The sequence below is a fragment of the Pseudomonas sp. W2I6 genome, assembly GCF_030815935.1.
In the GTDB taxonomy this organism is placed as follows: Bacteria; Pseudomonadota; Gammaproteobacteria; order Pseudomonadales; family Pseudomonadaceae; genus Aquipseudomonas.
The window spans coordinates 2,742,961-2,800,631 of the sequence record NZ_JAUSXJ010000001.1 but is presented as its reverse complement, the minus strand read 5'-3'; the positions used below and the strand labels follow the sequence as shown (position 1 = coordinate 2,800,631).

The window sequence follows — 57,671 nt, the reverse complement described above, 5'->3', positions numbered from 1 at the left end:
TACTGCTGCTGCTGCTCGATCGGAAGATCCACACTGACCATCGGGGCCTGCCAAACATTTCACTGCAAATGGCATCAGCGTTAGGCAGGTGGTCGTGGCAAAGCTGCCGGGGAACGGCGGTGGCGGTGGCGGTGTGGGGTGGCGCTGGTTTCGGCTCATGCCAGAGCTGAATACTCGCTTGTGATTGTATGGCTCCCCGACTAATCCTGTTGGGGATTAACCGTCACAGACGACTAAAGAGTAGCGCTAGCGAGGCGTAGGCATACCTTGCTCCAGAAGCGCTGATTTCGTCATGACGTCATTTGGTCCATTCCCCTGTCTGCATATTCGGCTTGTCTTAGCTTCCGTGATGATGTGGTGAGGCAGGTTGGCGCCAGCGATGTAGAAGCCTCTGCTCGATTCTACGATGCAGCCCTGTCTCCACTTCACTATATGAATGAGCTTTCTGAGGGGGTATTGCTGTTTTTCGATTCCTGACATGGTGGACAAATCCAATGGGCCGGGGAGCATCCATATTGCGCGGCCCTTAAATCGCGAACTCGCCTCGGCGGGCAATGGGATGATGCCGGCGCTGAGAGCTGACTCCAGAGCTCAGGTAGTTGAGATTCACGCAGCGGGACTAGCCTGTGGCGGAACAAACGCAGGGACCCCCGGCATTCGACAGGCTTATACCGCCGATTTTTATGTCGGATACCTCCGAGACCCTGTCGGGTATAAGGTCGCTGTTTTCTTTAAAGGCCAGGACAGGGGCCAGAGACGGGCGCGTGCATGATCTTTATCTCGCGTGGGTAACTACGAGAGATTCATGCCAGTGCGAATAGGGAGTGTTTTTCACCTGACAATGGCTAAAGTCGGGAAACTGTCATCCCACCACACAGGCCCGCGCTCACCCAGGTCCACCTTGGCCCGTTGAACCCTCGCCCTCGCGCCCTTCAACTGCTCGTCATTACTTAACGTTTTAGCTGACCTTTACTCCACGACGCGCGCCCATAAGCTCGTTGATTAAGCTCTGCCGAACCTTTGCGGTGCTGACAGACTTATCGGTTCATGCTTATGCCTTTTTTGGCGTAACGTAACAATAAATCTAGAAGAGGTTTCCAACGTCTAAACTCCCAGAATTTCGTCAACTCGAAAAACAGTTGGCTGAGCAACTCCAAGCACTCGGAACTCTAAAAGGCGATGCCTTTCCTAATCACTATTACCCTATCGAGCGTAGGTACGCATTCGCCTAGCACCGGCAATGAGATTTGCAGCTGATTGTAGGCGCCTGACTGGCTTAAGATACGTTCAGCTTTTCTCGCCCCATCTCGTGAGATATGAAGATCGTTCGGATGGCCAGCATTCTGCCCGCTAACACCACTGTAATATCAAAGGCTCCATATAGTGTTGGCAAACGTTCCTCGAAAAACAATCCGAATAAAGTCGCGAAAAGGGACTCGAGAGTAATCTGTTGTCACGAAAGTACCACGGGTAAATACCGAGTCGCTTTGTTCCACGCCCATGTTCCTAATACGGACGACATAATTGCAATTAGAAATGCCCAAACATAAAACTTCCAGCGTTTGCAAAGCTGGCGCCTTGAGAGGGCATTTCAAAAAGGTCATGCGCATATCCAAGTGCATTACAAGAAGCATGCCTAGCGCTCCCGACCATCATGAGCCCTGTCCACGCGCTTGTTGAATGTGCTGGGATTTTGGTCATGTAGTTGTCTAGAGTTCAATCTATGTGCTGAAGGAAACCCCCCGTCTCCGTCGCGATTTTTTGAGGGCCCGCTTTGATGAGTGTTGTTCACTACAACTTCATGGACGGCAGTTGACGGGACCACCTGCTGAAGATCGATGATTTGATCCGGGCCGGTCACGATTGCCAGGCTTCTCCTCGCTAGCGCGTTGTAGTGAACCCAATAGTCTCCAATGTATATTTCCCTAGGTACAAGGATGAATATCAACCGTCAGTGAAAGGCGGGCCTGAGCCACCATAGCGAACACGTAACGTCGCTTCTGGCAGCTCAGCCATATCCACTGAAAGTTTCGAGCATGAGTGTCCCTGTCTGGTCGACCGAACTACTCGATGCGCTCAGCTAACGCAGTGTGTACGGCTCCAGGCGTCAGGATGACCTTTCTGCAGTCCTCTTCCTTCTTGTCGAAGATCTTGTAGCCCTCGGCTGCCTGCTCTAACGACATCCGGTGACTAATAATGACCTCAGGGGCAAGGCGCCCAGTCTCTATATGTTCGAGAAGCTCAGGCAGAAATCGCTGAACATGGGTTTGTCCCATTTTGAAGGTCAGGCCCTTGTCGAACGCGTCGCCGAAGAGGAAGCCATGGATAAATCCTGAATAAACACCGGGCACGCTCACCACGCCGCCGCGTCTTACTGCTGCAATGCATTGGCGTAACGCTTTGCCGCTACTGCCTTCAAGCTTAAGCGTGGCGAGTACGGTTTCGGTAGTGCTGCCTTTGGCTTCGAAGCCAACAGCATCGACCACACCGTCAACGCCGCGCATGCCTTTAGTCTGGCGAATGATTGTGTCGGCAGGATCATCATCTTCATCGAAATTTATCGGAATGACACCGTAGGTCTCTTGTGCGTAAGCCAAACGATAGGGGTGGTGATCTACCATGAAAATTTGATCGGCACCGAGCATGCTGGCACAGGCAGCGCTTAACAGCCCGACCGGCCCTGCGCCATAGATGGCGATACTGGAGCCGGCACCAATTCCAGTGTTAGTTACGGCTTGAAAGGCCGTGGGCAAAATATCCGATAGAAAAAGCACTTTCTCATCTGACAGTGTGCCGGGCACCTTGAAAGGTCCGGTGTTGGCTTTGGGAACACGCACATACTCTGCTTGCCCTCCAGGTATGCCGCCATACATATGGCTGAAACCGAAAAGAGCGGCACCAGGTGGAATTGCCTTTTTATTGAGAATGGCACCGCGCCCTGTATTGGTTGCTTCACACGCGGCGAACAAATCCAGTTGGCAGAAAAAGCAGCTACCGCAGGCGATCACAAAAGGTATCACCACTCGGTCACCAGCCTGCACAGCGGTGACAGCTGAGCCTGTTTCCTCAACAATGCCCATAAACTCGTGACCGAAGATATCGCCGTGTTCGACGGTTGGGATCTTTCCTCGGTAGAGGTGTAGGTCGGATCCGCAAATGGCGGTGGCTGTTACTCGAAGAATGATGTCGTCGCTATCCTCAATAACTGGATCAGGGACAGTATCGACTTTGACGCTGTGCGCGCCGTGATAGGTGAGTGCTCTCATGACTTCCTGCCCCTCTCGATAGCTTGGTGGTAATCGGGGGAGCAGCAACGGAGGAGCTTAGTTCCGAGAAATAGCAGGAGACGTGACTAGCGGTCTATTTTGTGCCGTTGGTCTGTCTATCACCTATTAAATTAAACGTTATGCGGTGGATTTAAATCGAAACGCTGCCTTGCGAGGGAGCATAGAGACGGTAGTTTTAGCTCAAGGCTTTCCCTCCTAAAAATATGGAACGGCTTTTGTACGGTTTGGATCCATGGTTGAGGAGTGACCGAATGTCCAACGACAGACAAACCAATGCCGATGTCGCTGGCGTGCGTCATTTCAAATTGCCCTGTGAAGCCGATTTGTTATTCAGATCGCGCGAGCACATATTGCGGAGGGGATAACGGATGCACATGCACAACGAACTGTACCGGCGCCATGGGGCTATCGTCCTTGATACAAATCGGACCCGGTTTTCGCTGTGGGGGCCTGATGCCGAAACAGCTGATGTCGTGACCGGGGACGGCCAATCAATGGCGATGCTGCGGAAGGAGGACGGCTGGTTCGTTCTTGAAGCAAATTGTCCGACTGGCACCCTCTACAAGTATAAAATCAACGATGACCTCGAAGTGCCGGATCCCGCGTCCAGGGCCCAAGCAACTGATGTTTATGGGTTCAGCGTTGTGGTCGATTCAAACGCTCATTGCTGGCAACAATCGGACTGGAAAGGCCGGCCTTGGCATGAGGCAATAATCTATGAGCTTCACGTAGGTCTGCTCGGGGGGTATTCAGCAGTGGCCGCCATGTTGCCGGGACTGGCCGAGATAGGCTTCACTGCCATTGAGCTGATGCCGCTCGCGCAGTTTTCTGGTGATCGAAACTGGGGATACGACGGGGTGTTGCCCTATGCGCCACAGTCTTCTTACGGGAGCCCGGAAGAGCTTAAATCATTAATCGACACGGCCCATGGACTGAGGTTGGCAGTAATTATCGATGTGGTTTACAACCATTTTGGCCCTGATGGCAATTATTTAAACACCTATGCCAAGCAGTTTTACCACAGCGATAAAAAAACGCCCTGGGGAGATGCGATTGACTATAGCCGTCGTGAAGTTCGTGATTTTTTAATCGATAACGCGCTTATGTGGTTGTCTGAATATCGCTTCGATGGTTTGCGCCTAGATGCTGTCCATGCCATTGAAGACCCGACGTTTCTAGACGAACTCTCGGGGCGCGTCCGTGAAAAATGCGAAGAACCGCGCCAAGTGTGGCTCATATTGGAGAACGAGCTTAACGAGGCGCACCGGCTTACCGAAGGGTTCGATGCCCAGTGGAACGACGATGGGCATAACACCCTGCATGTCTTGCTGACAGGGGAAACCGATTCGTACTACGCAGACTTTGCCGAAGCGACGATTCAGAAATTGGCTCGTGTACTCAGAGAGGGCTTCGTTTACCAGGGATCGCTTACATGTCACGGTAAAGCGCGCGGCGAGCCAAGCGGTTATTTGCCACCGAGCGCTTTTGTGCTTTTCCTGCAGAACCACGACCAAGTTGGAAACCGCGCCTTAGGCGAACGCTTGGTGCATATCACCCCTGCGCCAGCATTACGGGCTGCAACCGCTCTATTACTTCTTTCACCAATGATTCCTCTGATATTCATGGGCGACGAATGGGGTGCGGCTCAACCCTTTCTGTTTTTCACCGACTTCCATGATGAACTTGCCGCGAAAGTCTGTGAAGGCCGTCGACGCGAATTTGAAGATTTCGCCGCATTTGCTGATCATACTCAGCGTGAGCGCATTCCTGATCCGAACTCAGAATGTACGTTCCAAAAGTCTAAGCCTGCTTTCGATGCACCAAATCGAGAGGGTGATGCAGCGAAAGGTCACCGCGATTGGCTTCAGCTTTACACTGACTTATTGGCGATACGTCGTCGTGAAATCATTCCATGAATGCACGCTTCTCGTGCGCTTGACGCGCAGGTATTAGGTGATAAATCCGTCTCTGCACGATGGCGCATGGGCGATGGATCCACTCTGCAGATCGACTTAAATCTCGGTGAGGAATCGGTTCCTATACTTGAACAACCAACTGGTAAAATTCTCTTTGAAATGCCCAACCGCGAAAATCGACGTACTGTTTTAGATTCCTTTTCGGTTGTTGTAACTCTTGGTTAATCCTGATCTTTGCAAGCGTCTGATGGCTCGAATGCCGCCGAGCGGTAACACGTGCAATCTAGCTCGATGTTTGATGGCTATCCGGTCGTGTCTTCATGGCAAGGCCCGGGCAAGCCTATCAACCTCATCGCGAGAGATGAAAGGCAAGGTCGGAGTCATACTTCGTTTCCGTAGCGATAAAATCCCCCTACCCGACGCTGCGCTGTATGTGCGCCCGTATCGGCTAAACAAGCGGTACGCCGGAAAAACACCAACGCTAGACGTTTAAAAATTCTCGGCTTATTCCCAGTATTTCTGAGAATGAGGGTATCCAAGGAAGGCGAGCCGAGCCCACCGGATTCGGCCAATACGGCTCAATGCGTATGTCACCCGAGCCGTCGAGACCTTGCCGACAAGAGCCTGACCCAATGAATGAGGGGCATTGAAGGTGTACCTGGTACGGGACAGCAGAGTCCTCTTGACGCCGACCTCGGCTCGATGCTGACCAAAGTGGCATGCCATTTATCGAAAAGCCTGAACCGTCTGTATTGCCTCGTCTCTACTGTTAACAATCAGGAGATATTTATCATGTATGAGGACAGAAAAGCGCACGCGTTGGCGACTTGGCATCAGCTCCTGGAACACCCTGAGATTCGAATGAGTGCTCCTGAGCAGTATGATGAATTGCTTCGGCTCGCAGAGGAGTATTGCGAGGAAGGGTTCATTACGCGAGAAGACCGCAGACGTATGATTGAGACGGCCACTGCGAATTATCGTAGGACAGTTGAAGGCTTGGGCCAAGGCACCTAGTGTAATGTCGGGCGCATCTTGGGCGAGAAGAATCCACCTCTTTGACGGGATTTGCAGACTCGCCCTTGGCTTCAATTGGAGAGGTCGATACAAAGCGCCGCACCCTAGCAAACGATTGGTCTGGCAAAGCGCTACCCGTGACTGCGTGTTGCCCTCGGCAAGAGGGAGCGCTCCAAAAGGCTTTTCCTGCAGGGCCGTTGCTTGTATCCCATCCCAAATATCATGGCGCTTTTTCCGAACCTTCTGCTGTTTGGATCTATCTAGAGTGGAGAACATCCGTAGGAACAGACCAGACGGTTAAATGACGTATCAGGAAAGATCAGAGGAGCTCAGCGTTTTTTAACTTGCACTGAAACGTATTCGCCAGCTAGGAATTATCTAATGCCACAAGATAACCATGTTGACCAAATCATCGTTATCGGGGCCTCAAGGGGGGGACTGACGGCGCTTCGATGTCTGCTTGGCCAGTTTCCACCTGGAATGCCTGCTGCTGTTTTTGTGACTATGCACATAGGTGCGCAGCCAAGTCTGTTACCCAGCCTTCTAGCCAACGCGACAACCCTAAAAGTCAGCTTTGCGGAATGTGGTGAGCAAATACAGAATGGCTGCGTATACGTTGTGCCGCCGGATAGGCATCTCCTGATCAAACAGGGGACGATCCGATTGAAGAGGAGCGCAAAGGAAAACTACTCCCGCCCTGCGATTGACCCCATGTTTCGATCTGCTGCCGTCAGCTATGGTAAGAAGGCAATTGGGGTCGTACTTACGGGTGAGCTTGATGATGGTGTCGTGGGCCTTCAAGCGATTAAAGCTTACGGAGGTCTGGCATTCGTCCAAGATCCGAGGACTGCCGACGCTCCCTCCATGCCGATGACTGCTACCGATAACGTCGAAGTGGATGTCTGCCTGCCCTTGGAGGCATTAGGGAAATCCTGAAGAAGACTTCCTGATTTTGGCAAAATGCCGGGACGCCACCCGCCGAGTTTTCCGATGAAGCAAATGACCTTCGCCGATGCCGAGTACGCCGGTAAGCGCAAGCAGACCCGCAAAGAGTTGTTCCTGATCGAGATGGATCAGGTGGTGCCGTGGAAGGGTTTGATTGCCCTGATCGAGCCGCATTACCCGAAGGGGAATGGTGGTCGTCCGGCCTATCCGCTGATGGCGATGCTGCGTATCCATCTGATGCAAAACTGGTTCGGCTACAGCGATCCAGCGATGGAGGAGGCGCTATACGAGACTACTATTTTGCGACAGTTTGCTGGGCTGAGCCTGGAGCACATCCCTGATGAAACCACCATCCTCAACTTCCGTCGTTTGCTGGAGAAGCACGAACTAGCCTCCGGAATTTTGGCCGTGATTAATGGCTATTTGGGCGACCGAGGTCTGTCGCTGCGCCAAGGCACCATCGTGGATGCCACGCTGATCAATGCGCCAAGCTCGACCAAGAACAAGGATGGTAAGCGCGACCCGGACATGCATCAGACCAAGAAGGGCAACCAGTATTACTTCGGCATGAAGGCCCACATCGGCGTGGATGACGAGTCGGGTTTGGTGCACAGCGTGGTGGGCACGGCGGCCAACGTGGCGGATGTCACTCAGGTCGACAAACTGCTGCACGGCGCGGAGAACGTGGTCTGCGCCGATGCCGGTTATACCGGCATCGAGAAACGTACTGAGCATGATGGGCGCGAGGTGATCTGGCAGATCGCGGCACGCCGCAGTACTTACAAGAAGCTGGGTAAGCGTAGCGCCCTGTACAAAGCCAAGCGCAAGATTGAAAAGGCCAAGGCGCAGGTGCGCGCCAAGGTCGAACACCCATTCCGGGTGATCAAGCGCCAGTTCGGTTATGTGAAGACGCGCTTCCGTGGTCTGAGGAAGAACACGGCGCAATTGGTGACACTGTTCGCGCTGTCGAACTTGTGGATGGCGCGTAGACATTTACTGACGAGTGCAGGAGAGATGCGCCTGTAATGTGGGGAATGGTTACCGGGAGGTGCTCGCGGCGGCTAAAAACACAGAAATGAGCGGGTGACCCGATTGTTTTTGATCGATTCGCCGCTTTCAAAATCGGCGGGGGCTGAAGTCAGCCAGAAATGCATGACTACTTCAGACCATCCCTAAAGGACGCATGGCCGAAGGCGTCGAAGAGGAAGGAGAGTTGTACCGCGCCATTAACGGTGCTGGTAATGACTCCCACATCACCAGCGTGCTTTACGGAGCGGGCGCACCGCTTACGAACTCTGCAGGCGTACCTTGGTCTGCCGCCTACATCGATACTATCGGAGAGCCCACTGCAGATTTTAGATCCAATATTGCTGCTGAGGCGCGAGCGAAAATCGTATATGAGCGTCTGATGAACGTCACCGATGATCCGGGAGTTAAGGAAGCTTTAGGGTTTCTAATGACTCGCGAAATAGCCCACCAGCTTTCATTTGAGAAAGCTTTGCATGCCATCCACCCCAGCTTCCCCCAAGGCAAACTTCCTGGAATGCCTGAATTTACAAACGTATATTTCAATATGTCCCAAGGCCCTGAAAGCATGCGTGGCCCGTGGAACCAAGGCGAAGATTGGGAGTATGTGGAAGCGCCGCGGCCAGCGGTAGACGGTGGAGATGGTTTCGCCAGTGTTCAACTAAGTGCGGATGAAGAGTCTGCATTGAATGATATGAAAGCTATTACTTTGTCCGATCCATCATCTAATCCAATTACGGGTGCAGATCTGGGGGCCGGCCTTCGAGGAAAGCCGGAAAAGGAATAAGAATAACCGCCGTCCCGATAGTCGGGGCGGCAATTTTGAACTTCATCATTGAGGTGATGTTATGACAATCGGAACAACGGTAGGCATTTTTACATTGAGACGGAGGATGGATAACGTCTTCGGATCTATCGTATCGTCTTTTGAAAGGGATGCTGCGCTATTTGCCAGGCAGCTATCAAACACTGGGCCAACAGCATCTAAGCGGCGGAGTGGTTGATGTCAGTACCTACATCATCCGTAAGGGCTGCGCTGCGCTATCAAATTGAACGAGCCTCAAATCAAGGATGGGCAGGCTATTTGTTCTGGTCGTCCTTGGTTGCCATAACACTGTTGTTGTTGATGAGCGGTTACAGCGCGATAGTTGAAGCTGATGAAGCTAACCTTCGCTTTGCCATGGTGGGCGGGCTTTGTGGGTTTGGCGCCACAGGTCTAGGTGCGATTTCTGCGGTTGTACTGCGCAATATTTCTGCCAGGGCGCAAGACACGATGCTGGGTTTTGCGGCAGGAATGATGCTTGCTGCGAGCTCCTTTTCTCTTATCCTCCCCGGTATTGAAGCGGCGCAGATGATTAGTGGGAATAAGCTGATGTCCGCCTGTATCGTCGTGCTGGGACTCGGCCTTGGGGTAGCGCTTATGGTAGGACTTGAGCGTTTTGTCCCGCATGAGCACTCTCAGGGCGGTCGTAAGGGGCCAAATACTCAGCGCTTTAATCGCGTGTGGCTATTTGTCCTTGCTATCACCCTACATAATTTGCCTGAAGGCATGGCAATAGGTGTCAGCTTTGCGCACGGCGATTTAACTGTGGGTATGCCTTTAACGGCAGCTATTGCCATTCAGGACTTCCCTGAGGGACTTGCTGTGGCTTTAGCCCTGCGAGTCACCGGTCTGTCATCACTCAAAGCCGCGCTGATCGGAGTGGGCTCGGGCCTTATGGAACCGATAGGCGCGGTGGTGGGTCTGGGCATATCCAGCGGGTTCGCTTTGGGCTATCCGATTTCCCTCGGACTCGCTGCTGGCGCGATGATTTTTGTGGTTTCGCATGAAGTCATTCCAGAGACTCATCGAAACGGGCATGAAACGCCTGCAACCTTGGGCTTGATGCTCGGGTTTGCCGTAATGATGTTCCTCGATACGGCGCTTGGATAGAGAACCGCCATCTCATCAGGAGAGTTTGAATTTATTGGAACACTCACCGGAAGGCTTGGTCACTTTACTAGACGCCACGTACATCGCGATGTCGAAAATGCGTGTGACGTTCAGCGACTCTTGTTCATTTGAAAGTGAGGATTCTGAAATGGCTAGAAAAACTGTCAAAGACCTATTTATCCATGAGCTTTCCGACGTCTACAGCGCAGAAAAGCAAATCACTCGAGCGTTGCCGCGTATGGCTCGCGCTGCTACTAACCCGCTATTAGCGGAAGCGTTCACTGCTCACCTCGAGGAAACTCAAGGGCAAATTGAAAGAATTGATCAGCTCGTCGAGTTGACCGGTTTCAAACTCAAGCGCATGAAGTGCGTGGCGATGGAGGGGCTTGTTGAGGAGTCCAAAGAGCTACTGGAAGAAATTGAAAAAGGTGCGGTGCTGGATGCCGGCTTGATTGGTGCTGCTCAGAAAGTTGAGCACTACGAGATCGCCAGCTACGGCACTTTAATTGCCATGGCCAAGCACTTGAATTTGCCTGAAGCGGCAGATTTGCTGGCGGCCACGCTCGCCGAAGAAAAGGCTACCGACGAAAAGCTCTCCAAAATTGCGGAGCAGGGCGGCAACCAGGCAGCCACCCTGGAATCGAAAAAGTAAGCTCCCGTTGCCCAGGAGATACGGACGGCTCGCCTTAGCGCCGTCCGTCTTTTAGACCGTTAAAATTGAAGATACGGTACGGAAAGCATGCGAAAAAATAACATGGCGAGCGACAACGCTTCGACACCCGAAAACGAGCTTCTAACGAAGTTGCTCCTTGCCAGAGGGCCCGGCGGGCAGGAGGATGAAGTTCGAGCAGTCTGCGTAGAGGAGCTAAGTTCGCGATGCGATGAGCAATGGGTCGATCCTGCTGGAAACGTAATAGGGTTGATTCGCGGCCACCAGGACGAAACTGAACCGAGACGCACAATAAAAGTCATGGTGCACATGGATGAGATCGCCATGGTCATCAAGCGCATTGATCAAGATGGCACGTTGAGAGTCACTGCTCTGGGCGGTGTCAACCCAGTAAATTTCGGTATGTGTCCTGTAGACATTCTAGGGGATCTGCAAACAATCCCTGGCGTTCTTTCTTTCGGTTCGATGCATGCCACTACCAACGCCCCGCAAGGCGCTGACGTGTTGTCAGGAAACGTGCATTGGAATGATGTGCACGTCATCACACGTTGCTCTGTTGAAACATTGCGCGCCCTCGGAGTACGTCCTGGAAACAGAGTGACTTTAAGTCGTCATTGGCGTAAGCCGTTTCGCGTACAGGATGCCATTGCGGCGCATTTTTTGGATGACAGAGCACCTATTGTTGCCGCTCTGCAAGCAATGTCAAAGGTGCAGAAGCGTAGAGAGGAATTGCGCAGTGACCTCTATTTCGTCTTCACGACGCTTGAGGAGGAGAGCAACTCCGGAGCTATGTACGCTGCGGCGTCTTTACCAGGTGACACCACGATTGCTTTGGAAGTCGGGCCGGTAATGGACGAATACGCAACCCGCCTTAGCGTGGATCCGATCATCAATACAGGCGATCAGAAGGGCTACTACACGCGCGCCGTCGTAACAGCCTTGAGCGAAGCGGCCAAGCGCTGCGGGTACGATCCTCAACTCGCTCTGCTGGTGGATTTCGCATCGGACGCTAGCGCTGTGATGAGTAGCGGCACCTCAGCCCGAGCGGGTTGTCTGGCCATTCCGACTGAAAATACCCATGGATACGAGTTGATCCTAGAGGGTGCGATACACGCCTGCGCAGCGACATTATCTGAATACCTCGTATCGGCTTAAGCAGCAGCCAGTCGGTGGAAAGATCGTGAACACGGTGTAATGAAATGGCAGATATAAAAGTACATGCCCCACCCGATCACCGCTCTCAGGAGGCGTCTGAAAGACTTCAGCTTGCTCTGGAGGCGGGAGCGATTGTAGGGACATGGGTCTGGGATATTCCCGGCGATAGATTCACTGCGGATGAGCGATTTGCGCGCACGTTTGGTCTGTGCCCTCGACAATGCCAGGAAGGGCTGCCTCTTAAGGTTGTGACCGGCTCAATTCACCCGGACGACGTCATTAGAGTCGAAGCTGCCATCGGCGAAGCAATAGCCAGAGGCGGTGCTTATCGTTGCGAGTACCGAGTTTTGTCAGCTAGCGGGACATATCGATGGATCGAGGCTAATGGTCGCGCTGAAATGGACGCGAATGGCGTGCCCCGGCGTTTCCCAGGCATATTACTTGATATTGAAACGCGTCGTGTCGCTGAAGCTGAGCGGGACAAGATAGCTGCGCTGTTGCGTACATTTGCAGAGGCCGTACCCGGCGTGGTCTACGCGAAAGACCGCCATGGCAGAATGTTGGTCGCCAATCACGGTACCACTCAGCTGATCGGTAAGCCCCAAGACTTTTATTTGGGAAAGACCGACCTGGATTACTTGGAGGACAAAGCTCAGGCTCTGGTTGTCATGGCGACTGATCGTCGGATCATGGAGTCTGGCATCGCCGAGCAAATTGAAGAAAACGTCAGTCATTCTGACGGTTCGCCAGCAACTTGGCTCTCTGTCAAAACACCGCTGTTGAACGAGCATGGAGAGGTGATTGGACTTATAGGGTCGTCCATCGACGTCACCGCCAGAAAAGAAGCCGAGTCAGCGGTGAAGGAGCTGAACCAGACCTTGGAAGAACGCATTCGAGCTGCGGTACAGGATCGCGAAGAGGCTGAGCGTGCGATGCACCACTCGCAAAAAATGGAAGCGGTAGGGCAGCTTACCGGCGGCATCGCTCACGACTTCAATAACCTGTTGGCGGGTATTTCGGGAAGCCTTGAGCTGGTGCAGATACGAATGGCCCAGGGCCGTTTGGCGGAGGTGGACAAATACATTACGGTGGCACAGGGCGCCGTAACACGCGCGGCTTCCTTGACTCACAGGTTACTGGCGTTTTCACGACGTCAGACATTGTCGCCCAGCCCCACCGATGTAAACGCGCTTGTGAGAGGCATGGAAGAGCTGGTTACCAGGTCCGTGGGCCCCGCGATACGACTGCGGATCAGCACTGCTTCGGACTTGTGGCCGGCGCTGATTGATCCGGCCCAGCTTGAAAATGCACTGTTGAATCTATGCATAAACGCCCGCGACGCCATTCTTGAGTGCGGTGAAATCCATATCCACACCAGCAATCTGGTAAACGATGGATCGGTGGACCTTGACCATCATTTGAAGCCAGGCGGGTATCTGAATATCTGCGTTTCGGACAATGGCAGCGGAATGAGTCCGGAAACAGCGGCGAAAGCCATTGAGCCGTTCTTTACCACCAAGCCCGCGGGTACAGGCACGGGGCTGGGCTTATCGATGGTCTATGGCTTCGCTCGACAGTCTGGAGGTGATCTTCATATCAAATCTGAAGAGGGTGCAGGTACGACGATCTGTCTCTATCTGCCGCGGTACGAAGGTGAGGTTGCTACGGAAATTACGCATACCGCGCACAGCGTTATTTCGCCTGGCAATGGCGAGACGGTGCTCGTGGTAGACGACGAGCCTTCAATACGTATGCTGGTGACCGAATTGCTGAGCAGCCTAGGTTACAACGTGATGGAGGCAGCAGATGGCATTTCCGGGTTGCAGCTGTTGCAATCTGACCTGCGTATCGATGTGCTGGTTTCAGACATTGGTTTACCCGGCGGAATGAATGGACGGGAGATGGCTGGGATTGCGCGCAAGAGTCGGCCAGGACTGCCTGTGCTGTTCATCACGGGGTACGCCGAAAGCGCAGTGATGGAGAAGGCCCATTTGGAACCCCGTACCCAGGTTCTTACTAAGCCCTTTGTATTGGATGCAATGAGCGCCCGGGTAGCGACGCTGGTCAAGCTATCCAAGATGCGTTCTACCCGCCAGTAACCCGACGGGTTTGACACATAGCGGACAGGCTCCGTTGGCTTCCCGCGAGTCTTTTGTCTCAGGGAAGCCCTTTAAAGTCGCGACCGTCTGAAATCGTTATTTTTGAGGACTTAATGCAGAGACATGAGGTCCAGTTTTGTCGTCCGTAGCGTGGGATTGGCTGCCCTGACCCAGCGCACTGTATTCATCGCGTAACTGTCTCAATTCTTGGGATCCCAATTTATCCAACGCTAAAGTGGCATTTTGGGCTTCCTGGTTGGCTCTGATCAGCTCATCAAGCTTCAAGTGCAGGATGTCGTTATCCCGGTTCTGAGTGTTTTGGATAAGGAAAACCATTAAAAACGTGACGATTGTCGTGGATGTATTAACGATTAACTGCCAGGTGTCGTTGTAGTGAAAAAACGGCCCGGTGAGTGCCCAGATGACAATCAGCGCGACTGCCACCAGAAAGGTTTTAGGGCTACCTGCCCGGTTCGAAAGCGATTGGCAGAATTCAGCAAATTTCATGATGACGGACTCTAGTTGTGGTTATTCAATAGACCGCAGCGGGGCCGTGAAATTCTTTTTTACAATCGCCAGACCCTACGCTGGCCGGCGTTCTGCGTCACGCATAAGTCAGTGCACGCGCGACGGCGCAAGGGTGGAGAGCACGGTCTGCAAAACTGGAAATAATCGCCTGATTAGAGGTCCAAAGGGCAGTATCCAGAGGAAATGGTCATGAGCAACCCTGTCACCACACTCGAATATTTGAAGGCGAATGGTCTTCGAATCACCACCGCTGAATCCTGTACTGCAGGGAAAATAATCTCGCTTCTTTCGGAGATTCAAGGCGCAGGTGCATGCATCGAAAGCGGGTACGTCGTGTATTCACCGGAAGCGAAGCAACGGCTTTTGTCGGTACGCGCCTATACCATCGAGACATTTAATCTGACCAGCTGTGAGGTAGCCGTTGAAATGGCGCAGGGAGCGCTGCGGGACAGCAACGCTGACGTCGCCTTGGCAACGACCGGGATCCTGGGCCCTGAAGATGTCGACGGCATAGCTGCTGGGACTGTCTGTTTTGCGTGGGCTTTCCGTACCCCGTCAGGCCTGAATGTATTCAGCCGCAGGGAGTGGTTCCCGGGTTCGCGTGATCAGGTGCAGCTGTCGGCTGCCCTGCACGCACTGAAGCATTTGCCAGGCTTTCATCAAAAAGCACTAAGAGGTGAAAAAGGCTGAATCATAAGGTTGTTCCTTTTGGTTGGCATACGTTCGTTGAAAGAATGAAAGGTCTCTCGGTTTAAACCTTTGTCCTTGGCCGAATGTCGATAGCTGAAGAGACTTAGCAAGGTTGAGGAACGCAATGATAGGCATCGTGATACCTGCCCATAACGGAGAAAGGCTTATCCGTGAATGCCCGGACTCCGTGCTGACTTCTGAAGGCGGGCGGGTTTCAGCTTCTGACTGCCCGCGAGGACTTTCACTGGTTGCAGACCTCGAAAGACCGGCGCATGCACCGTCGGGACGGCCACCAACCCGGTGGTCATCAACGCACGCCGGGACTACATGTGTCGTGCGACTACCTGGCTTCCCTAATGCCGCCTGATGCCCACGGCGGAGTCGAGCCTTCCATGCCCCAGCCCCGTAACAGGTTGACGTTTTGGACCTGATTGATTGGCTGCAGTGGCCTGCCATGGTCGTCACGGTCATCTCGGCCTGGTTTATCGGGTCTCAACAGCGACGCCGACGCAGGGTTGCCTTTTGGGGGTTCATTCTGAGCAATGCGTTATGGGTAGTCTGGGGATGGCACGCGAATGCGTTTGGGCTGATCGTGCTTGAGTGCATTTTGCTGGGGATGAACGTTCGAGGCTTCAGGAAGAATCGGGCGTAAACATCAGTCTTGGTTGAGCCTAGGTTCTGCTCCGGCCGTTACGCACCGTTTGTCTGAACGTCGGCGAAGCGTTTGATAATCAGCTGGCTTTCTCAGTTGATCATGGGAGAGGGGCGCACACGCATACACCCCCTAGAAGGTTCTGAATGCTAAGGATCACAGCCTTTAAACCCATGCGGTGCTTTTTTGAACGATCGAGCACCTGCTGAAAACTCAAGGGATCATGTTTGAATTGAAAAAAATTCGTGGCACTAGCCTTTGGTCTTCGTCGGGTCAGCACGCCGAGGGTACGTGCGCTCTCCCTGAATCGAACCGTCTTCCTTATGAATCTTCAGCGAGGCTGTTTTTCCATCAAGGAATTCACTGGCGAGCTCTATTATTTCAGCCTTCGTGGTTGCCGTTTTCGACGCGCGCTCCGTGCCCCTCTTTCTTTAAGGCCCAACCGTTTTCAGTCCGCGTGATGTGGTAGTTATCCATTTCATCTCTCCAGATGTGGGTGCTACTTGAGACCTATGCGTTTACGCATTTGGGCCGTGATGGTTTGCTTTGTTCCAGGCATGTCGGCCCACGGATCAACATCCAGCGCTCCCAGGCGTTGATGGATGTTTTGAATGTTCCAGACGTTGGCGCCTTTGATCTCTTTCAGCTCATCCCGGAAAATCGGCACTGATACTGGTAGCCCCTCGCGCGTACGCGCCGAGTAAGCGCAAATGGTGGTTGCGCCCAAGCCATTGCGCAGGTAATCGATGAAGATGCGGCCTACCCGGTTTTTAGGTCCGGAAACGGCCGAGAATCGATCTGGAAGCAGATTGGCGATGTGTTTGACAACCGCGTGGCTGAAGCTTTTTACCGCATCCCAATCTTCCTTCGGCGTCAATGGGACGACAATGTGAATACCCTTGCCGCCGCTGGTTTTCAGAAATGATGTGAGCCCTAACTCATCCAGCACCGTGAGTGTCAGTTGGGTTGCCTCCACCATACTCCTCCAGGGCAGTGCAGGGTCGGGGTCGAGGTCGAGAATAAATCGATCAGGGCGATGCAAGTCCTTGGAGACGGCGTTCCAGGTGTGCAGCTCAATGGTGCTCATCTGTACCGCGCCTATCAGCGTCTCGATAGTATTGATTAACATCACCGGGTGGCCCGTCTCTTCTTTACCGATGATCTCGATGCCGGGGATTGCCAAGCGCTCGGCGTTTTTCTGGAAAAACAGTTCCCCGCCGATACCGTCTGGCGCACGCACCAACGCGACCGGGCGGTTGAGCAACTGCGGCAAGAGCCATTCAGAGACACCGATGTAATAGTCCGCCAAGTCACGCTTGGTTGCGCTGCTCGTAGGGTCAATCACGCGTTGGGGGTGCGTGAGCCGGATACTGGTGGCGGCCTCTTCGCCGTCTTTACCCTTGGCCGCCGCCGCAGGTGGTTTTTTCCGGACGGGCTTTTTCTCGGCCTGCGGGGTTTCCGCCGGGCGCTCTTCGGTGATCGATTTCGCGGGTTTATCGTTGCGCAACCCCTGGAACACGGCGTGCCTGACCGAACCCTCTTGGGTGATTTCGGCAAAAGCGATTTCTGCCAGCAGCGATGGCTTGAGCCAATGAACGTCCTTGGCGTCGGCGCCCGTCGGCGGGTTTACGACGGCAGGCTTTTTGGCCTCAAGGGGCGTCAGTTGTGCGTAGATCGTCGTCAGTGTCGCCTGGTTGAATCCGGTGCCGACTTTGCCTGCGTATTTAAGCTCGCCGCTGTCAGCGTCATGCAGGCCCAATAACAGCGCGCCGAATTTGCTGCGTGAACCCTTCGGCTCGGTATAGCCGACGATGACAAATTCCTGCCGCCGTTTACATTTGAGTTTGATCCAGTCGCCGCTGCGACGTGAGACGTACGGGCTGCCCACGCGTTTGCCGATGAGGCTTTCCATTTGCATTTGGCAAGCGCTGTTCAGCAGCGCTTCCGGGGTTTCGGCGAAGTCGTCCGAGAATTTGAGTACCTCGTCCTCACTGCGCTCCAGCACCTTGGATAACGCTTCGCGGCGCTGCTCTACCGGGACTTCCCGTAGATCCATGCCGTTGAGAAAAGGCAGGTCAAAAAGGTAATAAACAATGTTGCCGCTACGGCCCTGCTCAAATGCATTTTGGAGTGCCTGGAAATCGGGGACGCCCTGCGCATTGGCAACAACCATTTCGCCATCGAGCCAGGCGGACTCCAGGGCGAGGCTGGCAATCGCTTCGGCCTGACGAGGAAGTTTGTGCGTCCAGTCGTGACCGTTGCGGGTAAACAACTGCACCGTGCCGTTATCGACTTTGGCCATGATGCGGTAACCGTCGAATTTGATCTCGTAGCGCCAATCGCCCTCCGGCGCGGAATCTACAAGCGTGGCCAGTTCAGGCTTTAGACTGTCGGGGAGTGTCGAGGGGCGGGCATTGACCAGTTGCGTGTGGCCAGGCTTCGTCCGCGGAGCGGGGGCCTTTTCGACGGGCTTGGGATCAGCCGATTTTCCCGAGCGCTTCTTCTGCACGATAGTGCGTTCGCTCAGCACGCTATGGGGTTCGGTGTTGACGATGTCGTATTCGCTTTCCGGTCGGGCGAATTCGTCCTGATGCTTGATCAAAAACCATTGTTCCTGCTTGCCAGGGATATGCGTCTTGACCAGGTTCCAGACGCCGCCGAGCTTTTCTCCCTGCAACTCGAATTTCAGCCGGCCTTTGGCATAGGCCTCGGCAGGATCGGATAAGGGTTTCCAGATACCGCGATCCCACACAATGACGTCACCGGCACCGTAATGGCCCTCCGGGATCGTACCTTCAAATGTTGCGTAATCGAGCGGATGGTCTTCGACATGCACGGCCAGGCGTTTGGATTTCGGGTCCAGCGAAGGGCCCTTGGGCACCGCCCAACTCTTCAGTGTTCCGTCGAGCTCCAGGCGAAAGTCGTAATGCAGGCGCGTCGCATCGTGCTTCTGGATGCAGAACTGCAGCGCAGCCGGTTCACGGGCCTTTTTCGGGGCAGATTTATGCGGTTTTGCGCTGCCCGACGGTTCCGAGGTCGCATTGAAATCACGCTTTCGGTTGTATTCATCGAGCGTGTCGGAGGGCTTTGCCGTTGAGTGTGAGTCGTCCGCGTTGCGCTTCGTGTTCCTCTTGGATCGAGTCTTTCGCGATGAGATTTCAATCCATGTCGGCGCATGATCACTGGCATGCGCTTCGCCCCGCACCCAGGCATCCACGCCCGCGTTTTTAAGGTAAGGGGCGAGCACCGGGTTCAGCAGGAGATGGTCAATGCGCAGGCCGGAATTCTTCTGCCAGTGCTGACGGAAATAATCCCAGAACGTATACACGCGCTCCTCCGGGTACAGGTGCCTCACCGAGTCGATCCAGCCTTGGGCCAGGAGCCTTTGGTAGCACTCGCGGCTTTGCGGTTGAAGAAGCGCATCCTTGAGCCAGGAACGCGTGTTGTAGATATCAATGTCGGTGGGCACCACGTTGTAATCGCCCGCGAGGACCACAGGGTGTTCGCTGGCGTGCAGTGTTTCGGCGTGCGCGATCAGTTGCTCAAACCACTTGAGCTTGTATTCAAACTTGGGCCCTGGCTGCGGGTTTCCATTGGGCAGGTATAGGCAGCCGACGACGACGCCATGTACCGCCGCTTCCAGGTACCGAGACTGCGAATCGTCTTCAGCCCCAGGCAAGCCTTTATGGATCAAGAGGGGTTCGGACTCGCGCGCAAGAATCGCCACGCCGTTCCATGAGGCTTGGCCATGGTGCAATGAGCCGTAACCCGCTGCTTCAAGGTCGCCTGCAGGGAACGCGTGATCCTGTGCCTTCAGCTCTTGCAGGCAGACGATGTCCGGGCGCTCCTTCGCAAGCCATTGCAGCAGATTGGGAAGACGCGCCCCGATACCGTTGACATTGAATGTAGCGATTTTGAGGTTCTGCATTGCCTCGGTCCTTGAATGTGCTCGGAACGCTCTTATCCGAGTGCAAAGATGCGGCCCAAGTTCTATTTATTGGCGCGTCGAGCGGCTGGCGCAGACAGCACGGGAGCGATGCGAGAGGGTTTGGGCCACCTGACATTTCGGCGCAAGTTGGCAAGCCGAAACACTAGCCTCAACCACGCTCAGGCCGGTCCCCTGCGGTCAATCAACCCGCGCGAGTGCCGGCCTGCGGTTGGCGGGCTTGCTCACACGTTCCGCGCTCGGGTAAAAATCCGGGTTGAATAACGGCTGCTCCTGCAAGGCTGCTTCCAGAGCTTGCAGGTGTTTTGCCAGGATCTTCACCGACCCCACCGGGTTGGCGGGGTCGAATGAGATTTTGCCGCTGGCAATCAACACCATTGCCAGTTCCCACGCACGCTGCGAGTTGTCCATCACGCTGTCTCCTTCTCAGCCGTTACGATTGTCGCCCCCTCAGACGTTGAAAAAGCACACGGTGGTGGGAATTCCCTGTTGAGCACACTGAGGTGTTCTATCGCTTCGCGAAAAAGTGATTCGGCCTTGCGACGCAACTGCAGGTACTCATCAAAGCGTTCACTGTCGAAATCAGGATGATCCAGGAGGTCGAACGCGTCGCGGCTGAGTGTGTTGGCCTGGGTGAAGAGTTTCTGGTTCTGCTCCATTGCGAGACGGCGGCAGGCGGTCAGTTGTGCGGGTGTAGGGTTAAATTGCATGACGGGCGTCCTTCATCGAGTAGCTCCTTTTGATAGGCAATGCCGCAGGGGAGCCGAACCTGGTACCAACCTTGGTAACGCGTACCAATAGTTGTGTGACCCGCCGAAAAAGCGTTGGTATCAAACGGTTTATCTTTGAAATATCGATGACTTAATCGATCCAGTTGGGCGAAATGATCTTCTTTTTAGATCGAGAGAGCGGAGGGTGGATTGTGGGCGTTCGTGCGGTTCAATGGGGTATACCTGAAGGACCGAGTCGTTTTGCATCGCAGGCAAGCCAGCTCCCACAGTTGACCGATTAATGCTTGAGTGACCAGTCACATCTGATCGTTCCCACGCAGCGAGGGAACGATCAATCAGGTGTCGCTTGTGATCCGTTTTTACTCGGACCACTCAGGTCGGCTCTCAGGCCGCCGTGCTGTGCTTTTGACCTGCTTGATCTTGATCTCAGGCGTCCCGTTAAACCACGCTCGCCCAACGCAGGCTTTGAAGCGTAGCTAGCCCGGCAGGACGCTGGGTTAGCCGTATTAGGTCACAAGGCCAACCCCCGAGACCAACCACTAAAACGCGACGTCACCCGACTAGGAATGAATAAAGGTGCACACCTGTTCCGCCTGGATCACAGGCAACTGAATCGCATGGATAAGCCCGCTAGCCAGTGCCTGATGCGGATCAAGAATGCGCGGGGCGGCGATCAAGTACCGTTCGGTGTCGAGCTTTTCCTCGGCTTGCGATGTTCGCTGCGCAACGATGCGTGCGTACAGTTGCAAATCATAGTCGAGGCTCATGGCGTATTCGGACATTCGTGAATGGTCGACGGCGCCCTGCACATGCCAATGAAACGGGTGGAACAAAAACTTGCTGTGTTCGCACGCTGTTCGGCGCTCGCCCGCCAGGAAGATAATATTGCCCATCGATTCCACCGTCCCCAGGTTGTGGGTATGCACCGGGATCGGCAGAGCGAGCAGAAAGTTGTACATCGTAAAACCGTAACTGCATTCGCCGCCCATGGTTGCGATGTTAACGACCAAGCCGGTCGCATTCTGCTGAACAGCCAAGGAGGCCTTTTCGATGAGCTGGCTACAGGTCGACGCGTTGACCGGGCCGGTGAAGTTGATGACATGTAAAGGCATAAGCACCTCTGAGACAGTAGGAACGAATGTTCAGGGTTAGGGCGTTTTATGAATGCCTTATTGGAATAACACGTTTTGGAAAGTGCGCGGTGGTTAGCTAACGCGCTCGCAGACGGGTGGTGACTGTGTAGCGCGGACAGTTGCTTCCGCGTGCTCGGTGGTTTCCACGCGCTCATAACAATTCGGCGTTTTCGGCGACGTCCTTGCACCGCCTGCTGGCCGGGGTTCACTGACGACGGTGCGGTGGGGGGCGTGTCGTTGCGGTTCAATGGCAGCTCGCATGGTGTCTTCCTTTGGATTAAGCGAAGGGGCAGCGGGGCCGCCCCTTGCATCACTTACGACTGGCGACCGCCGCCATGTTTTGCGTAGTTGGCGTTTCGCTAGTTGCTGATTAATACAGCGGTTATCTGTTCCGATCAGCGCGTTTTGGAAATCGTTTTGAGAGATTTGCGAAATGCCGATGAACGGCATAAAGCGCAATAAGACTTATACAAGGAGTTAGAAAAAATACCGTTTCGTATAACCGTTGGGAGTAAACGATATTGAAATAATGGCACTGTTGCCGCTTTGCTTAGTGTGGCCGTCGGCGCTTAAAAAATAATGAACCCTGCTGGTGTAACCCCTACCTAAAGATTCATAACCTGGAGGTGCACCATGCAAACCACGTACTTTTGGATCGGCTTGGCCGTCGTGCTCATCCTGATCGATTTGTGGATCATCAACAGCGTCTGGCGAAGCGATAACGCGTCAGGGAGCAAGGCCGGCTGGACGGCAGTCGTCGTGCTGTTGCCGTTTTTAGGCGCAGCCATATGGGCCATTGCCGGCCCGCGCGGCGTCACTAAGGGGCCGTCTTCGCCCGAACACAGCAAGGGGTGAGCAAAGATCGACATGAACGCCTTAAAACCTGACGACCTGAAGAGCCGCCACTGCCCGGTACAAGAAGACATGGCCTTGCAGCGCAAGGTCTGGCGCTTCGAGCGATTGGGCTGGTATGCGCTGGTCGTGTTGATGGGGCTGACGTTGGCCGGGTTGTTCTCGAAGGGGCCGCTGAGTACCGCCGATGTGCGCAGTGCCGATGGGCAGTTGCATGTGGAGTACCAGCGGTTCCTGCGCAACGGTTCCTCCGACGGGCTGGTGGTTCACCTGCAGGGCCTGGCGCGCGAAACCCTTGAGGTCGAGATCACGGGCGAGCTGCTGCGCGGTTTCAATATTGAAATGCTGCAGCCTCAGCCGCTCAAGGCCAGCGCCGCCGGCGAGGGCGTGAAGCTGTGGCTGCTGAGCGATAACGACGGCCAGGCAACTTTGCACCTGACCCTGCGCAGTGACGGCGTAGGCAGCTTTGCGACCCGGGTGTCGCGAACGGGCGGGGCTTCTGTGCGCTTCTCTCAATTCATTTATCCCTAGGGGCGCCCATGGATTCGGTCTTGCGTGCAGCCGCGATTTACCTGGTGCTGATGGTGCTGTTCAAGATCGCCGGCCGGCGCTCCCTGGCGGAACTCACCACCTTCGACCTGGTGTTGTTGATGGTGATTGGCGAGGCCACACAACAGGCATTGCTGGGCGATGATTTCTCGTTGGTCAATGCGGTGCTGGTGATTGTCACGCTGATTGCGATCGACATCGGTTTCTCATTGGTCAAGCAGCGTTCGCTGGGCTTTTCGCGCCTGCTCGACGGCGGGCCGACCATTTTGGTCGAGCAGGGCCGCGTGCTCCGCCAACGCTTGAAGCACGCGCGACTGGACGAAGAAGACATCCTTGAAGCGTCGCGATCCGCGCAGGGCATTGTTGATATAAGCCAGATCAAATTCGCGATTCTGGAGCGCAACGGAAAAATTTCAATCATCCCCTATGAGTCAGCCGAGGAGGCTATGCCGATGAATACACCATCCACCACCCCTCAATACGACGCGTCTGAACAGCTTCCGGAAAAAGACCTCGGCCAAGGGCTCAGCGACGATGAGCGCGTCTCCAGGGAAGGCGAGCGCAACCCGCATTCCAACGGTAATGGCGCGCGGGTTACCCCAGGGCCTGAAGACGAAAAACGCTTGAAGCCTTGACGCGGTTGGACGCGTTGCGGGCCAACCCATCACTTGGTCAGGTGCGGGCGAACGCCGATGGAATTTTTGCCCAGCGTGCAGCTCTTTCGTAATAGAGGCGCAAAAAAAAGCGCCCTGTAACAGGCCTTCGCAGTCGCGTAGGCCCGAATAAAAATTTGCGGATGGAGCCTGCCATGCCTGCATTGCCCGGTTGCATAGCCTTCCTGTTTTGTCCCGTTGCACTCGGCGTGTACCTGCCTGCCGGTGGCCGCTGGAGGATGCGCCTGGTCCGCCACCCAAGGAGCCGTTTATGACTGTCTTTCAAACCCTGAAAAATGCGTCCAGCCAGTGGCTGCATGAGGGTACTTTGCGCAGCCAGTACCACAGTCTGCTTACCGATTGGGACGCCAAAACTTCACAGCAGGCGGCAGATTTCCTGGAGGCGCAGCTGGAGCTCGTCGGACCCGCTGACGATGCGCCGTTGCCAACATCGCCTGACCAACTGATGGAGTGGGTTGAACACAATTGCACCGCGGTTGCCCAGGCATACGCGCAGTATCTGCAAGGTCGACAGCAAGGCGGCGACCGCCGCTATTTTCAAAATAAAGCTCACGCCCTGTATTTCCTGCAATGCGTGGCGCCGACCAAACACGTCGACGGTGCCTGGCTCTACGGGGTGCTTGCGCACTGGCCGGATTATCGCTACGACGGGCTTTTGACCACCTACCTGGAAGAGCTCGGCGACGGCGAGTCGGCGCAGAACCATGTCGCGATTTACCAGCGCCTGTTGGCCGAGCAAGATTGCGACGGCGATTTCGACTGGCAAGATCAACACTTTCACCAAGGCGCCATCCAGTTGGCACTGGGCCACAGCGCCCAACGGCACATGCCGGAAATCGTCGGCTATAACCTGGGCTATGAACAACTGCCGCTGCACCTGCTCATCTGCGCCTACGAACTCACGGAGCTGGGCATTGACCCCTATTATTTCAGCCTTCATGTGACCATCGACAACGCCAGCAGCGGCCACGCCCGCCGCGCGGTGCAAGCGGTTCTGGCGTTGATGCCCCAAGGTATGGACCCGACCGAGTATTGGCAACGGGTGCGCCGCGGTTACCAGTTGAACGACCTTGGCGTGGGCTCGACGGCCATCATTCAGGCGTTTGACCTGGAACACGAACTGGTCGCGATGCTTGAACGCAAGCGCCCGTTCGGCCAGCACATGCATTCCGATTACTGCCGCTTTGAAGGCAAGACTGTCAATCAGTGGCTGTCGCAACCGGGGCAGGTTCGCGGTTTCCTGCAAGCCCTGCAGGACAAGGGTTGGATCAAGCGACACCAGGCCCCTGAAGACAGCCGTTTCTGGCAATTGATCGACGGCGCAGGGGCCGCCATGTTCGGCGTGTTCAGTGGTTATGAAAAACAATTGCTGCGCGACTGGATCGCCGGGGATTGGTGCGATGCAAAACGTATTGCTCGCCCACGCTCAGCGCTGCCCGTGTCGCCAGACGCGAACGCAACCACGCCCCACGACCCCGAAATGCATGCACTCCAAGAGGCACTGGCGTCGCACAACGGCGAGCAGCCGTTAGCCCTGTTGTTACCGTGGCTGCGCCCTGACCGTCATCATCGCCCCGCTGGCTTGTTCGCCACTCGGCGTTTTATTGAACTGCGCGCACGCCTGCGCTGATTGACAAGGAATGCGCCCATGGCCGATCCGCTGCTGTATTCGTCGCCGCCCATTTCATCGGCCCAGTCCCGTGCCGACCGGGCGCTGCTGCACTTGGGCCGCCGCTTGCAGGCGGATGACTATCGCTTTATCACGCCCACGCCGCTGACCCACCAACGGGTCAACGCCCGTTTGGATAATGCGCCGGCCAGCGACATGCGCGGGATTTTCGGTTGGTCGCGACCCTTTGATGCGCAGGTGTTCGAGCCCACCGAATGGCGGGAGCTGCAAGAGACCGGCATTGTCGTCAAGGCGCATGGGCGTTGGCACAGCACGGTACGCTGGTCGACCCTGGGCCCGTTGCTCTTGGCACATTCGGCGTTTCCAACCGAGGACGCGGACTCGGTGTTTTTCGGCCCCGACACCTACCGTTTTGCCGGCGTCATTGACGACTGTCTGCGTGAGCGCTTTGCGCCGATCCACCGCGCCGTGGACATCGGCTGCGGCTCGGGCGCCGGTGCCTTGCTGGTGGCGCGTGCGCGCCATGACGCTGAGGTGCTGGCGGTGGACATCAACCCCAAGGCGCTACGCCTGAGCGCGGTCAACGCCGAATTGGCCGAGACGCCGAACGTCAGCGTCTATCACAGCGACGTGCTCGACAGCGTCGACGGCTGCTTCGACCTGATCCTCGCCAACCCGCCCTACATGAAGGACGGTCAACAGCGCGCCTACCGCCATGGCGGCGGCGAACTGGGTGAAGCGCTGTCGTTGCGCATCCTGCGTGAAGCGCTGCCGCGCCTGGCGCGCGACGGCACCTTGTTGCTCTACTCCGGCGTGGCGATGGTCGACGGTCGCGATGCGTTCCTTGAGGCCGCCCGTGCCATGTTGACCAGCGACGCGTTTGGCTGGACCTACCGCGAACTGGACCCTGACGTGTTCGGCGAAGAACTGGAAAAACCCGGCTACGAGCGGGTCGAGCGCATCGCCGCAGTGGCGCTGACCGTTACGCGCCTGAGCTGACCGGCCATGGACCACATACAGCGCTTTGGCATTGAAGAAGAGTATTTCATCATTGATTTGCGCAGCCGACGCCTGCTCGCCGAGCCGCCGGCGCGGGTGTTGGCGGCGTGTCGCGAGGCCATTGGCGAGGGCTTTTCCTATGAGATGTTCCAAGGCCAGGTCGAAGTCGCATCGCCGGTGTTTGACGATGCCGCACACGCTGCCACCTACCTTGGCCGCGTGCGCCGGGAACTGAACCAGGCATTGGCCGAACTCGGGCTGGGGTTTATCAGCAGCGGCGCGCACCCCATGGCCGATTGGCAGGCGCAACGGGCGACCTCGCAGGCGCATTTTCAACGCTTGTTCGATGAGTTTCAGATCGTTGCGCAGCGTAGCGTGCTCAGCGGTCTGCACGTTCACGCAGAGATCCCGGCGGGCGTAGACCGCATCGCGGTGATGAACGAGGTATTGCCCTGGTTGCCGATGCTGCTGGCTCTGAGCGTTTCATCGCCCTTGTGGCAGGGTCAACCCAGTGGCTACTGCAGCTACCGGCAAGTGGTGTGTGACGAGTGGCCGCGTATGGGTATCCCTGAATACTTGCCGGATGAGCAAAGTTTTGAGCACTACCTGGGCTTATTGAAGCGTATCGGCGCGGTAGCCAGCGATGCAAATGTCTGGTGGGGTTGCCGACCCTCTTTAAATTACCCGACGCTGGAGTTGCGCATGACCGACGCGTGCCCACGGTTGAGCGACGCACTGGTCTTGGCCGGGCTGTTCAGGGTGATGGTCAAACATGCCTGCCTGTTACCGGCACCCGGTAGCCTATATAGCCTCGAACGTCACTGGTTACTCAAAGAAAACCGCATCCAGGCTCGGCGCTGGGGCGCCCAGGGGCGCTTTGTGCTGGCGCCGGATACTGAGGCGATATCCCTCGAGCGCTGGCTGACGATCGCCGAACAGCAATTTGGATGCGCCGCCCACGCGCTGGGCGAACAAGATGTTTTCACCCAGGCACGGCAGCTGTTGCGAGACGGCACCAGCGCCGAGCGCCAACTGCGGGCCTTCAATGACCAATCGTCGATGCTGCGCGGCGGACACGCCGTTGTTGACCTTTTGCTCAAAGAAAGTTGCGGGGCCTAGACAGCCTCACGCGTTTCCCGTGTCGGTTGCACACAGCACTACAGGCCGCAAATGAATGCCGATCCGTTCGGCACAACGCTAGCGATAACACGAGGTTGATATGTCGCACCTGCCTATCATCGGCGTCACCGCCTGCTCATGGCAAATCGGTCAGCACGCGGTCCAGATTAACGACACGAAGTATTCGCAGGCGGTCTGTACCGCAGCCAAGGGGCTGCCCGTGATTTTGCCAGTCCTTGCGGACAGGCTTGACCCCGCCGAGATCATTCACCATCTGGATGGATTGCTGTTTACCGGCGCACCGTCAGATATCGAACCGCATCTTTACGGCGGGCCGCCCAGTCCGCCGGGAATGCCGTGCGACCCCGCCCGCGATCAACTGGCGCTGCCGCTCTGGCGTGCGGCCGTTAAGGCTGGCTTGCCTGTATTGGGAATCTGCCGCGGTCTGCAGGAAATGAACGTTGCCTTTGGCGGCACACTGCATCAGCGGCTCGATCCGCCCGGCGCCGAGCACGAGCCGCCGAGCAATGAACCGATTGAACAGCAATATGATCGAGCGCATGCCATTACTGTGCAGCCGGGTGGCTTACTCGCCCGGTTGGGACTGGCCGGTGTGATCGACGTCAATTCCGTTCACAGCCAAGGCATTGCCAGTGTGGGAGGTGGCCTGCGCATCGAGGCGGTCGCGGAAGATGGATTGGTGGAAGGGCTTTCCGTTGAGGACAGCGTAGCTTTTGCACTAGGGATCCAGTGGCATCCGGAATGGCAGGTCACGTCCAACCCTGACTACTTGGCCATTTTCGAGGCGTTCGGCGATGCCTGCCGATTACGCGCAGCGCAACGTGCATGCGCGTCGGAACAGGCGCAGTGATCCGGGCCTGTTGCAAAAAGTGAGCAGGCAAAGAAATCGAACTCTTTGCGCGCTGTCGGCATCCATTTTCAAACAACGCACATACTGTGAAGTGCCATCACGCATACAACGAGGAGGCGGGTCGATGGAAAGCTACCCAATGGACGACAACGACAGCGGCAAACGTAATCGTCAGGTCGGCAATGCGTTAGGTCTAGCGGCCGACGAGGTCGAACTGTGGGTGAAGGCAATAGAGGAGGACGGTAGCGGCATGGGCTACGTGGTGCATTTTTCAAAACGCACACCTGCCGAAGTGTTGGCCAAGGTTGCTGGGCTCGGCGCTGATCGTACGATCAATATCGGCCCAATCGACTGATAGGTCAGACCCCCGGTGAATCTTATCCGGTGCCGCGCCGGCTGATTGCTCATTGTTTGCGCCCTAAGAGTCGTCCATGAACGAACCCACATCAGTGCCCCAAGCTCAATCCAAACCCAGGTTGCGCCGTGCCATAACCGGGCCGATGCTGTTCCTCTTCATTCTTGGCGATGTACTCGGCGCGGGCGTTTATGCACTCGCCGGCACCATTGCAGGCGAAGTCGGCGGTGCCATCTGGGTCCCGCTGCTGTTGGCGCTGTTCTTCGCCATGCTCACCGCCGGCTCCTACGCCGAACTGGTGACAAAATACCCACATGCCGGCGCTGCATCGGTATTCGCGGAGAAGGCTTTTAAATCGCCCCTGATCTCCTTTCTGGTGGGCTTCAGCATGCTCGCCGCTGCGGTGACCAGCGCGGCGGGGCTTTCCCTGGCCTTTGCCGGGGATTACCTGGCGGCATTCATTGACGTCTCACCCTCTGTCGCTGCGCTGGTGTTCCTGGTGATGATTGCGTTGTTGAATGCACGTGGTGTCAAGGAGTCGCTGGGCGCGAACGTTGTCATGACGGTCATCGAAGTGTCCGGGTTACTGTTGGTGATCGTCGCCGCTGGGTGGTTCTTTCGGTCAAGTGAGGCCCACTTCGGCCGCGCCCTCGAGTTCAAGGCTGGCGTCAATCCCGTGCTTGGAGTGCTCAGCGCGGCATTGCTGGCGTTCTACTCATTCGTCGGCTTCGAGACGTCGGCCAATCTGGCAGAGGAAATTCAACGCGTGCGTACGGTTTACCCACGCGCACTGTTTGCTGCGCTGATCACGGCGGGAATTGTGTACATGGGGGTTGGAGTCGCCGCGTCCGTGGTGCTGCCGATGGAAAAACTGGCGGGGTCTTCAGCGCCGCTGCTTGAAGTTGTACGCGCGTCAGGCCTGAATATTCCGCCCAACGTCTTCGCATTCATTGCGCTGGTTGCGGTCGCCAACGGTGCACTGTTGACCATGATCATGGCCAGTCGGTTAATGTTTGGGATGGCGCGTCTGGAGCTGCTACCCACGGCTCTTTCAAAGGTGCTCCCAAAGCGCCGCACGCCATGGGCCGCGATTGTCGCGAGCACGCTCGTGGCAATCGGTCTTACCCTGACCGGCACGCTCGCCGCGTTGGCGCAGACAGTCGTGCTGTTGCTGCTGTTTGTGTTCTTGAGCACCAACGTTGCGGTGCTGGTGTTGCGCGGCGACACAGTCGCAGAACAGCACTTTCGTGTGCCGACCTGGGTGCCGGTACTGGCGATTATTTCCTGCTTGCTCCTGCTCAGCCAGCAGGGGCTCGACACCTGGTTGCGCGGCGCCGCATTGCTCATGGTCGGAATACTGCTGTACGGCTGCAACCGTCTGGTAGCACCCGTCGCAAAGGCGAGTTGATTGTCAGCGGAGAGCGTTTCTGTAACCGCTCCATCAAGCTGACGGTCGCTTACGGGCGTCCCGCCACCCCCGGCCTTCTGACCACCCGCTTGCCCTGTGCGCTCTGACCGCTGGTCGCGCTGCGAGTATTCTTTTGAAATTTTCGAATAGCCGGTTGTTTCACATAAATAGGGGCGTGCCGACTACCGAGCTGATTTGGACTCGAGCTCGCTGGACAAGCCTAAACCCTGACGTAAGAAAATGGCGCGCCGTAGGCGCGTGTGGAGTTTTTTCAGCTTAAAGAGGACTACCAAATGGCGACTCCCCAAGAAAACCTGCTCGACTGGCTACGTGACGCGCATGCCATGGAACAGCAAGCGGAAAAGATGCTTAAAGCGCAATCCGAGCGACTGGAACACTACCCGGCGCTTAAGGCGCGGATTGAACAACACATCCAGGAAACCCTCGACCAGCAAACCCTCATCAATGAATGCCTGACACGCTTGGGTGGTAGCTCTTCGACCCTCAAAGACTTGGGTGGCAAGTTGATGGCTTTTGGACAGGCAGTGGGGGGCTCGCTGATGAGTGATGAGGTCATCAAAGGCGCCATGGCGGGTTACGTGTTCGAGAACATGGAGGTTGCCACTTACACGGTGCTCATCGCCGCGGCGCAAGTGGCGGGCGATGCTCAGACCCAAGAGGCGTGCGAGAAAATCCTTCCGCAAGAGATCGCGATGGCCGAATGGTTGCTTGAGCATTTGCCTCAGCTCACCCAAGCGTTCATGGAGCGATCGGCCGATCCCGATAAGGAAGCCAAAAAGTAACGCTGCAAAAGCGTCCGCCGGTTGCACGGCGGGCGCAAATGAAAAAATCTTGTACGCACGTCAAGTAGCGGTCGACAAAATTTTCTTTTCCCGACGACAAACATTGGCAAACCTGGAAAAGCGTTACAAACGCCTAAGTTAGCGTGCCATCGCTTTCATCAACTTATCGATCTCTCCTGCGCGGCGATGCATGAGACCAATAGCTCTGTAATCACCGCGGTTCCCGCTAAACCTACATTCCGTATCCTCAGCCTGGGGGCGTTGTGTCCGACACGTTGAGTAATCCCGAAGGGGGCAGGCGCCGGCGCTCGAAAGTTTCCCAGTCTTTAGGCCTGCGCTGTTCTCCGCAGCGCATGCATACGTATATATCCGGGCTCAAACCTAGATAGTAGCCCTTTCGGATATACGGATGGTTGCAGTGGCTGGATGGACATCCACCGTTAACTTCATACGATTCATTTATCATATTAAAGCCTAAAAAAAGCCCGCACTTAGTACGGGAAAAACAGGAGTAATACCTTGAGACTGCTTGAGCGAACAGGCTCAGTATTGAGAGGGAACAAATGGGCAGTCAGTTTCGTTTATATCGACCTGTTCCGACGAATGGAAACTAACAGGCGAAGCGAAAAGTTGTACAAACTGAGTCGGCCGGTACTGCTTAAGATTACCAAGCCTTCAAGTTATCAAGCCTTTGATCTCATCGAGCAACAAAAAAGCCTGAAGACGCTACTATCAAAAATCCGTTATACGTTATCCACTACTACATGACCTCATTCCTGGATTTCAAAACGAACCGATAAAACGGATCAGCAAGCCGTTGGGCGAGCGCCATGGCCTCACGTCCGTTAGATGGCGTCCATCGGGTAGTTGCCGCACACACTGCCACTTACTTGGGCCGCGCGCGCCAGTAACAACCAGGCGTTGGCAGACCAAGGGCTTGAGTTTATCTGCAGCGGCGCGCAGGCCACGACAAGTCGGCAGGCGCAGAGGGTTATCCCGCAGGCGTATTTCCAGCCATGCAGCAACAGGGGGGCATAACCCCCCTGTTCGGACGTATCAATTATTTACGCCCGCCACCGTGGCTGTTTTCGCCACCTTTGCGCCCAGCCTCAGACGCTTTTTCCCGATCGTTGGCAAAGTTGCCGCCGCTGTTCTGGCCGCCTTTACTGCCAGCTTCGGAGGCACGTTCCGGGTCGTTTTTGAAATTGCCGCCGCTATTTTGGCCGCCTTTACTGCCAGCTTCGGCAGCGCGTTCCGGGTCATTTTTAAAATTCCCGCCGCTATTTTGCCCCCCTTGGCTGCCAATTTCCTGGTAGAACTCTTTGTCGTGGGTGGCCGAAGTGGCTTCGCCACCTTTTTTACCGGCTTCGTTGACTGACATACCACTTTGTTTATCCTGAGACATTTTCAATTACCTCATTATTTATTAACAACAGTAGGCAGATCACTACAAGACGTTACCCATGGCACAGTTTATAGTCTGCCGTTACAGGACGCATGACCGAGCAGCCAGTATGAAAAGTTAAAGCTTATACGGGCAACTGCTTATAACTTCTGCCCCGTCCACCGTAAACGTTCACTCCCATTTGGGCGCGGATCGATTTCAATACAGGCAATCGCTCGCGCAGGGTGGCTGCTCATTGTCAAGTGTGGAAGGGCAGCAAGGCTGCCCCCACGCGATCAATCAGGAGTCTGACTTGCGGCCGCCGCCGTGGCTGTTTTGCCCGCCTTTGCGGCCCGCTTCAGAGGCCTTCTCACGATCGTTGGCGAAATTTCCGCCTGACGATTGGCCGCCCTTTTTCCCAGCTTCGGATGCTTTCTCACGATCATTGGCAAAGTTGCCCGGATTTTTATTACCTGCAGTCATGGTCGTTCTCCCATACTAGTGAGCGCTTCGTTAGTTACCCGTTTGCACAACGGACACCTATTCTGATATCGCTCGGATGAAAAATGTTTGGTGAATTTTATTTTCTGGCGACGAACGGCATGTTGTCAGTAAAACTTATACGAGCGCGCAATTTAATCACCGCTTCGTATAAGTTTTTCAAAGGTGTCTGCGCCGGCGATATGAAATTGATAGCAACTATTCAGCGCTTCGCTTAGTTGTAAGAATTATCTTACGGTTGCTGGTAGTGTTCCGGTATGTTGTCGCCTTCATCGGGCTTCGCGCGCTTTTGCACCTGCACGTCGGTCAGCCGAGCGTCGCGCAGTTCGGGAAATGTCTGCTTGAGCAGCGCTTGCGCCTCGTCGGGTGAAAGGTTGTGGCGGTCGCAGTCAAGGGGCCGGCTCTCTGGCTGGTTATCGACGATGAAACTGATGATGTAGCGTTCGTTATCAGACAGGAGGGTCATCCTCTTCTCGGCTTCAGCCGGTCGTGGGCTCGGTCGTCGAGCACCTATCTGCAGTGACGTGCAAAAGGCAGGCGATGTTCCGGCGAGTTGACCGCATGCCATTCGTCCTTTGCATTGCACTCGAACGTCACAGGCGATTCCAAACAGTTCCATACCCTACCGACTGGAGATTTTCGCCATGAAACACGACCCCTCCAACACCGAAACAATCCTCGTAAAAAATCCTCAAAACCCGAATGATGACGGATGCGTTGTCGACACTGCCGGACGTGACGAAGACCCGAATGCAACAACCGATTGGGATCACCCGGATGACCCGCAACGGCGGCAAGGCAGGGTCGAAGGCACGCAGCCTCCGCCTAACGGCACGCCCGGCATCGACGTCGTGCCAGGGCCCGATAATGACGGCGCGGATTGAGCGCCGAAGGCCCGAGGCCGCCGTTTCGCTTGGCGTGCGGCGTTGTACCGCTGGTCGTGCGCACGCATTATTTTTCAAATTTTCTCCGTGCTGTTGCTTCACATGAAGGTAGGCGCGCGTTCAATCAAGGGCGCCGCCTCGTTCATTCGCCTGAGGAGATTTGTGATGTTTCTACATAACAAGCGACTTCAATACACCGTACGCGTCGCCGAGCCCAATCCGGGCTTGGCCAACCTGTTACTCGAACAGTTCGGCGGCGCCCAAGGCGAGCTGGCGGCAGCGTCGCGCTACTTCACCCAAGCCTTGTCCGAGGATGACCCAGGACGCAAGGACCTGTTGATGGACATTGCCACCGAAGAGCTCAGCCATCTGGAAATCGTCGGCTCGATTATCGTCATGCTCAACAAAGGCGCCAAGGGACGCATGGCCGAAGGGGTCGAAGAGGAGGGTGAGTTGTATCGTTCGCTCAACGGTGCCGGCAACGACTCCCACATCACCAGCCTGTTGTACGGCGCAGGTTCACCACTGACCAACTCTGCCGGAGTGCCCTGGACTGGCGCCTACATTGATACGATCGGTGAGCCAACGGCTGACATGCGTTCCAATATCGCTGCGGAAGCCCGCGCCAAAATCGTTTACGAACGCTTGATGAATGTCACGACTGATCCCGGCGTCAAAGAGGCGCTGGGCTTTCTCATGACCCGGGAAATCGCGCACCAGCTGTCTTTCGAAAAGGCCCTGCACGCGATCCAGCCCAATTTCCCCCAAGGCAAGCTGCCGGGCATGCCGGAGTTCACCCAGGTGTACTTTAATATGTCGCAAGGTGCGGGCAGTGTCCGGGGCCCCTGGAACCAGGGCGAAGACTGGGAGTTCGTGGAAGACCCGCAACCGGCGGTTGATGGCGGTGACGGGATGGCGAGCGTGCAGTTGGATGCCGACGACGATGCACGGTTGAGCGCCATGAAAATCCGCACGGTGTCGGACCCGCTCAGCGACCCAACCACCGGTGCCGACCTGGGCGCGGGCCTGCAGCCCAAGCCTGATCTGTAACCTGTCGCCACCGCACGCCGCGAGGCGTGCGGTGCTTGAGCAGGTGCTCGGCAGCTAACGCGCAATCGCCAACGACAGGTTGAGTACCAGTACCAGCACAATCGAAAACCCGAAGACTTTACGCGCCCAGCGTGCGGGGTTGGCCAGGCGCATGGCGCTCGCCGCCAGCGCCCACCAATAACCGCCACAACCGAGTATCGCGCAAAAATACAGCGCACTCATCTGCGCGACGACGCCCAGCAGGGTCGCGCAGGCGAGGAACATCAGCAGGTACGCCTGTATCTGAACGTTGACTTGGGACAGGGTTAATGTGGGCAGGCGTGCAGCGCGAAAATCCTCGTGGCGCATCACGGTGATTGCGTGCGAGTGGGGCATCTGCCAACTGCAGAACACGGCGATCAGCATCAGTGCGGTGAGGTCAAAGCTGCCCGTCACCGCGCAATAGCCGATGACGGGCGGCATGGCCCCAGAGAGGCTGCCGACCAGGGTGGCCCAATGGGAGCGACGCTTTAACCAGCAGGTGTAGACCCCGACGTAGATTATCAGCCCGGCCAGCGCCAGCAGGCAGGACAGTGCGTTACTGCCGGCCCACAACAGCCCGAAGCCGCAGGCACCCAGCGCAACGGCATACATTGCCGCCGTGGGCACCGTTACTGCCCGGATTGCCAGCACCCGATGGCAGGTGCGCACCATGCGCCGGTCGATGTCTCGATCAACACAGTTATTGAGCACGCAGCCGCAACCAATCACCAGCGCGGTACCCAGCAGAGTGGCGAGCAACGGCACAGGGGCCGCCAGGTGGCTGTTGGCGGCAAGAAAGTAGCCGCCCAGTACGGAGGTGAGGTTGCCAAAGATAATCCCCGGTTTGGTCAACTGGAGCCCGACATTGAACAGGCCCGCCCACTGTCTCAATGCGCCAGCATGTTGTGATGAATACTGTCCATGATCCATAGCGAGAGTCCTACCAGCAGGAGAATGATGACCGCCGAAAAGATCAGCGCGATAAGGTTCCAGCGTTGCTCGGAGGCCGTGTCCAGGTGCAGGAAGAACTTCAAGTGGGCGATGATTTGCACCGCGCCCAGCGCCACCACCAGCCAGGCGGTGACGGTGCGCGGCAACGTCGGGTACATCACGAGCGCGAAGGGGATCAGGGTCAGGAGCACCGAGACGATGAACCCGACCAGGTAAGACCGGCTGCTGCCATGGGCGGTGCCGGCGCTGCTGTGAACCGAACTTTGCTTGTACATGTCACACCACCCCTAACAGGTAGATCACGGTAAAGACGCAGATCCACACCACGTCCAGGAAATGCCAGAACAGGCTCAGGCAACTGAGTCGCGTGGCGTTGGTGCTGGTCAGCCCGCGCTGATGCACCTGGGCCATCAGCACCGCCATCCAGACCAGGCCCGTCAGGACGTGGGCGCCATGGGTGCCGACGAGGGTGAAAAAAGCAGTCAGGAATGCGCTGCGATCCGGGCCGTTCCCCTCGGCGATCAAGTGGTGAAACTCATTGATCTCCATGGCGATAAAGCCCGCGCCGAGCAGGAACGTCAGCCCCAGCCACCGCAACACATGGCTCGGCTGGTTACGGTTCAACGCGAGCATTGCGTAGCCGTAGGTGATGCTGCTCAACAGCAGCAAGAGGGTTTCGCCGAGCACATAGGGCAACTCGAAGATATCCACGGTCGAGGGGCCGCCCGCCACACTGTCGCGCAGCACCGCATAGCCTGCGAACAAGGTCGCAAACAGGATGCAGTCGGTCATCAGGTAGATCCAGAACCCGAACAGGCTCAGCGAGCCCGCGTCTTCGTGGCCCTGTTCCTGCGTGTGGGCAATGTCTTTGTCGATTACGGTATGAGACATGGATCAAGCCTCCGCCAAGTCTTTGAGGCGCGCCGTTTCGATGCGCGCGACCTCGTGTGCGGGCACGAAATAATCGGTGTCCTCGTCATAACTGCGCACGACGAAGGCGACCACCGAGGCCACCAGTCCGAAGATCACCATCCACCAGATATGCCACACCAGGGCAAAGCTGCAGATCAGCGCAAACAGGCTGATGATCAGGCCCGAGGCAGTGTTGCGCGGCATATGGATACTGCGGTAATCGGTGTGGCTGAGGGTGCTCACGCCACGTTCCTTCATGCCCCAATACGCATCCAGGTCGCTGACTTTTGGCTGCTCGGCAAAGTTGTACACCGGCGGCGGGGAGGCGGTGGCCCATTCCAGGGTGCGGCCGTCCCACGGGTCGCCGGTGAGGTCGCGATAGCGCTGGCGGTGGCGAATACTCACAAACAGCTGCAGTGCCTGGGTGGCCACGCCGCAGAGGATGATTGCCACCCCCACCAGCTCCAGCAACAGCCACGGGCGCCACTCTGGGTTATTGAAGTGGTTGAGGCGCCGCGTCATGCCCATGAAACCCAGCACGTATGACGGCATGAAGGCGAAGTAAAACCCGGTGATCCAGCACCAAAAGGCGATGCGTCCCAGTTTGTCGTTCAAGCGAAACCCAAACGCTTTCGGAAACCAGTAAGTGAGTCCGGCCATGTAGCCGAACACGGCGCCGCCGATGATTACGTTATGGAAGTGAGCGATCAAAAACAGGCTGTTGTGCAGCATGAAGTCGGCCCCGGGCACCGCGAGCAAGACCCCGGTCATGCCGCCGATGCTGAAGGTCACGATAAAGCCCAGGGTCCACAGCATCGGCGTCTCGAAACGCACTCGGCCGCGGTACATGGTGAACAGCCAGGTGAAAATTTTCACCCCGGTCGGCACGGCGATGATCATCGTCATGATGCCGAAGAAGGCGTTGACGTTGCCGCCCGAGCCCATGGTGAAGAAGTGATGCAACCACACGACGAACGACAGCAAGGTAATCGCAATCGTCGCCCATACCAGCGACACGTAGCCGAACAGGCGCTTGCTGCTGAAAGTGGCCGCGATTTCCGAAAACACCCCGAAGGCCGGCAGGATCAGGATATACACCTCCGGATGCCCCCACGCCCAAATGAGGTTGACGTACATCATCGGGTTGCCGCCGGCCTCGCTGGTGAAAAAATGCATGCCCAGGTAACGGTCCAGGGTCAGCATCAGCAGGGTGGCGGTCAGGATCGGGAATGCGGCGAGAATCAGCACTGACGTACACAGCGCATTCCAGGTGAACACCGGCATTTTGAACAGGCTCATGCCTTCGGTGCGCATCTTCAAAATAGTCACGAAGAAATTCACGCCCGTTAGTAACGTACCGATGCCGGATATTTGCAGTGACCAGATGTAATAGTCCACGCCAACGCCCGGGCTGTAGCCCAGCTCGGACAACGGCGGATAGGCCACCCAACCGGTGCGTGCAAACTCACCGACACCCAGCGAGATGTTGACCAGCGCCGCGCCGACCACGAACAGCCAGAAGCTCAGCGCATTGAGGAAGGGGTAAGCCACGTCACGCGCGCCGATCTGCAGGGGTACGACGATGTTCATCAAACCCACCACGAATGGCATGGCCATGAAGAAGATCATGATCACGCCGTGGGCGGTGAAGATCTGGTCATAGTGTTCCGGCGGCAGGTAACCCGGCCCCCCACTGGCGGCCATGGCTTGCTGGGTGCGCATCATGATCGCGTCGGAGAAGCCGCGCAGCAGCATCACCAGCGCCACGATGATGTACATGCAACCGATTTTCTTGTGGTCCACCGAGGTGAACCATTCGCGCCACATGTAGCCCCATTTGCGTTTCCAGGTGATTGACCCCACCAGCGTCACACCGATCAGCCCGACGATCGCCAGGGTGTACATCACAATGGGTTCAGTGGTTGGAATCGCGTCCCACGACAGTTTCCCGAACATTGTTAACGCTCCTCAGCCAGCAGGCTCGGATGTTGAGTGGAGCGCTCGCCTGTTTCGTCCAACTGCGTCTGGCGGCGCTTGGCCTTGTTGGCTTTATTCATGCCTTCGTATTTATCGACGATGTCCAGGAACAAGCGCGCCTGAACCGCCGAGTAATAGGTGACGGGGTGCTTGATGGTGGGCTTGGCCAGTTGTGCGTAGCTGGCCTGATCGAGGGGCTGTGCGGCGCCTTTGACTTTCGCCACCCACGCCTGGAAATCGCTGGGGCTCAAGGACAGCGTGGCAAAATGCATGTCGGAGAAACCGGGACCGTTGTAATTAGCGGCGATCCCGGTGAACTGGCCGGTTTCGTTGGCGATCAGGTGCAACCGGGTCTGCATGCCTGCCATGGCATAAATCTGCCCGCCCAGGGCCGGGATAAAAAATGAGGTCATGGCCGCGTCAGAGGTGATGGTGAAACTCAGCGGCGTGTGCACCGGCAAGGCCAGTTCGTTCACCGACGCGATGCCCAGGTCGGGGTAGATGAACAACCACTTCCAGTCGGTCGCCACGACTTGCACATTTACGGGCGGCGTCTGCGAGTCGAGCGGGCGGTAGGGGTCAAGTGCGTGGGTTGTTTCCCAGGTCACCCAGCCCAGGGCAATGATGATAAGCAGCGGCACGCCCCATACAACGGCCTCGATTTTGTGTGAACTGGCCCATCGTGGCGAATAACGCGCGTTCTTGTTGGTGGCGCGGTAGCGATAGGCAAATACAAACATGAGGACGATCACCGGAACGACCACCAATAACATCAGCCCGGTGGCGAGAATGATCAGGTCGCGCTCGTCGGTTGCGATCTGTCCTTTGGGATTGAACACAACCAAGTTGCACCCCGTTAACAGCAACGTTCCGGCGAGGTACATCAGGGAGTACCCGATTATTCGCTTCATGGCCTGCTCCTGTGGTTAAGCATCCGTCGTTTTATTTCAAGCTGCCGCACGACACCCTTGCACGGCGTACAGGTGTTTTAACGCTGCGCTTGTTTAACGCAGCCAAGAGCGTTCGTTGTTCAGGGCGCGAGCTGGCTGCGCCGGTGAAGTTGTCGCTTCTGCCGGGTGTTTGTTCGTGCTACTGATGATCGGAAGTGAAACTACGCCCCTGTCCCAATATTTTGAATAACGTCTTTGGCGTTGGTTTAACAATTTGTTACGCAAGCTGACGAACGGCTAACAAGCGAAACGGTAGTTGCCTTCTGTCGACAAAGTGGCAGCGGCGAGTTGTTAAAATCGCGGAATCATCAATCATTGAAGTGAGTCTTTCAAACACCGTATCGCGTCCGTTTAAGGAGAACAGTATGTTTATTCGAGGCGACATCTATAAGATTTGGGCCGCGCAAGCGCGGGCCGAGCAATGTTTCACCCAGGAGGTTGAAAACGGCTGCCACATTGAAGTCCGGGCGCGGGAGCGCGCGGACGCTGACATTGAAGTGCTGGTCAGTGTCTACACCGCAACAGGGCACTGCGTTGTCGAGCGGACCCAACGGTTGCCGGGCGCGGAATGGACGGTGCGCGACGCCCTCAAGCGGGGTATTGACCAGGCAGAGCGGGTTGCCGGAGGCGAGTCTGGCCGGCTGCCTTGCGCCGATGCGCACCGGCACAGCGATGATTGAAGGCCTCTACGGATGAGGGCCGGACACAAAGCGCCACATCGGTCAGCGTCGGCACTGCTTCAGTGATGGCAACTTGCCAATAACTAAGCGCTTGTTTGAATTTTTTTCACACATGGGTTGAAAGAACGCCCGCTTGTTGGTATCGCTTGTTGCAGACGTGATCTAAAAAACAGGGATGGAGCGTTTATGTCTCATCAACAAGCGGGAAAAAGCTGCGCGGCGTGTGAGGTTGAATACTTCCCCGCGCTCGATAGTCAAGCGCATACGGGTTTGATAGGACATGACCCATGGTGCCCAATTTGCAGAAAAATACAATTAGACCAGCGAGTTGAAGAGGCACTTCAGGAAAGTGTCAAAAAATTGTATTCAATGCTGGCCCGGCGACGGCAGTCATAACGCGAGAAGCGCCGAGCGCTGTTATTCAGGCGGTGGCGGCGCGTAGGGTTTGGCGATGAACGGAATGCTGCCTGATGGGCGCCACGTTACTTGAGCGATGCCATAACGTTCGGCGAGGGGTTTGCTGATGCGTCTGATCTTGTCATGACGGGACTTGGGAATAATGCCGATGCCTGCATCGCAGCATGCCCAGTGCCAAGCCTCCGCGTTGTTCATCGTGTCGGCCCAAATAATAAACGCCTTGGGCATGTTGTGTAAGAAGTATTCAATAATAAATAAAGAGCTGTTCATTGTTCCTCCGGCTATTAGTTTCGTCGGGTTACAGGAACAAAGGTTCATATTTTTTTGAGGCATTAACGGGGAGTCGCCAACCGTCTGATCAAGCGTGTAGAGACGCCGTTTGTCTGGCGATCAAAGTAAGTTTTTAACTAGCGTTAAGGGCATGTGCTCTTTCAAGTAGGCCTGTTACTCCTGCAGGCTGTCAGGTTACACTCCTGTTTGCCCGCACGGTGTGCGGGCATTTTTTTGGGAACTGGCCAGGCGCCGGAATGCCTGCCCGTTATTGTTGCGTATTGCACAAACTGTTGATCAGTTCAATCAGCGACTCATGAGCCACCGGCTTGCTGACGTGATGATTAAAGCCTGACTCGGCGGTTTTTTTCTGATCGTTTGCGGCGCCATAGCCCGTCAGTGCAATGGATGGCGTGGCCTGCAAGTGATCCAGCTTGCGAAGGTTTTTCATCAATTCATGGCCGTCCATGACCGGCATGCCGATGTCCGAAATGATCAGGTCATACCGGTTGGTGTTCGCGGCTTCAAGCGCCAGTCGCGGATCGCCGAAGGCCTTTACGTCGGCACCTTCCATTTCAAGCAGCATCTGCAGCACGAGCAGCACGTCTTCGGAGTCGTCGACCAGCAGGACTGTCAACCCGCCGAGACGGTTATCCTCATCCGGGGTTTCCGGGGTGGCCGGTAGATCATCGTGCTGCTCGCTCAGGGGCAACAGCACTGAGAATGTGCAGCCAAAGCCGAGCCCCTTGGAGTGCACGCTCACATGACCACCGTGAGCCTCAACCAATTGTCGAACCAGCGACAGGCCGATCCCGAGGCCCTCACGCTGATGCGTCTGGTGCTGGTTTTCGGCCTGGCTGAACAGGTCGAAAATCTTGTCCAGGCTCTGCTCGGCCAGCCCAATGCCGCTGTCGATGACGTCCAGCCGCGCATGCCCATCTCCATCCACGCGGCTGAGGACCAACTGCACGCGGCCATCGTCCGGGGTGAATTTCAGCGCGTTGTTGACCAGGTTCCAAATCACCTGCTCAAGCCGCGTAGGGTCGGCATCGACGAGCAGCGTGGTCTGCGGCGCGAGGGAAATATCCAGCGTTACCTGGCAACGGTGGCCGTCGATGAGCACCACGTTGTAGATGTCCTGAAGCGTTTTGGCCAGGTCGACAGGCTGTTTATTCAGCTTGAGCTTGCCGGTGCGCACCCTCGCTACATCCAGCAGGTCGTCAATGATCCGCGCCTGACTGGAAACCGCCTCGCAAATGGTATTGACCGCTTTCATCGCGGGGCCGGTCGCTTTGGTGGCCGGTAAGCGGCGCAGCAACTCGGCGTTGAGCTGAATCAGGTTCAACGGATGTTTGAGCTCGTGAGACATCACCGCGAAAAACTCGTCCTTGAGATGGCTGTTGGTCTGGGTTTCCATCAACCGCTTATGTTGCTCATCATGAATGCGTTTATGGCCGGTGAGGTCGCGAGCGATCTTGACGTAGCCGCGCAGGCTGTCGCTCTTGAGCTGGGTGACTTCGCCACTGCAGTAGAACCGGCTGCCGTCCTTGCGCACATGCCAGCGCTCGTCTTCACCCCGGCCATGTTCGCGGGCAGCGCGCAGTTCATTTTCCGGCACGCCGTCGGTGCGGTCCTCCGGGGAGAAGATCAGGTCGTAGTAAGCGCCCAGCACTTCGTCTTTGGTGTAGCCGAAGATCAATTCCGCGCCGGTGTTCCAGTCGGTGATAGCCCCATGGTCGTCCAGAATGATGATGGCAAAGTCATGGGTGCTTTCGGCCACCAGGCGCATGCGTTCTTCGCCCAGCCTGAGCTCTTCCTCGGCCAGGCGACGTTTGGTGATGTCGATAAAGGTCAGCACGGTGCCGTCGATATGGTCTTCGCTGGACCGATAAGGCAGTAGACGCGCGATGTACCAGCGCTCGTCCTTACTGCTGATCTCGCGCTCGATCATGCTCAACGACTCGAAGACGTTCGTCGCGTCACTGGCCATTTCCGGGTAGTTGAGGCGATGGGTGATGTCCATCAAGGAGCGTCCGGTGTCCACCGGCAGCATGCTGAAGATGTCCGTGGCGCGCGGGGTAAACCAGCGAATGCGCATATTGCGGTCGACAAACACGGTAGCAATGTCGGTGGACGCAATCAGGTTGGTCAGGTAGTCGTTGACCTTGTCGGTTTCTTCTACCTTGGTCTTGAGTTCGTAGTTGACGGTCAGCAGCTCTTCGTTAATCGACTGCAGCTCTTCCTTGCTGGTCTCCAATTCTTCAGTGGCCGAACGCAATTCTTCGTTGACCGCCTGCATCTCCTCGTTGGAGGCCTTGAGCTCCTCGCTGGAGACTTCCGATTGTTCGATGGTGTCCTGCAGGTGCAGCTTGGTACGCTGCAGCTCACGTTCCAGATTGCTCATCATCTGGTTTTCGACGAGGTTGACGCTGGACTCGCCCGATTGCTGCGAGTCGACCTGGGTCTCTTTGAACGTCACCAGGACAAAATCGCTCTCGGTGGCGTCATCCCGGTAGGGAAGGGCCGTGATGTCCACCATGAACAATTCCTGGCCACGCTCCAGTTGCACCTTGCGCGAGGTGACTGGCAGACCGGATTGCTGGACCTGAAACAGCGTGGTGCGAATATCCAGGCGCAGGTCGGGGTGCACCAACGCGAGCAAATTACGCGTCATTTCCCCTGCTATGTAGCGCAGGAAGCGCCCGGCACCTTCGCTGATGTGCAGGATATCGGCCTGCTGATCGACGATGACACTCGGCGGTGCGGCTTTTTCCAGGGCGCGCAGGTGAATTTCAGCAAATGAGACTTTCGTCGGCATCTTGGTTTCAGTGATGGCTGGCAGGATGTTGGGGCGCAAATAGCCACCGCGCGGCATGGTGGGTGCGCGGCGCACCGAGGTCGAGCCAGCACGCACACGAAAGATGCGATTGCGCTTGTCTACCGGCACAAACAGGTCAAGGCAGCCATCGGCTGACTCCGACGAGCCGAGGAACAGATAGCCGCCGGGGCGCAAGGCGAAATGGAACATCTGCAGGATGTCGCGTTGCACTTCCCTGTCCAGGTAGATCAGCAGGTTGCGGCACACAATCAAATCGATCTGCGAGAACGGCGGGTCGGCCATCAAGCTGTGCTTGGCAAACAATACCTTTTCGCGGATTTCCTTGCGCACCCGGTAGTGCTGGTTTTTTTCCTTGGAAAAATACTGGCGCAGGCGCGTAGGCGGGACGTCGGTGATGATTGCTTCGGGGTACACGCCATTGCGGCCATGGCTGATCGCGCGCTCATCGATATCGGTGGCGAACACTTGCATCTTGGCCCCACTGGCGTCCAGGGCCAGTTGATCGGCGACCAGCATGGCCAAGCTATAAGCTTCTTCCCCGGTGGAGCATCCGGCCGACCAGATGCGCACCTCCTCACGATGCGGCGCGGCGTCTTGAAGCGATTTTACCAAGTTAGGAATTACGTCGCGCTCCAGCGCCTCGAAGGCCTCGCGATCACGGAAAAAATTAGTAACGCCAATCAGCATGTCGGCAAGTAATGCCTTGGTTTCCTCGGGGTGTGCCTCAAGAAAATTGTAATAGCTGGCCAGGTCGGGTTGGGCGGTGACCTGCAGGCGTCGCTCAATACGGCGTAACACAGTTGCCCGCTTGTAATGCTTGAAGTCGTGGCCGGTGCTGGCACGTAGCTGGATAAGGATGTCCAGCAACAGCTGCTCCGCAACGGCAATGTCCCGTTCGGTTGCCGGTGGAGTGGTATGGATCTCTGGGTCATTGGCCGTGGGCAGGATGATCGATTGAGCGTTACGCCACAGCTCAAGCAGTTTTTGCGGCATTTCCACCACCGGAAGCGCCAGGTCGACCATCTGCGTTTCGATGGCGGCGAGCGGCATGCCGTCGAACTCGGCGTCTTCCGGCGTTTGTACCAGGGTCACCCCGCCTTGTTCCTTGATGCGCGACAACCCCACTGCGCCGTCGGAGCCGGTGCCGGACAGGATCACGCAAAACGCGCGCTCCTTATGCGTGTCTGCCAGGTCGCGGAAAAATAGATCAATCGCAATATGCGAACCTCCTTCGCGCACCGAGGAGGTTACTGCCAGATAGCCATCATTCATCGCCAGATGTTGTGCGGGAGAGATGACGTAGACGTGGTTCTTTTCGATGGGTGTGGTGTCGGTGACTTGCAGCACCGGCATCCGCGTCGATTCCTGGATGATTTTGTCCGCCACGCTCTGATGGTCGGGTGACAAATGCAAAACCACCACGAAGGCCATGCCACAATCTTTGGGCATATGCTCAAAAAACGCCTTTACCGCTTGCAGGCCACCTGCCGAAGCGCCAATACCCACTACCGGAAAGGTCAGGTTGCTTGGGGTCAGGTCCATGCGTTGCGGAACATTCGGTGACCGCGGTGGGGCAGACTTCATGAGATAAACCTTGGTTAACAGCGCGCTGAAAGTCCGGTATCACACGGTCTCGATTCAGACGGATAAGGATTGATAAAGAAGTGCGAAATATAGCCTAAAAACTGGCCAGCACAGACGTTTTTAGATCGCACGATAATCCCTGTTATTCGGTTGAGGCGCAAACCTTGCGGAAGGTTTATTCAGATCGACGGGTGGTACCTCACCACCGCAACGCTAATCCGGATTTTGCAATTTCGTCTGAACTATTGCCTGCGGTGAGTCCTCGCAAGAATAGGCAAACGAAGGAGGACCTCCGATGAGCAACTACCCAAAACCACCGTTCAAACCCCAACAGCAAGCGGTGCCCGGCGCGCAATACCGGATGGACCCGCAACCCGATTGTGGTGAAAAAACCTATAAGGGTTCGGGCCGTCTGGCGAACAAAATAGCCTTGATCACCGGCGCCGACAGCGGCATCGGCCGAGCCGTCGCCATTGCCTTCGCACGTGAGGGTGCGGACGTGGCGATCTCTTATCTTGACGAGCACGAGGACGCAAAGGAAACCGCGCGCTGGGTCGAAGCGGCCGGCCGCCAGTGCGTGCTTTTGCCGGGTGATTTGAGCCGCCAGCCGCACTGCGCGGCCATCGTGAATGACACGGTAGAAGCCTTCGGCCGCATCGACATTCTGGTCAACAACGCAGCCTTTCAGATGACCTACGAAACCCTGGAGGAAATTTCTGACGAGGAATGGGTGAAGACTTTCGACGTCAACGTCACCGCCATGTTTCGGATCTGCAAGGCCGCGCTGCCCCATATGGCCGAGGGCAGTTCGATCATTAACACCAGCTCGGTGAACTCCGATGCGCCCAACCCAACCCTGTTGTGTTACGCGGCCACCAAGGGCGCCATCGCCAACTTCACGGCAGGCCTGGCGCAGTTGCTCGGCAAGCGCGGGATCCGCGTCAACAGCGTCGCGCCCGGGCCGATCTGGACGCCTTTGATTGTGTCGACGATGCCTGAAGAGTCGGTGAAGAACTTCGGCAGCAGTACGCCCCTGGGTCGCCCAGGCCAACCGGTCGAAGTGGCGCCGATTTATGTACTGCTGGCATCCGATGAGGGCAGTTACATCTCCGGCGAACGCTACGGCGTGACGGGCGGTAAACCGATTCTCTGACGCATGGCCGGCGCAACGTGTTGCGCCGGTTTCCATTCGACCTGCTTTAAGCGAGGGTTCCAATGACAACGACAGTAGGTGACTTTCTGGTTGAACGGCTTGCTCAGTGGGGCGTCACGCGGATTTTTGGTTATCCGGGTGACGGCATCAACGGCGTGTTTGGTGCCTTGAGTCGCGCTAACGGCAAGATAGAGTTCATCCAGGCCCGTCACGAAGAAATGGCCGCGTTCATGGCTTCGGCCCACGCTAAATTTACTGGCGAGCTTGGGGTATGCATTGCCACCTCCGGGCCGGGTGCGTCGCATTTGATCACTGGACTGTATGACGCGCGTATGGACCACATGCCGGTGCTGGCCATTGTCGGGCAACAAGCCCGGGCGGCGCTGGGCGGCCATTACCAGCAAGAGCTGGACCTGGTCTCGATGTTCAAGGACGTGGCCGGCGCCTTTGTGCAACAGGCCTCGGTGCCGTCGCAGGTGCGCCATCTGATTGACCGTGCGGTACGCACCGCCGTCGGCGAGCGTCGGGTCACTGCGATCATTTTGCCCAACGACTTGCAGGAAGCTGCCTACGAGCCTCCCGCCAGGGCCCATGGCACGGTGCATTCCGGAGTGGGCTACAGCAAACCCAAGGTCGTGCCCTATGACGCCGACCTGCAACGCGCGGCTGATGTACTCAATGCCGGCAAAAAAGTTGCGATTCTGGTCGGCGCCGGGGCACTGGCGGCGACTGATCAGGTGATCGCCGTGGCCGAAGCATTGGGCGCAGGCGTCGCCAAGGCGTTGCTCGGCAAGGCGGTGTTGCCCGATGACTTGCCGTGGGTGACCGGCAGCATCGGCCTGCTCGGCACCGAACCCAGCTACAGGTTGATGACCGAATGCGACACCTTGTTGATGATCGGCTCGGGTTTTCCCTATTCCGAATTCCTGCCCAAGGAAGGCCAGGCGCGCGGCGTGCAGATTGACCTGCAACCCGACATGCTGAGCCTGCGCTACCCGATGGAGGTGAACCTGCTCGGCGATGCGGCCGAAACCCTATCCGCACTGCTGCCGCTGCTGGAACACAAGACCACGCGTAGCTGGCGCAGAAAGGTCGAAGGCTGGCGCGCAAGCTGGGAGAAAACCCTGGAGAAACGCGCCCTGGCCAAAGCCAAGCCGATCAACCCGCAGCGCGTGGTGTACGAACTTTCGCCGCGCTTGCCCGATCACGCGATTATCACCAGCGACTCCGGCTCCTGCGCCAACTGGTATGCGCGTGACCTGAAGATCCGCCGAGGCATGCAGTGTTCGCTGTCCGGCGGCCTGGCGTCGATGGGCGCCGCCGTGCCCTATGCGATCGCGGCCAAATTCGCCCATCCGCAGCAAACGGTGATCGCGCTGGTGGGCGATGGCGCGATGCAAATGAACAACATGGCCGAGTTGATCACCGTCGCCAAATACTGGCGGCAGTGGCAGAGCCCGAAATGGATTTGCGCAGTCTTCAACAACGAGGACTTGAATCAGGTCACCTGGGAGCAACGGGTGATGGAAGGCGACCCCAAGTTCGAGGCTTCGCAGAACATTCCCGACGTGCCTTACCACCTGTTTGCGATCTCGCTGGGGCTCAAGGGCATTTTCGTCGAGCGCGAAGAAGACGTCGCGTCGGCCTGGGAGCAAGCGCTCGCCTCGGATGTGCCGGTGTTGATCGAGTTCAAGACCGACCCCAACGTGCCGCCGCTGCCACCGCATATCAAGCTGGAGCAGGCGAAGAAACTCGCTTCCACATTGCTTCAGGGCGATCCGGATGAGGCCGGGGTAATTGTGCAGACCGCCAAGCAGGTACTGGCCAGCGTTTTGCTTGCACGCCCGAAAAAATAGACCGCCCGCGCCGATCACAAAAATAACGAACTCCTGCGCACCCGCGCAGCCCTAGCTGTAAGGACATGGACATGAGAATCCGGCGATGACGCAGATTTTCAGGCGCTCGGCCGACACCTGGTTGCGCGTGGGATTGCTGCTGCTAATCGTCGGCGTCTCGGGAGGCTTGCTTGTGGCATTGACCCTGGAGAGCAGCGACTACCGCACCGGGCGTAATTGGGTGGTCGAACAGCCCTTGCCCTTCAGTCATGCCCACCACGCGGGCGAGCTGAAGATCGACTGTCGCTACTGCCACAGCGCGGTGCAGTCCTCGGCCATGGCCAGCCTGCCGCCCACCGAAACCTGTATGAGCTGTCATTCCCAGGTCTGGAAAAACGCCGACGTGCTGGCGCCGTTGCGCAAGAGCCTGCGCGAGCATGAGCCGTTGCACTGGCAGCGCGTGGTCGAGCTGCCGGATTACGTGTACTTCCATCACGGCGTACATGTAAACGCCGGTGTTGGCTGTAGCGAATGCCACGGCCAGGTCGACCGTATGCAACTGACGTTCAAGGCCCAGCCGCTGAATATGGGCCAGTGCCTGGCCTGTCACCGCGACCCGGCACCGCACCTGCGGCCGGTGGATCAGGCGACCAATATGCAATGGCGCACCGACGAGGATCACCGCGCGCTGGGTGAGCGGCTGATGAAAGCGCACCCTATGGATACCAGGGGTTTGACCGACTGCGGGACATGCCACCGATGAGCGCGCCACTGGATTTTGCCGCTTTGCGCGGCCAGCTGGCCGGGCTCAAGGGCCAAGCCTATTGGCGCGGGCTTGAGGCCCTGGCGGCGTCTCCCGAGGCCCAGGCATTGATGGGAGCGGAGTTTCCGGGGGCGGCACCGTTGATGGACCGCCGCAGCTTCCTGCAACTGATGGCCGCCAGCCTCGCCATGGCCGGGCTGGCCGCGTGCGGCAAAACCCCGGAACAGGCCGTGACGGCGGTTAACCAGCCGGTTTCACTGACACCGGGTGTCGCCGCCTGGTATGCCACCGCCATACCCTTTTGCGGCGTCGCTCAGCCGGTGTTGGGCAAGACTGTCGCCGGGCGCCCGATCAAGCTGGAAGGCAACCCCGAACACCCGATGTCCGGCGGCACCTGTGACGCGTTCACCCAGGCGGCGATCCTGCAACTCTATGACCCCGACCGCTCCCAGGCGCCGCGCTTCAAAGGCCGCGAAACCAGCTGGTCGCACGTGCTTGCGGCACTGTCGGGCATGCAACAGGCGCTGGATGGCGTCCACGGCAAAGGCCTGCACGTTGCCTGCGGCGCCAGCAGTTCGCAGACCCTCGGGCGACAGCTCGATCAACTGCAAGAACGCTGGCCCGAGGCGAGGCTGTACCACGCTGAGGCATTCAACGAGACCGTCGCCCTGCACAGCAGCGAACGGGTGTTCGGCCAGCCGCTGAGCCCGCGCGTGCACTTGGAACAGGCTGACGTGCTGGTGTGCCTGGAATACGATCCGTTGGGCAGCGGTCCCCGCCAGACGGCGTTGCAGCGCGGCTGGGCCGAGCGGCGGCGGCGGGCGGCCAAAGGCGAGGGCGGCGCATTGGCGTTCGTGGCTGAAAGCATTCCAACCCTCACTGGCGCCGCCGCCACGGCACGCCTGCCGATTGCGCCATCACGCCTGCCGGACCTGTTGCTGGCCTTGAGCCAAGCCTTGGGCGAAACGCTTTCGGCCACGCCGCGCTTGACGGCAGCGCAGCAGCATTGGGTTGACGCGGCCGCCGCCGCGCTCAAGGCGCATCCAGGCCGAGGGTTCATCGGCGTCAGCCCTCAGGCGCCTGAGGCGCTGCAGGCGCAGGTCATGCACCTGAACCAGCGTCTCGGCCATCCGGACTGGCAGGTGCCGAGCCTGCTGGGTTATGCGCCGCAACGCCGTTGGGATTCGCTGGATCAACTGAATCGCGCGCTGACAGCGGGGCGCGTGACTCACTTGCTCATGCTGGATTGCAACCCGCTGCAGACTTCACAGCTTGCGCGCGAGCTGCAGCAGGTGCCGTTCCGCCTGCACGCGGGGCTCTATTACGACGAAAGCGCCGCGCAATGCCACTGGCACCTGCCCCTCAACCATGCGCTGGATGGCTGGAGTGACGCCCGCGCGGCGGATGGTAGCGCCTGCATTGTGCAGCCGCTGATCGAACCGATGTACGCGACCCGTACGCTGCATCAGGTGGTCGACATGCTGCTCAACGCTGCCGAGGTGGATGCCCTGCAATTAGTCCGCGCCACGTGGGCGCCTATCCCCGAGGCTCAATGGCGCCAGGCGTTGGCGGACGGCTGGATCGAACCGGCTGCGCCGCCCATAGAAGTCGCCGACGCGCCAGCAGCAACCCTCGCATTGACCGATATCGACGGCCTGCAGGCGGTCATCCGCCCGGACCCGACGGTATGGGACGGGCGTTTCGCCAATTGCGGGTGGCTGCAAGAACTGCCCAAGCCGATCAGTACCCTCACCTGGAGCAACGTGATCGGGCTTTCGCCGCGCCAGGCGGAGCAGTTGGGCCTTGGCAATGGTGACGGCGTTGAAGTAACCCTGGCCAACCAGACTGTGCGCGGGCCCGTGTGGATCGAGCCGGGGCAGGCCGACGAGGTCATCGCCCTGTACACCGGTTATGGCCGAACCCGCGCCGGGCGTGTCGGTAACCACCTCGGCTACGCCGTCAGGCCGCTCGAACAGCTTTCCGTCGGCGCGACCCTGCGTGCCACGGGCGAGCGTTATCGGTTGGCCGCCACGCAGGCCCATCACCACCTTCCCGGCGATGAAGACCCGCCCATCCGCGTAGTCGCGCGCGATGCGCCGCAACTGCCCACCCAATCGATTCAGGTGTCGCTCTACAGCCCGGCCGCCGACAGCGGCCCGCAATGGGGCATGGTCATTGACCTGGACCTGTGCACCGGTTGCAACGCCTGTGTCGTCGCCTGCCAGGCCGAGAACAACATCGCCGTGGTCGGCGCCGACCAGGTTGCCCAAGGCCGCAGCCTGCACTGGCTGCGCATCGATCACTACTACCAGGGCCCGCTGGAGGCACCGCGCTCACGTTTCCAGCCGTTGCCGTGCATGCATTGCGAACAGGCGCCCTGCGAAACAGGCTGCCCGGTCAATGCCACGGTACACAGTCGCGATGGTTTGAATCAGATGGTCTACAACCGCTGCATCGGCACGCGCACGTGTGCCTCCTATTGCCCGTACAAAGTCCGTCGCTTCAATTGGCTCGACTACAGCGCTGATGCGGCGCCGTCACTCCAGGCCCAGCGCAACCCCGAGGTGACAGTGCGCGCCCGAGGCGTCATGGAAAAATGTACCTACTGCATCCAGCGCATCAGCAGTGCGCGAATTGACGACAAGCAGCAAGGCGCTGACTTCGACCCTTCCGGCGTGGTCACCGCCTGCCAGCAAACGTGCCCCAGCCAGGCCATCCGTTTTGGTGACATCGCCGACCCGGCGAGCGCCGTCAGCAAGGCACGCCGGGACCCACGCCATTACCGCCTGCTCGAAGCCCTCGGCACGCGACCGCGCACCAGTTACCTGGCGCGGATCGAAGAGGAGGGCGCCGCCGATGAGCACTGAGCCGTTGCTGCACGACACCGCGCATTTCTTGCCGAAAGACCTGAGTGACCAGCAGGTGTCGCGCCAGGTGTTCGGGCCGCTGCAACAGTTCCCACGGCGTGTGGCCTGGCGCTGGTTGTTTGGCGTCGGCGTCGTGCTGTTGCTGGTCTACCTGGGCTCGGTCGCGGTGTTGTTGGCCAAGGGTGTGGGCATGTGGGGCAATAACCAGCCGGTGCTGTGGGGGTTCGGCATTCTCAATTACATCTGGTGGTTGGGCATCGGCCACGCCGGCACGTTTATTTCGGCGTTATTGCTGCTGATCGAACGGCCTTGGCGGCATACCCTCAATCGCCTGGCCGAATTGATGACGCTGATGGCGGTGATCTGCGCCGCGCTGTACCCGATCCTGCACCTGGGTCGGCCCTGGCTGTTCTACTGGACCATGCCGTACCCGAATGAAATGGGGCTGTGGCCGCAATTCAAGAGCCCCACCGCGTGGGACATGTTTGCGATCCTGTCGTACCTCACGGTGTCGGTGTTATTCCTGCTGGTGGGCGCCATACCGGATTTCGCTACCGCCCGTGACCGCGCCAGGACGCCGCTGCGGCAAGTTCTGTATGGCCTGCTCGCGCTCGGTTGGCGCGGTTCGCAAAGGCACTGGGCGTTATGGCGACGCACCACGCGGGTGCTGGCGATCCTGGCAATACCGCTGGTGTTTGCGGTCTCCAGCGGTTACTCGTTCCTGATGACCATGGGCCCCCAGAGCGGCTGGCATTCCACATTGTTTCCGGCGTATTTCGTCGCTGGCGCGGTGTTTTCCGGGTTTGCGCTGGTGGCGTTGCTGGCGATTGGCGTGCGCTGGACGCTGTGCATCGAAAGCCTGATTACCCAGCGCCATCTGGACATGCTCGGCCGCTTGCTGTTGGCCACCGGTTGGCTGACGGCCTACGGTTACCTGGCGGATCTGTTCATGCCGTTCTACAGCGGCGATGCACATGAAATCGAGGTGCTGCTCACGCGGATCAGCGGCCCGCATGCCTGGAGTTTCTGGCTGGCGATTGTCTGCAATGTCGGCGTACTTCAGGCGCTGTGGTGGCGCCAGGTGCGACAGCAATCGAGGCGCCTGGCCCTGGTCGCGCTGGCAGTGCTGGTGGGCATGTGGGCCGAACGCTTCATGTTGCTGATTCCGCCGCAGACCCGCGACCTACTGGTGTCAAGTTGGGGCGACTATTCGCCGACGCTGTGGGACTGGTCGCTGTTTATCGGCAGCTTTGGCGTGTTTCTGGTGCCCTACAGCCTGTTCCTGCGCTACCTGCCGATGGTCTCGGCGTTCGAGGTCAAGCAGGCGCTGCATCAGGAGCGTGGCGATGGTTGACTGCCTGGGGCTGCTCGCGCGTTTTTCCGCACCCCAACCGCTGGTGGAGGCGGGGTTGCGCGCCTGGGACCTGGGCTATCGGCGGCTTGACGCATTTGCGCCATTTGCCCTGGAAGCATTGGAGCCGATATTGGCGGCCAGGGCCAACCGCGTGCCCCGCATGGCGTGTGTCGGCGATGCAGTGGGCGCCGGGCTGGCACTGTTGATGCAGATCGGCTCGGTGTGGGCCTATCCGCTGAGCGTTGGCGGGCGTCCGTTGATTGCGTTGCCGCAGCTGTGGGTGGTGACGTTCTTGTTCGCGGTGGTGTTTGCTGGCGCGGCGGCGGTGCTGACCTGGTTGATGTGCATCCGCCTGCCACGCCTGCACCATCCGTTATTCGCGGTAGAAGGGTTCGACGCCGCCAGTGATGACGGGTTCTTCCTGTTTATCGACGCGCGTGACCCACTGTTCGACCTTGAAAACACCCGTGCCTGGCTGGCCGAACACGCGCTCAGCGTGCAGGCGGTGCAACCGTGAGTCGCTGGCCGTGGGCGCTCTGCCTGGCGTTGCTGTGCAGTGGCTGTGATGACATGTCGCGCCAGGCCAAGGTGCTGGAGCAGCGCGCGGGTGCGCTGTTCGCCGATGGCATCAGCAGCCGCCAGCCGCCGGCGGGCAGTGTCGCGCGTGGGCAATTGCAGCGCGAGGCGAGCGTGCAGAGCCGCCCGGCGCTGAGTGCGGCATTGCTTGCCCGGGGCGAGGCTGGTTATCAAACCTTTTGTACACCCTGCCATGGCCTGAGCGGGCTCGGCGACGGCTTGGTGGTCGATCGCGGTTTTCCGGCGCCGCCGTCATTCATCGAGCCACGGCTGTTGAACGCAACCGATGACCAACTGATGCAGGTCATCGCCCATGGGCAAGGCTTGATGTATGGCTACGAATCGCGCATCCAGCCGCAGGAACGCTGGGCCATCGTCGCCCATCTGCGCGTGTTGCAATTGAGTCAGCATGCCGACCTCGACAGCCTGCCGGAGCCGCTGCGCCAGGCGTTCGGGGCGCACACGCAATGAAACGTCTGCCACTGCTTGTCGCCATCACAGCCCTCGGGCTCGCGCTGTTTGGCCTGTGGCAGCCGGCCTGGGTTGGCGCGGGCGCCCTGGCGGCGGCGGTGAATGGCACCAGCATCGTGCTGGGCTGCGTGCTGCTTGCCGTGCTGACGCCCCTGATCAGCGGGCGCTGGCAACCGCTGCTGGAACCGGGCAGCCGCCTGGGCGCGAGCGCGGTGATCCTGATGGTGCCGATGCTGCTGCCGGTGCTGCTGGCAATGGCGTGGGTGTACCCGTGGTACAGCCAGGAGACCCAGGGTTTTCGCGGACTCTGGTTGTCACCGTGGTTTTTTGCGCTGCGCACCTTGCTGTATGCCGGGCTGGCTTGGCGGGTGCTGCGCTGGGCCGGTCGGCACAACGCCGCGGGGCTGATCCTCTACGGGTTGACGGCCAGCCTGGCGGCGGTGGACTGGCTGATGTCGCTGCAGCCGGGATTTGTCTCCAGCATTTTCGGCCTGTTGTTGATTGCCCGGCACTTACTCGATGGCCTGGCGTTTGCCGGGCTTTGTGCGATGTGCTGGAACGTGGTTCTGTTGCCGGCCCGACAGTGCGTCGTATTGCGTGGCCTGTTGGTAAGTGCCTTGGGGTTTTGGGTGTATGTGCACTTCATGCAGTACCTGATTATCTGGTCGGTGAACCTGGATCATGAAACGCTCTGGTATCGCCTGCGGGAAGCCGGGTTGTGGGGCGTGTTGACCGCGTTGTTGATGCTTGGGCAACTGGCGTGTCTGCTGGTGCTCGCGTCGCCGTGGGGCGCGCGGATGTGGGTGTTGATGGGAGGCTGCGTGGCGATCCTGCTGTTGGGGGCGCTGGAGTCTGTCTGGATCAGCCTGCCGTCGATTTTCCCTGAAGCAGGCGCTGGCGCCTTGCTGACCGCCGTGCTTTGCCAGGGGGTCTACGCGGCGGGCCTGTTCATGTGGTGGCGTCGGCAATGGCAAAGGAGGCGCCATGACACCTGATTACCAACCCAACAATTTTGACGGCAAAAAAGCCCGGCGTGTGTTCCTGCTGTTGTTCATGGCGGTTGCGCTGGCATTGGGTGGCGTGGCCTGGCTGTTGAGTAGCTATCGCCAGCATGCGCAACAGGTGCCCTTGAGCGAACTGGAAAGCCAGCGTCTGCTGCCGCCCGAGCCGCGCTTGCAAGCCAACCCCAGGCAGGCCGGCGAAGCACAACTCGCCCGCCAGCGCGTGCACCTGGACAGCTTTGGCTGGGTCGACCGCGAGCATCACATCGTGCATCTGCCCTTGGCGCACGCTCGGCAGTTGATGCTGGAGCGAGGCTGGCCCGCACCAGAGGACGATGGCCGTGGGCATTAAACCCGTACTGGCGCTGCTGGCGTGCCTGGTGTTGCAACCGGTCATGGCCCAGGGCTTCGATCCGTTTACCGCCGCTGGCATCGACAGCAGTCGCGTGGGCAGGCACCTGGCCCTGGACACGCGCTTTACCGATCAGCACGGCGGCTCGGTGCGCCTGGGCGATTTGCTCAACGGCCAGCCGACGCTGCTGGTGCCGTTGTACTTCCGCTGCCCGAATGTGTGTGGTGCGGCGCTCTCGACCTTGTTCAGCCAACTGGCCAACCAGCCTTACCGCCTGGGACGGGACTTCCAGGTCATCGCCTTCAGCTTCGACCCGCGTGAGGACGTGGGCGCCGCCCGCGAAGAACTGGCCAAGCTCAGCCAGCACTGGCCGGCATTGGCCAACGCGCCCGGCCTGCACCTGCTGACCGGCGACGCGGCTGCCAGCCAGACCCTGGCCGACTCGATCGGGTTCGGTTACCGCTTCGATCCGCAGCAACAACAATACGCCCACAGTTCGGCGGTGGCGGTGGTCACCGCTGACGGACGCTTGTCGCGCTGGCTCTATGGCCTGGGCTACCAGGCCAGCGACCTGCGCCTGGCGCTCACCGAAGCCGGGCAGGGCAAGCTCGGCGCAATCAAGGAGCAGCTGTTGTTGCTGTGCTACCACTACGACCCCCAAAGCGGCACCTATAGCAGCCGGATTATCTTACTGCTCCAGGTCGCCGGCGTCGCAACGGTGCTGGTGCTGGGCCTGTTTATCGGCGTTGCTGTGCGCCGCGAACGCCGGAGGGCGCCATGAACGAACAATTCCTGCGCCTGTGGCCGGCGCAAGCCTCGGATTATGCGGTCTCGGTGGATTGGCTGGTGATTGGCTTCACCGCCATGATGGCGCTGTTTGTGGTGCCGGTCTTCGTGGCGCTGTGGATGTTTATCTGGCGCTATCGACGCGGCCGCGTAGCAGACCGTGACCACCGCCCGCAAAGCAACCTGCCCATTGAACTGGCCTGGATCATCCTGCCGTTCATTGGCTCGCTGGTGGTCTTCCTGTTTTCCGCGCGGTTGTTTTTCATCGCGCGTACGCCGCCGGATGACGCGCTGGAAGTGCAGGTCACCGCCCGGCAATGGATGTGGAAATTCCAGCACCAGGGCGGCCAGCGCGAGATCAACACCTTGCACGTGCCGGCCCGGCGCCCAGTGAAATTGACGATGATTTCCGAGGACGTGATCCACAGCCTCTTTTTCCCCAGCCTGCGTATCAAGCAGGACGTGCTGCCAGGGCGCTACAGCATGCTGTGGTTCCAGGCCGAGCACAGCGGCACCTACGAGGTGTACTGCGCCGAATACTGCGGCACCGACCATGCGGCCATGCTGGCGCGCCTGGTGGTGCTGGACCCCGCCGACTACGAACACTGGCTGACCGAAAACGGCAGCGCCGCCGACCTCGCCAGCCAGGGCGAAACCCTGTACCGCCAATACGGCTGCGGCAGTTGCCATGACTCGGGTAACGCGCCGCCGCTGGCCGGGGTGTTCAATCGCACGGTACAGCTGGCCGATGGGAGCCAGGTGAAGGCTGATGAAGCCTACCTGCGCGACAGTATCCTGTTGCCGCAAAAACAACTGGTGGCCGGCTACCTGCCGATCATGCCGACCTACAGCAACCTGCTGGACGAAGAGGCCGTGCAGCGTCTGGTGGCCTATCTGAGCACACTGCCTGGAGATCCCAAATGAGCCCACCCAGCTACCTGCATGAACAAGGCCTGCGCTCGTGGTTCCTGACCCGCGACCACAAGCGCATCGCGGTACTGTACATGCTCACCGTGACCTTCTTTTTCTTTGCCGGCGGGCTGGCGGCGAGCCTGATCCGCATCGAACTGGTGACCCCGGAAGGCGATTTGCTTACCGCCGATGGCTA

Annotated in this window: 49 protein-coding genes and 4 pseudogenes (1 of these 53 running past the window's edge); 36 read left to right on the top strand and 17 right to left on the bottom strand. The window is 57.9% G+C overall.

The annotated features are described in order from the left end of the window. Window positions 1-1,103 precede the first annotated feature (1,103 nt). A pseudogene (locus QF039_RS13190) lies at window positions 1,104-1,184 on the top strand (transcriptional regulator); the annotation flags it as partial. An 879-nt stretch (window positions 1,185-2,063) separates the two neighbouring features. On the opposite strand, the gene QF039_RS13185 reads toward QF039_RS13190, so the two are convergent. Beyond that, window positions 2,064-3,266 (bottom strand): zinc-dependent alcohol dehydrogenase, encoded by a 1,203-nt coding sequence (locus QF039_RS13185; protein ID WP_307518702.1) that lies wholly within the window; start codon window positions 3,264-3,266, stop codon window positions 2,064-2,066. A 389-nt stretch (window positions 3,267-3,655) separates the two neighbouring features. Here QF039_RS13185 and treZ point away from each other — a divergent pair. From treZ to QF039_RS13145, 8 genes and pseudogenes are all read left to right on the top strand, one after another. Further along, window positions 3,656-5,428 (top strand): annotated as a pseudogene (treZ, locus tag QF039_RS13180) (malto-oligosyltrehalose trehalohydrolase). A 1,170-nt stretch (window positions 5,429-6,598) separates the two neighbouring features. Next, entirely contained in the window at window positions 6,599-7,153 is a 555-nt protein-coding gene (locus QF039_RS13175) for a chemotaxis protein CheB (protein ID WP_307518700.1), read from the top strand. A 54-nt stretch (window positions 7,154-7,207) separates the two neighbouring features. Further along, a complete protein-coding gene (locus QF039_RS13170) occupies window positions 7,208-8,188 on the top strand; it encodes an IS5 family transposase (protein WP_307518698.1) in 981 nt (326 codons plus the stop codon). A 148-nt stretch (window positions 8,189-8,336) separates the two neighbouring features. Further along, a pseudogene (locus tag QF039_RS13165) lies at window positions 8,337-8,975 on the top strand (manganese catalase family protein); the annotation flags it as partial. Between the two features lie 216 nt (window positions 8,976-9,191). Further along, window positions 9,192-10,121, top strand: coding sequence for a ZIP family metal transporter (locus tag QF039_RS13160; RefSeq protein ID WP_373461990.1), 930 nt, complete (start codon window positions 9,192-9,194; stop codon window positions 10,119-10,121). Window positions 10,122-10,269: 148 nt separating this feature from the next. Then, window positions 10,270-10,773 (top strand): ferritin-like domain-containing protein, encoded by a 504-nt coding sequence (locus QF039_RS13155; protein WP_307421394.1) that lies wholly within the window; start codon window positions 10,270-10,272, stop codon window positions 10,771-10,773. 102 nt (window positions 10,774-10,875) lie between these two features. Continuing rightward, window positions 10,876-11,946: a M42 family peptidase gene (locus tag QF039_RS13150; protein ID WP_307522962.1), complete on the top strand. Its 1,071-nt coding sequence runs from the start codon at window positions 10,876-10,878 to the stop codon at window positions 11,944-11,946. Window positions 11,947-11,990: 44 nt separating this feature from the next. Then, window positions 11,991-14,045 (top strand): PAS domain-containing sensor histidine kinase, encoded by a 2,055-nt coding sequence (locus QF039_RS13145; protein ID WP_307518696.1) that lies wholly within the window; start codon window positions 11,991-11,993, stop codon window positions 14,043-14,045. 96 nt (window positions 14,046-14,141) lie between these two features. Here the strand turns inward: QF039_RS13145 and QF039_RS13140 are convergent, their stop codons facing one another. Continuing rightward, window positions 14,142-14,552, bottom strand: coding sequence for a low affinity iron permease family protein (locus QF039_RS13140; RefSeq protein WP_058821864.1), 411 nt, complete (start codon window positions 14,550-14,552; stop codon window positions 14,142-14,144). 210 nt (window positions 14,553-14,762) lie between these two features. Here QF039_RS13140 and QF039_RS13135 point away from each other — a divergent pair, with 210 nt between their 5' ends. Continuing rightward, window positions 14,763-15,263 (top strand): CinA family protein, encoded by a 501-nt coding sequence (locus QF039_RS13135; protein WP_307518694.1) that lies wholly within the window; start codon window positions 14,763-14,765, stop codon window positions 15,261-15,263. A gap of 421 nt (window positions 15,264-15,684) precedes the next feature. Then, window positions 15,685-15,915 (top strand): YgjV family protein, encoded by a 231-nt coding sequence (locus QF039_RS13130; protein WP_153004025.1) that lies wholly within the window; start codon window positions 15,685-15,687, stop codon window positions 15,913-15,915. 251 nt (window positions 15,916-16,166) lie between these two features. Here QF039_RS13130 and QF039_RS13125 read toward each other — a convergent pair. The 5 genes and pseudogenes from QF039_RS13125 to QF039_RS13105 all read right to left on the bottom strand — a co-directional run bounded on the left by QF039_RS13125 (window position 16,167) and on the right by QF039_RS13105 (window position 21,704). Then, a pseudogene (locus QF039_RS13125) lies at window positions 16,167-16,392 on the bottom strand (DUF2188 domain-containing protein). Between the two features lie 22 nt (window positions 16,393-16,414). Then, window positions 16,415-19,843: a DNA ligase D gene (gene ligD, locus QF039_RS13120; RefSeq protein WP_307518692.1), complete on the bottom strand. Its 3,429-nt coding sequence runs from the start codon at window positions 19,841-19,843 to the stop codon at window positions 16,415-16,417. A 198-nt stretch (window positions 19,844-20,041) separates the two neighbouring features. Further along, window positions 20,042-20,272 carry a hypothetical protein gene (locus QF039_RS13115; RefSeq protein WP_058821860.1) on the bottom strand — a complete coding sequence of 77 codons (231 nt, stop codon included), beginning with the start codon at window positions 20,270-20,272 and terminating at the stop codon, window positions 20,042-20,044. Then, window positions 20,272-20,571 (bottom strand): hypothetical protein, encoded by a 300-nt coding sequence (locus QF039_RS13110; RefSeq protein ID WP_058821859.1) that lies wholly within the window; start codon window positions 20,569-20,571, stop codon window positions 20,272-20,274. The genes QF039_RS13115 and QF039_RS13110 overlap by 1 nt, the downstream gene beginning before the upstream one ends. A gap of 581 nt (window positions 20,572-21,152) precedes the next feature. Then, window positions 21,153-21,704: an ATP-dependent Clp protease proteolytic subunit gene (locus QF039_RS13105; protein ID WP_307518689.1), complete on the bottom strand. Its 552-nt coding sequence runs from the start codon at window positions 21,702-21,704 to the stop codon at window positions 21,153-21,155. Between the two features lie 654 nt (window positions 21,705-22,358). Between QF039_RS13105 and QF039_RS13100 the strand changes: the two genes are divergently transcribed. From QF039_RS13100 to QF039_RS13055, 10 genes are all read left to right on the top strand, one after another. After that, entirely contained in the window at window positions 22,359-22,580 is a 222-nt protein-coding gene (locus QF039_RS13100; RefSeq protein ID WP_058821857.1) for a PLD nuclease N-terminal domain-containing protein, read from the top strand. A gap of 12 nt (window positions 22,581-22,592) precedes the next feature. Beyond that, entirely contained in the window at window positions 22,593-23,108 is a 516-nt protein-coding gene (locus QF039_RS13095; protein WP_058821856.1) for a hypothetical protein, read from the top strand. An 8-nt stretch (window positions 23,109-23,116) separates the two neighbouring features. Continuing rightward, window positions 23,117-23,761 carry a DUF421 domain-containing protein gene (locus QF039_RS13090; RefSeq protein ID WP_268801472.1) on the top strand — a complete coding sequence of 215 codons (645 nt, stop codon included), beginning with the start codon at window positions 23,117-23,119 and terminating at the stop codon, window positions 23,759-23,761. A 289-nt stretch (window positions 23,762-24,050) separates the two neighbouring features. After that, window positions 24,051-25,430 carry an iron-containing redox enzyme family protein gene (locus tag QF039_RS13085; RefSeq protein ID WP_058821855.1) on the top strand — a complete coding sequence of 460 codons (1,380 nt, stop codon included), beginning with the start codon at window positions 24,051-24,053 and terminating at the stop codon, window positions 25,428-25,430. A gap of 18 nt (window positions 25,431-25,448) precedes the next feature. After that, window positions 25,449-26,429, top strand: a complete 981-nt coding sequence (locus tag QF039_RS13080) for a class I SAM-dependent methyltransferase (protein WP_080397805.1) — start codon at window positions 25,449-25,451, stop codon at window positions 26,427-26,429. Window positions 26,430-26,435: 6 nt separating this feature from the next. Then, window positions 26,436-27,548, top strand: a complete 1,113-nt coding sequence (locus tag QF039_RS13075; RefSeq protein WP_307518682.1) for a carboxylate-amine ligase — start codon at window positions 26,436-26,438, stop codon at window positions 27,546-27,548. A gap of 100 nt (window positions 27,549-27,648) precedes the next feature. Then, window positions 27,649-28,419, top strand: coding sequence for a gamma-glutamyl-gamma-aminobutyrate hydrolase family protein (locus QF039_RS13070; RefSeq protein WP_058821853.1), 771 nt, complete (start codon window positions 27,649-27,651; stop codon window positions 28,417-28,419). 124 nt (window positions 28,420-28,543) lie between these two features. Further along, entirely contained in the window at window positions 28,544-28,774 is a 231-nt protein-coding gene (locus QF039_RS13065) for a hypothetical protein (RefSeq protein ID WP_058821852.1), read from the top strand. 76 nt (window positions 28,775-28,850) lie between these two features. Further along, window positions 28,851-30,182, top strand: coding sequence for an APC family permease (locus QF039_RS13060; protein WP_307518677.1), 1,332 nt, complete (start codon window positions 28,851-28,853; stop codon window positions 30,180-30,182). Between the two features lie 293 nt (window positions 30,183-30,475). Beyond that, window positions 30,476-30,985 (top strand): ferritin-like domain-containing protein, encoded by a 510-nt coding sequence (locus QF039_RS13055; RefSeq protein ID WP_307421392.1) that lies wholly within the window; start codon window positions 30,476-30,478, stop codon window positions 30,983-30,985. A gap of 1,060 nt (window positions 30,986-32,045) precedes the next feature. Here the strand turns inward: QF039_RS13055 and QF039_RS13050 are convergent. The 3 genes from QF039_RS13050 to QF039_RS13040 form a co-directional block, all read right to left on the bottom strand. Continuing rightward, on the bottom strand, window positions 32,046-32,390 hold the full coding sequence (locus tag QF039_RS13050) for a general stress protein (RefSeq protein ID WP_307518674.1): 345 nt from the start codon (window positions 32,388-32,390) through the stop codon (window positions 32,046-32,048). 279 nt (window positions 32,391-32,669) lie between these two features. Next, entirely contained in the window at window positions 32,670-32,852 is a 183-nt protein-coding gene (locus QF039_RS13045) for a general stress protein (protein ID WP_307518671.1), read from the bottom strand. A 250-nt stretch (window positions 32,853-33,102) separates the two neighbouring features. After that, window positions 33,103-33,336 carry a hypothetical protein gene (locus tag QF039_RS13040; RefSeq protein ID WP_307518669.1) on the bottom strand — a complete coding sequence of 78 codons (234 nt, stop codon included), beginning with the start codon at window positions 33,334-33,336 and terminating at the stop codon, window positions 33,103-33,105. 178 nt (window positions 33,337-33,514) lie between these two features. On the opposite strand from QF039_RS13040, the gene QF039_RS13035 reads away from it, so the two are divergent. Next, window positions 33,515-33,754, top strand: a complete 240-nt coding sequence (locus tag QF039_RS13035; RefSeq protein WP_307518667.1) for a hypothetical protein — start codon at window positions 33,515-33,517, stop codon at window positions 33,752-33,754. A 165-nt stretch (window positions 33,755-33,919) separates the two neighbouring features. Beyond that, the gene (locus QF039_RS13030) at window positions 33,920-34,804 is read left to right on the top strand and encodes a manganese catalase family protein (protein ID WP_307518665.1); all 885 of its coding nucleotides are present in this window, start codon (window positions 33,920-33,922) and stop codon (window positions 34,802-34,804) included. A 54-nt stretch (window positions 34,805-34,858) separates the two neighbouring features. Here the strand turns inward: QF039_RS13030 and cyoE are convergent, their stop codons facing one another. The 5 genes from cyoE to cyoA are packed head-to-tail and all read right to left on the bottom strand — an operon-like array spanning window position 34,859 to window position 39,576. Then, complete coding sequence (gene cyoE, locus QF039_RS13025) at window positions 34,859-35,716, bottom strand: heme o synthase (protein WP_307518663.1); 858 nt, start codon at window positions 35,714-35,716, stop codon at window positions 34,859-34,861. Further along, complete coding sequence (cyoD, locus tag QF039_RS13020; RefSeq protein ID WP_307518661.1) at window positions 35,713-36,051, bottom strand: cytochrome o ubiquinol oxidase subunit IV; 339 nt, start codon at window positions 36,049-36,051, stop codon at window positions 35,713-35,715. The genes cyoE and cyoD overlap by 4 nt, the downstream gene beginning before the upstream one ends. Before the next feature lies 1 nt (window position 36,052). Further along, a complete protein-coding gene (gene cyoC / locus QF039_RS13015) occupies window positions 36,053-36,667 on the bottom strand; it encodes a cytochrome o ubiquinol oxidase subunit III (protein WP_307419035.1) in 615 nt (204 codons plus the stop codon). Between the two features lie 3 nt (window positions 36,668-36,670). Beyond that, the gene (cyoB, locus tag QF039_RS13010; RefSeq protein WP_307518659.1) at window positions 36,671-38,644 is read right to left on the bottom strand and encodes a cytochrome o ubiquinol oxidase subunit I; all 1,974 of its coding nucleotides are present in this window, start codon (window positions 38,642-38,644) and stop codon (window positions 36,671-36,673) included. 2 nt (window positions 38,645-38,646) lie between these two features. Beyond that, window positions 38,647-39,576 carry a ubiquinol oxidase subunit II gene (cyoA, locus tag QF039_RS13005; RefSeq protein WP_307518657.1) on the bottom strand — a complete coding sequence of 310 codons (930 nt, stop codon included), beginning with the start codon at window positions 39,574-39,576 and terminating at the stop codon, window positions 38,647-38,649. Window positions 39,577-39,980: 404 nt separating this feature from the next. Here cyoA and QF039_RS13000 point away from each other — a divergent pair, with 404 nt between their 5' ends. Next, window positions 39,981-40,295 carry a hypothetical protein gene (locus QF039_RS13000; protein WP_307518655.1) on the top strand — a complete coding sequence of 105 codons (315 nt, stop codon included), beginning with the start codon at window positions 39,981-39,983 and terminating at the stop codon, window positions 40,293-40,295. A 417-nt stretch (window positions 40,296-40,712) separates the two neighbouring features. Here the strand turns inward: QF039_RS13000 and QF039_RS12995 are convergent, their stop codons facing one another. Both QF039_RS12995 and QF039_RS12990 read right to left on the bottom strand, forming a co-directional pair. Next, entirely contained in the window at window positions 40,713-40,982 is a 270-nt protein-coding gene (locus QF039_RS12995) for a DUF6555 family protein (protein ID WP_307518653.1), read from the bottom strand. Window positions 40,983-41,250: 268 nt separating this feature from the next. Next, entirely contained in the window at window positions 41,251-45,405 is a 4,155-nt protein-coding gene (locus QF039_RS12990; protein WP_307518651.1) for a CheR family methyltransferase, read from the bottom strand. A 295-nt stretch (window positions 45,406-45,700) separates the two neighbouring features. On the opposite strand from QF039_RS12990, the gene QF039_RS12985 reads away from it, so the two are divergent. The 12 genes from QF039_RS12985 to QF039_RS12930 form a co-directional block, all read left to right on the top strand. Beyond that, a complete protein-coding gene (locus QF039_RS12985) occupies window positions 45,701-46,558 on the top strand; it encodes an SDR family oxidoreductase (protein ID WP_307518649.1) in 858 nt (285 codons plus the stop codon). 62 nt (window positions 46,559-46,620) lie between these two features. Beyond that, window positions 46,621-48,414 (top strand): thiamine pyrophosphate-requiring protein, encoded by a 1,794-nt coding sequence (locus QF039_RS12980; RefSeq protein ID WP_058821838.1) that lies wholly within the window; start codon window positions 46,621-46,623, stop codon window positions 48,412-48,414. Between the two features lie 85 nt (window positions 48,415-48,499). Further along, window positions 48,500-49,156 (top strand): cytochrome c3 family protein, encoded by a 657-nt coding sequence (locus tag QF039_RS12975; protein WP_307518645.1) that lies wholly within the window; start codon window positions 48,500-48,502, stop codon window positions 49,154-49,156. Further along, window positions 49,153-52,023, top strand: a complete 2,871-nt coding sequence (locus QF039_RS12970; protein WP_307518643.1) for a TAT-variant-translocated molybdopterin oxidoreductase — start codon at window positions 49,153-49,155, stop codon at window positions 52,021-52,023. The genes QF039_RS12975 and QF039_RS12970 overlap by 4 nt, the downstream gene beginning before the upstream one ends. Continuing rightward, window positions 52,013-53,377 carry an NrfD/PsrC family molybdoenzyme membrane anchor subunit gene (gene nrfD / locus QF039_RS12965; RefSeq protein ID WP_307518641.1) on the top strand — a complete coding sequence of 455 codons (1,365 nt, stop codon included), beginning with the start codon at window positions 52,013-52,015 and terminating at the stop codon, window positions 53,375-53,377. Before QF039_RS12970 ends, nrfD begins: the two co-directional genes overlap by 11 nt. After that, window positions 53,370-53,894 carry a DUF3341 domain-containing protein gene (locus QF039_RS12960; RefSeq protein ID WP_307518639.1) on the top strand — a complete coding sequence of 175 codons (525 nt, stop codon included), beginning with the start codon at window positions 53,370-53,372 and terminating at the stop codon, window positions 53,892-53,894. The genes nrfD and QF039_RS12960 overlap by 8 nt, the downstream gene beginning before the upstream one ends. Further along, window positions 53,891-54,424, top strand: coding sequence for a cytochrome c (locus QF039_RS12955; RefSeq protein ID WP_307518637.1), 534 nt, complete (start codon window positions 53,891-53,893; stop codon window positions 54,422-54,424). Before QF039_RS12960 ends, QF039_RS12955 begins: the two co-directional genes overlap by 4 nt. Next, window positions 54,421-55,419, top strand: coding sequence for a hypothetical protein (locus QF039_RS12950; protein WP_307518635.1), 999 nt, complete (start codon window positions 54,421-54,423; stop codon window positions 55,417-55,419). The genes QF039_RS12955 and QF039_RS12950 overlap by 4 nt, the downstream gene beginning before the upstream one ends. Beyond that, window positions 55,409-55,777, top strand: a complete 369-nt coding sequence (locus QF039_RS12945; protein WP_307518633.1) for a hypothetical protein — start codon at window positions 55,409-55,411, stop codon at window positions 55,775-55,777. The genes QF039_RS12950 and QF039_RS12945 overlap by 11 nt, the downstream gene beginning before the upstream one ends. Continuing rightward, window positions 55,767-56,558, top strand: coding sequence for an SCO family protein (locus QF039_RS12940; protein ID WP_307518631.1), 792 nt, complete (start codon window positions 55,767-55,769; stop codon window positions 56,556-56,558). Before QF039_RS12945 ends, QF039_RS12940 begins: the two co-directional genes overlap by 11 nt. Continuing rightward, window positions 56,555-57,487 (top strand): cytochrome c oxidase subunit II, encoded by a 933-nt coding sequence (gene coxB, locus QF039_RS12935; RefSeq protein WP_307518629.1) that lies wholly within the window; start codon window positions 56,555-56,557, stop codon window positions 57,485-57,487. Before QF039_RS12940 ends, coxB begins: the two co-directional genes overlap by 4 nt. Beyond that, a protein-coding gene (locus tag QF039_RS12930) for a cbb3-type cytochrome c oxidase subunit I (protein WP_058821828.1) crosses the window boundary here: on the top strand, window positions 57,484-57,671 show its start. It continues 1,411 nt past the right edge of the window; only the first 188 of its 1,599 coding nucleotides appear in the window; it begins with the start codon at window positions 57,484-57,486; its stop codon lies off the right edge, out of view. Before coxB ends, QF039_RS12930 begins: the two co-directional genes overlap by 4 nt.

What these genes read in the sequence shown, in the direction of transcription:
- QF039_RS13185 (WP_307518702.1), bottom strand. Translation starts at nt 3,266, where the DNA reads ATGAGAGCACTCACCTATCACGGCGCGCACAGCGTCAAAGTCGATACT.
- QF039_RS13175 (WP_307518700.1), top strand. Translation starts at nt 6,599, where the DNA reads ATGCCACAAGATAACCATGTTGACCAAATCATCGTTATCGGGGCCTCA.
- QF039_RS13170 (WP_307518698.1), top strand. Translation starts at nt 7,208, where the DNA reads ATGAAGCAAATGACCTTCGCCGATGCCGAGTACGCCGGTAAGCGCAAG.
- QF039_RS13160 (WP_373461990.1), top strand. Translation starts at nt 9,192, where the DNA reads ATGTCAGTACCTACATCATCCGTAAGGGCTGCGCTGCGCTATCAAATT.
- QF039_RS13155 (WP_307421394.1), top strand. Translation starts at nt 10,270, where the DNA reads ATGGCTAGAAAAACTGTCAAAGACCTATTTATCCATGAGCTTTCCGAC.
- QF039_RS13150 (WP_307522962.1), top strand. Translation starts at nt 10,876, where the DNA reads ATGGCGAGCGACAACGCTTCGACACCCGAAAACGAGCTTCTAACGAAG.
- QF039_RS13145 (WP_307518696.1), top strand. Translation starts at nt 11,991, where the DNA reads ATGGCAGATATAAAAGTACATGCCCCACCCGATCACCGCTCTCAGGAG.
- QF039_RS13140 (WP_058821864.1), bottom strand. Translation starts at nt 14,552, where the DNA reads ATGAAATTTGCTGAATTCTGCCAATCGCTTTCGAACCGGGCAGGTAGC.
- QF039_RS13135 (WP_307518694.1), top strand. Translation starts at nt 14,763, where the DNA reads ATGAGCAACCCTGTCACCACACTCGAATATTTGAAGGCGAATGGTCTT.
- ligD (WP_307518692.1), bottom strand. Translation starts at nt 19,843, where the DNA reads ATGCAGAACCTCAAAATCGCTACATTCAATGTCAACGGTATCGGGGCG.
- QF039_RS13115 (WP_058821860.1), bottom strand. Translation starts at nt 20,272, where the DNA reads ATGGACAACTCGCAGCGTGCGTGGGAACTGGCAATGGTGTTGATTGCC.
- QF039_RS13110 (WP_058821859.1), bottom strand. Translation starts at nt 20,571, where the DNA reads ATGCAATTTAACCCTACACCCGCACAACTGACCGCCTGCCGCCGTCTC.
- QF039_RS13105 (WP_307518689.1), bottom strand. Translation starts at nt 21,704, where the DNA reads ATGCCTTTACATGTCATCAACTTCACCGGCCCGGTCAACGCGTCGACC.
- QF039_RS13100 (WP_058821857.1), top strand. Translation starts at nt 22,359, where the DNA reads ATGCAAACCACGTACTTTTGGATCGGCTTGGCCGTCGTGCTCATCCTG.
- QF039_RS13095 (WP_058821856.1), top strand. Translation starts at nt 22,593, where the DNA reads ATGAACGCCTTAAAACCTGACGACCTGAAGAGCCGCCACTGCCCGGTA.
- QF039_RS13090 (WP_268801472.1), top strand. Translation starts at nt 23,117, where the DNA reads ATGGATTCGGTCTTGCGTGCAGCCGCGATTTACCTGGTGCTGATGGTG.
- QF039_RS13085 (WP_058821855.1), top strand. Translation starts at nt 24,051, where the DNA reads ATGACTGTCTTTCAAACCCTGAAAAATGCGTCCAGCCAGTGGCTGCAT.
- QF039_RS13080 (WP_080397805.1), top strand. Translation starts at nt 25,449, where the DNA reads ATGGCCGATCCGCTGCTGTATTCGTCGCCGCCCATTTCATCGGCCCAG.
- QF039_RS13075 (WP_307518682.1), top strand. Translation starts at nt 26,436, where the DNA reads ATGGACCACATACAGCGCTTTGGCATTGAAGAAGAGTATTTCATCATT.
- QF039_RS13070 (WP_058821853.1), top strand. Translation starts at nt 27,649, where the DNA reads ATGTCGCACCTGCCTATCATCGGCGTCACCGCCTGCTCATGGCAAATC.
- QF039_RS13065 (WP_058821852.1), top strand. Translation starts at nt 28,544, where the DNA reads ATGGAAAGCTACCCAATGGACGACAACGACAGCGGCAAACGTAATCGT.
- QF039_RS13060 (WP_307518677.1), top strand. Translation starts at nt 28,851, where the DNA reads ATGAACGAACCCACATCAGTGCCCCAAGCTCAATCCAAACCCAGGTTG.
- QF039_RS13055 (WP_307421392.1), top strand. Translation starts at nt 30,476, where the DNA reads ATGGCGACTCCCCAAGAAAACCTGCTCGACTGGCTACGTGACGCGCAT.
- QF039_RS13050 (WP_307518674.1), bottom strand. Translation starts at nt 32,390, where the DNA reads ATGTCTCAGGATAAACAAAGTGGTATGTCAGTCAACGAAGCCGGTAAA.
- QF039_RS13045 (WP_307518671.1), bottom strand. Translation starts at nt 32,852, where the DNA reads ATGACTGCAGGTAATAAAAATCCGGGCAACTTTGCCAATGATCGTGAG.
- QF039_RS13040 (WP_307518669.1), bottom strand. Translation starts at nt 33,336, where the DNA reads ATGACCCTCCTGTCTGATAACGAACGCTACATCATCAGTTTCATCGTC.
- QF039_RS13035 (WP_307518667.1), top strand. Translation starts at nt 33,515, where the DNA reads ATGAAACACGACCCCTCCAACACCGAAACAATCCTCGTAAAAAATCCT.
- QF039_RS13030 (WP_307518665.1), top strand. Translation starts at nt 33,920, where the DNA reads ATGTTTCTACATAACAAGCGACTTCAATACACCGTACGCGTCGCCGAG.
- cyoD (WP_307518661.1), bottom strand. Translation starts at nt 36,051, where the DNA reads ATGTACAAGCAAAGTTCGGTTCACAGCAGCGCCGGCACCGCCCATGGC.
- cyoC (WP_307419035.1), bottom strand. Translation starts at nt 36,667, where the DNA reads ATGTCTCATACCGTAATCGACAAAGACATTGCCCACACGCAGGAACAG.
- cyoB (WP_307518659.1), bottom strand. Translation starts at nt 38,644, where the DNA reads ATGTTCGGGAAACTGTCGTGGGACGCGATTCCAACCACTGAACCCATT.
- cyoA (WP_307518657.1), bottom strand. Translation starts at nt 39,576, where the DNA reads ATGAAGCGAATAATCGGGTACTCCCTGATGTACCTCGCCGGAACGTTG.
- QF039_RS13000 (WP_307518655.1), top strand. Translation starts at nt 39,981, where the DNA reads ATGTTTATTCGAGGCGACATCTATAAGATTTGGGCCGCGCAAGCGCGG.
- QF039_RS12995 (WP_307518653.1), bottom strand. Translation starts at nt 40,982, where the DNA reads ATGAACAGCTCTTTATTTATTATTGAATACTTCTTACACAACATGCCC.
- QF039_RS12990 (WP_307518651.1), bottom strand. Translation starts at nt 45,405, where the DNA reads ATGAAGTCTGCCCCACCGCGGTCACCGAATGTTCCGCAACGCATGGAC.
- QF039_RS12985 (WP_307518649.1), top strand. Translation starts at nt 45,701, where the DNA reads ATGAGCAACTACCCAAAACCACCGTTCAAACCCCAACAGCAAGCGGTG.
- QF039_RS12980 (WP_058821838.1), top strand. Translation starts at nt 46,621, where the DNA reads ATGACAACGACAGTAGGTGACTTTCTGGTTGAACGGCTTGCTCAGTGG.
- QF039_RS12975 (WP_307518645.1), top strand. Translation starts at nt 48,500, where the DNA reads ATGACGCAGATTTTCAGGCGCTCGGCCGACACCTGGTTGCGCGTGGGA.
- QF039_RS12970 (WP_307518643.1), top strand. Translation starts at nt 49,153, where the DNA reads ATGAGCGCGCCACTGGATTTTGCCGCTTTGCGCGGCCAGCTGGCCGGG.
- nrfD (WP_307518641.1), top strand. Translation starts at nt 52,013, where the DNA reads ATGAGCACTGAGCCGTTGCTGCACGACACCGCGCATTTCTTGCCGAAA.
- QF039_RS12960 (WP_307518639.1), top strand. Translation starts at nt 53,370, where the DNA reads ATGGTTGACTGCCTGGGGCTGCTCGCGCGTTTTTCCGCACCCCAACCG.
- QF039_RS12950 (WP_307518635.1), top strand. Translation starts at nt 54,421, where the DNA reads ATGAAACGTCTGCCACTGCTTGTCGCCATCACAGCCCTCGGGCTCGCG.
- QF039_RS12945 (WP_307518633.1), top strand. Translation starts at nt 55,409, where the DNA reads ATGACACCTGATTACCAACCCAACAATTTTGACGGCAAAAAAGCCCGG.
- coxB (WP_307518629.1), top strand. Translation starts at nt 56,555, where the DNA reads ATGAACGAACAATTCCTGCGCCTGTGGCCGGCGCAAGCCTCGGATTAT.